Origin of the sequence: Pelomonas sp. V22 (assembly GCF_030014915.1) — a bacterium.
In the GTDB taxonomy this organism is placed as follows: domain Bacteria; phylum Pseudomonadota; class Gammaproteobacteria; order Burkholderiales; family Burkholderiaceae_C; genus JAUASW01.
Genome location: NZ_JAGIXS010000001.1, coordinates 1,910,092 through 1,967,314, shown reverse-complemented (window position 1 = coordinate 1,967,314; position 57,223 = coordinate 1,910,092). Strand labels below are relative to the sequence as shown.

Genomic DNA, 57,223 nt, shown 5'->3' with positions numbered 1-57,223 from the left:
CAGAGACCTATCTCAAGCTGGAGACCCCACTGGGTGCCATGACCGCTCGCGTGGCAGGCCGGGCGACGCAGCAGGTGGGTGAGTTGGTGGGCATCCGCTGGGCGGAGGATCGCCCCCACCACTTTGACGCCGTGAGCGGCCAGCGGCTCGGCTGAGCGCCCGCCTCAGGCCGCCAGCGCCTGCGGTGCCGCCTCCGTCCAGGCCGGCAACGTGCCCCGGCCTATGCCCAGGTGCTCGATGCTCAGCTCACGCATCAGCGCGGGGTCGTAGAGGTTGCGGCCATCCAGCAGCAGCGCCCGGGCCATGCGGCTCTTCAGCTGGCTGAAGTCGGGGCTGCGGAACTCGCGCCATTCGGTCACCACCAGCAGGGCCGAGGCACCGGCGGCTGCTTCATACGGATCACTGCACAGCTGCAGGCCGGTGCGGTCCGGCCAGCGCGCGGCCACGGCTGGCATGGCCACCGGGTCGTAGGCCTGGACACGGGCGCCGCGCTGCAGCAGCTCTTCGACGATGGCGAGGCTGGGTGCCTCGCGCAGGTCGTCGGTGCCAGGCTTGAACGCGAGGCCCCAGAGCGCGATGGACAGGCCATCGAGCCGCTCGCCGAAGCGCTCGACCAGGCGCTGCACCAGCAGGCGGCGCTGGCGCTCATTGATGCCTTGCACCGCATCCAGCAGGTCCAGCTGCAGGCCCTGGCTCTCGGCCATGTGACGCAGGGCCTTCACGTCCTTGGGCAGGCAGGAGCCGCCCCAGCCGCAGCCCGCATAGAGGAACTGCGTGCCTATGCGCGGATCGCTGCCTATGCCAAGGCGCACCTGCTCGATGTCGGCGCCGAGGCGCTCGGCCAGCAGAGCCATCTCGTTCATGAAGCTGATGCGCGTGGCCAGCATGGCATTGGCCACGTACTTGCAGAGCTCGGCGCTGCGGCGGTCCATCACCAGCATGCGGTCGCGGTTGCGCAGAAAGGGCGCGTAGATGGCGCGCATCAAGAGCGTGGCCTGCTCGTCGTCGGAGCCGATGACGACGCGGTCCGGCCGCATGAAGTCCTCGATGGCCGCGCCTTCCTTCAGGAACTCGGGGTTGGAGATCACCGCATAGGGCAGCACGGCGCAGCGCTGCTTGAGCTCGGCCGCCACGGCGGCCTGCACCTGCTCGGCCGTGCCCACCGGCACCGTGCTTTTGTCGACGATGACCTTGTAGTCCAGCATGTGGCGGCCGATGCTGCGGGCGGCTTCCAGCACATGCAGGATGTCGGCCGAGCCGTCTTCGCTGGCCGGCGTGCCCACGGCGATGAAGACGATGGTGCCGTGGTTGATGCCGCGCTCGGCATCGGTGGTGAAGAGCAGGCGGCCGGCCGCCTGGTTGCGCTGCACCAGCTCGGCGAGGCCGGGCTCGTAGATCGGCACCTCGCCGCGCTGCAGCAGGGCCACGCGCTCCGCATCCACATCGACGCAGGCCACGCTATTGCCCATGTCCGCCAGGCAGGCGGCGGTGACAAGGCCGACATAGCCGGCACCCAGAACGGAGACTTTCATCGGTTCACCTGCTGAGGGTTGAGCATGGCCGCCAGCATCCGGCCCACGCATGACCCCGCCATGACCGCTTGCCCACAGTTTCGTGACGAGGTCTTTTCTTCAACCCGTCTCGGGCAGCCGCATCAGCGCCTGGCCAGCGCGCACGCGCGTGCCTGTCGTGATGCCATCCAGCAGCGCAAAGCCCTTGGGCGCGAACAGGAGGATGGTCGAGCCATGCTGGAACCAGCCGAGCTCCTGGCCCTTGTCCATCGCGGCGCGGCAGGGCACCTCGTTGGCGCCCCGGTAGCGCAGGTGCAGGAGCACGTCGAGGAAATGCAGGCGGATGCTGGCCACGAGGATGGCCGCCACCGGCACGATGGCGAGCGGGTGGCGTGCCGCGCCGATGCGGGCGCGCAGCACGGCCCGCTCGTTGCGGCAGAACAGGCGCTCCACCCGGGCCAGGGCGATGGGGTTCACATTCCAGGTGTCGCCGGAGAGGTAGCTCACATGCTCGATCTCGCCGGCATAGGGCGCATGGAAGCGGTGGTACATGGCCGAGGTCAGGCGCAGCGTGAGGTAGATGCCATCGCGAAACGGCGTGATGTCCTGGTTGGGGCCGAACAGCTCCTGCAGCTCATACGGAAAGCCCTTGGCCTGGAACACCGTCGTGCCCTGTACCTCGCCACAGGCGCCGACGATGCCGTCGCTGGGGCTCACCAGCAGGGCCGGGTCAGGGTCGGCCGGCCGGGCGCCCGGCAGCAGCTCGCGGGTGAAGCAGTCGTGCAGGCTTGCGAAGCGCTGCTGGCGGGCGTCGCTCAAATCGAGATCGGTGAACAAGCGCCATACGGCGATGGAGCAGCGCGCCAGCAGCGGGCTCTGCAGCTGGCTGAACCAGCCCATCCAGCGCGTCAAGAGGATGCGGGGCACGCGGTTGGTGAGCAGGAAGTTCAGGTCTTCCTGTTGGCCGAGGCGGCGTATGAGATTGCTGATCATCGATTCACGACCTTGTCAAAGGCGCTTGGTAGACATGCGGCCGCAACAACAGCAGCCGCCCCATGGACGAAACCCTTGCCCTCTCGACCCTCGCCCCCGTCGCCATCGGCAGCGCCGCCTTGCTGAGCCTGCCGCGGTTGTGGCGGCGTCTCTGCCTGTCGCGCGCCAAGCACCGCTCGCTGGCCGGCCATTCGCGCATGGCTCAGCGCCTGGCGCGCCTGCTGCCCGGCTATGCCTACGACGAGGCGCGCTTCTTCGCCGCTGACGGGGCGCCGCCGGATTGGCAGCAACGCCGTCGTGCCGCCTTCGAGCGCCTGTGCGCCGAGTACGCGCAGCGCTATGCGCGCGGCGCGGCGATGAGCGACCAGGCCCGCACGGCCCTGCCGGACCTGCGCTTCACCAGCAGCTACCGCGTGCCTTTCCAGTTCAGCCCCTATCTGCGCGAGCGGCTCAAGAGCAGCAGCTTCATGCAGGCCTCCAGCGGTGTGACGATTGAGGACGTGGACGGCAATGTGCTGTACGACCTGAGCGGCAGCTACGGCGTCAACCTGCTGGGCTACGAGGCCTACAAGGACTGCATAGACGAAGGCGCCGCGCGGGTTCACGCGCTGGGCCCGGTGCTGGGCGTGTACCACCCCTGCGTCTTGGAGAACGTCGAGCGGCTGCGCCGCATCTCGGGGCTGGACGATGTGTCCTTCCACATGTCGGGCACCGAGGCTGTGATGCAGGCCGTGCGGCTGGCGCGTTATCACACGCGGCGCTCGCACCTGGTGCGATTCTGCGGCGCGTACCACGGCTGGTGGGAAGACGTGCAGCCCGGCCCCGGCAACCCGCTGCCACCGCGCGAGACCTACACCTTGAAGGACCTGGACCCGCGCAGCCTGCAGGTGCTGCGCCAGCGCGATGACGTGGCCTGCGTGCTGGTCAACCCTTTGCAGGCCCTGCATCCGAACTCGCCGGCGCCGGGCGACTCCTCGCTGGTGGACAGCGGCCGCCGTGCCGGCTTCGACCGCGAGGCCTACACGCGATGGCTGAAGGAGCTGCGCGCGGTCTGCAGCGAGCGAGGCATCGTCCTGATCTTCGACGAGGTCTTCGTCGGCTTCCGCCTGGCACCGGGTGGCGCGCAAGAGTACTTCGGCGTGCGCGCCGACATGGTGACCTATGGCAAGACCCTGGGCGGCGGTCTGCCCGTGGGCGTGGTCTGCGGCCGCGCGGAGCTGATGCAGCGCTTTCGCAGCGAGCGGCCGGCCGACATCTGCTTCGCGCGCGGCACCTTCAACAGCCACCCGTACGTGATGGGCGCGATGCAGGCCTTCCTGGAGCGGCTGGACACGCCGGCCGTGCAGCGGCTCTACGAAGGGCTGGACGAGCGCTGGAACGCGCGCGCCGCCGAGCTCAACCGCCGTCTGGCCGAGGCTCAACTGCCGGTGCGCGTGGCCAATCTCTCGACCATCTGGACCGTGCTCTACACCGAGCCCTCGCGCTACAACTGGATGCTGCAGTTCTACCTGCGCCTGCAGGGCCTGGCGCTCAGCTGGGTGGGCAGCGGCCGCATGATCTTCAGCCTCAACTACGGCGATGCCGAGTTCGAGGCCGTGATGCAGCGCTTCGTGGCCGGCGCCGAGGCCATGCGGGCCGACGGCTGGTGGTGGCAGGACGCCGCGCAGAGCAACCGCAGCATCCGCCGCGGCATCCTGCGCGAGCTGGCGGCGCGGCTGTTCTGAAGCTTCAGTGCTGCCGCGCATGCGGCATCGGATCGAGCAGCTCGCCCTTCAAGAGGTAGAGGGGCGACTTCCAGTACAGGCGCACGTCGTACAGCGGGTCGGTGATGATCTTGAAGGCCCAGGCCAGGCCGACCATCAGGCCGTCGCGCAGCCACAGCTGCAACACGCGGAAGGCGAGGCCGGTCACGCCCAGCGTCAGCCAGGCGATACCCACGTCGTGCAGGTAGTCCTTGAAGTCCGTGGCCGGCTCGATCAGGCCGAACAGCGAGGGCTGCAGCCACAGCAGCACGGGCAGCAGGGCCCAGGCGCTCATCAGCACGATCTTGCGGCGGATGTTGTAGCCGACCTTGACCTCTTCCTTGTAGGCATCGGTGACCTGGTTCACCTCGTCGTAGCCGCGCGGCTCGAAGAAGAAATGGCCGGCCTGGCGCATGCTCATCGAGACGCCCCAGGCCAGCAGCGCAGCGCTGGCCGGGTCGATGAAGAGCAGGGCATAGGACGCGAGGAAGCACAGCGCGCTGACCAGGTGCAGGCTCTGGTTGATGCGGCTCTGGTGGTAGAAGCGGTGGTCGTCCCAGCGCTGGGTGTTCAGGGTTTCGAAGAAAGGATTCACGCTCACCTCGTTGGCAGAACGGTGGATGGGGGAGGAGCACCGGCGGACCCGGTGGCGCGTCGCATGCTGCGCAATTGGCGTGACTCGCCGGTGACCGAGCGATGACGGATTGGCGTCGGCGGGCCTTGGCACAGGCCTGTCACGGTTTTGTTGCGCAAGGCAGTCAGCATGCGGCCCATGCAAGAACCCGATGCCGCCCAACTGATCGTCGATCACCTGCCGGCGCTGCATCGCAGCTTGCGCGTGGCCGTGGTCACCGAAACCTATCCGCCCGAGGTCAACGGCGTGGCGCTGACCATGGCCCGCATCGTCGAGGGCCTGCAGCAGCGCAACCACGACATCCAGCTGGTGCGGCCTCGCCAGATCGGCGACGCGCAAGCGCTGGCCGGCGGCGGCCTTGAGCAGGTGCTGACGCGCGGCATGCCCATACCGCGCTACCCCAACCTGCGCATGGGCATGCCTTCGCGGCGCTTCCTGAAGCAGCTGTGGGCTCACCAGCGGCCCGACCTGGTCCACATCGCCACGGAGGGGCCGCTGGGCTGGTCGGCCCTGCAGGCGGCGCTGCAGCTGCAGCTGCCGGTCAGCTCAGACTTCCGCACCAACTTCCATGCCTACAGCCGCCACTACGGCATAGGCTGGCTGCACAAGCCCATCATGGCCTACCTGCGCAAGTTCCATAACCGCGCGCATTGCACGATGGTGCCGACCGAGGCGCTGCGCGCCGAACTGGACCGGCTGGGCTTTCGCGGCCTGCGTGTGGTGTCGCGCGGCGTGGACCTGGGGCGCTTTGATCCGGCGCAGCGCAGCGAGGCGCTGCGCGCGGGTTGGGGCCTCGGCCCGGATGATCCGTTGCTGGCCTGCGTGGGCCGGCTCGCGCCCGAGAAGAACCTCGACACCTTGCTGGCCGCCTACCAGGCCTTCAAGGCCCGCAGGCCAGCAGCGCGCTTGCTGCTGGTCGGCGATGGCCCCTTGCGCCAGGCCTTGCAGCAGCGCTGCCCGGACGCGATCTTTGCCGGCCAGCAGAGCGGCCAGGCGCTGGCGGCGCATTACGCCTCGGCCGACCTGTTCCTGTTCCCCAGCCTGACCGAGACCTTCGGCAACGTCACCATCGAGGCCATGGCCAGCGGCCTGCCGGTGCTGGCCTTTGGCTATGCCGCAGCGGCCGAGCTGATCAGCGATGGTGAGCAGGGCCGCCTCGCGCCCATGGGCGACAACGCCGCCTTCATCGCCGCCGCTGCCGCGCTGGCCGGCGAGGAGCCGGCGCAATGGCGCCGGGCCGGCCTGATGGCCCGCCAGCGGGCTCTAGGTCAGGACTGGAACCAGGTCGTGCTGCAGTTCGAGTCGGCGCTGAACGAGGTGATACGCCACGCACAGCCGGGCGCCTCGGCCCTGTCGCTCAGCAGCCGCTGAGCGTGGCGGCACGCGCTGCGCGGCGCTGCTCGCGCCAGATCAAGAGGAGGATGCCGCTGGCGATGCCGGCACCGAAGACCGCCATCAGCGGCGCGATGGGGAGGCCGCCCCACAGCAGCAGCGCATAGCCGGCCAGCATGGCCAGCACGCTGGCGTTCTCGTTGAAACCCTGCACGGCGATCGAGCGGCCGGCGCTCAGCAGCACGAAGCCGCGATGCTGCAGGAGCGCATTCAGGGGAACGACCAGCAGGCCGCCCACAGCGCCGGTCAGCACCAGCAGGCCGATGGCGAGCATCAGGTTGGCCGTCAGTGCCAGTACCGGCATCAGAAGGCCCAGCACCACGCCAAACACCAGCATGCGCTTGGCGGCCGTGAGCGGCACCCAGCGGCCGGCAGCGCTGGCACCCAGCACCACGCCCACGGCCACGGCGGCCTGCAGGTAGGCGGCCTGGTTCAGGGGCAGGCGCAGGATGTCTTCGGCCCAGCGCAGCACGGCGAATTGCAGCGTGGCACCGAGGCCCCAGAAGATCGTGGTCACGGCCAGCGAGAGGCCGCCGTCGGCGTCGCGCCAGAGCCTGCGCTGGTCGGCCGAGAAATCGCGCAGCAGCGCTCCGGGGTGGAAGCCGCAAGCCGGGTAGCGGGCGCCGCTGTCGGGCACGCCGAGGTTGAGCCCGCTGGCCATGGCATAGACCAGCAGCAGCAGGGCGAGCGAGGGCAGGTAGCGGTCGGCCTCGGGTGCCATGGCCAGCAATTGCTGGTGCAGGCCGCTTTCCAGCCACCACGAGCTGACCAGCAGGCCGCCGACCATGGCGCCCAGCAGGGCAGCGCAGACCACCGAGACCTCCAGCCAGCCATTGGCCCGCACCAGCTGCTCGGGCCCGACCAGCTCGGTCAGCAAGCCGTACTTGGCCGGTGCATAGCCGGCCGCGCCCAGGCCGACGATGACGAAGGCCGCCACCGGATGCAGGCCCGCCATCAGGGCGATGAGGCCGACGATCTTGGTCGCGTTCATCCAGGCCATCAACCGGCGCTTGGGGACGGCATCTGCCAGCGCGCCCACGAAGGGCGCCAGCAGCACATAGGACAGCGTGAAGCCGAGCTTCAAGAGCGGCGCCCACCACAGCGGCAGGCCGCGCTCGTCTAGCAGGGCGATGGTGACGATCAGCAGCGCGTTGTCGGCCAGGGACGAAAAGAACTGCGTCGCGATCAGCAGATGAAAGCCGCGCGGCAGGGCGGCGCGCCCTTGCTCGGGTAGCAACATGTCCTCAGCATGACGGCCGCGCATGAAACCGCCGTGAAGGCCGCATGACGCGGCCGTGGCAGCGCACTCAGTCGTGCGGCCGGCGGATGCGGCGCCACAGCGTCCAGCCCAGCAGGGCGGTGATGGCGGTGATCAGGAGCACCACCAGCACAAAGCCATGCGCGTGATCTGCCAGCGGGATGCCGCCCACGTTCATGCCCAGCAGGCCGGCGATCAGGTTGATCGGCAGGGCCAGCACGGTGACCATGGTCAGCGTGAACAGGCTGCGGTTGTTTTCTTCGGCCACGCGCGAGGTGGCTTCTTCCTGCAAGAGCTTGATGCGCTCCTGCAGCGCACCTATGTCGCGCAGCACGACGGCGAACTCTTCGCTGGACTGGCGCATGCGCTCGGTGTCGCCCGCGCTGACCCAGGCCGGCGGGTTGCCCAGCATGCGCATCAGCGCGCTGGGCTCGGGTGCCAGCCAGCGCTGCAGCCTCACCATCAGGCGGCGCAGTTGCGCGAGCTCGCTGCCGTGGCGCAGGGCCTGGCCGGCCAGCACGGCGTCCTCGATGTCGTCCACGCGGTCGGTGGCGGTGCGCACGATGCGCAGGAGCTCGTCGGCCTGGTCGCGCAGCAGGTGGTCCAGCAAGGCCACCGGCGAGACCAGGCATTCGCCGCCCTTCACATCGGCGCGCAGCCGGTCAACCGAGCGCAGCGGATGGCGGCGGGCGCTGATCACCAGGCCGTCGCGCACATGGACCCACAGCGTGGCCACGTCGCCGGCGTCGAAGGAGAAATCAAAGGTCACATCGTTGACCACGGCGAACAAGGCATCGCCGTCGCGCTCGATGCGCGAGGAGCGCGAGCCCTCGCTGAGCGCTTCGAAGAAGGCCTCGCTCAGGCCGCCGTGGCGGCGCAGCCAGGCTTCGGCGCGCGCATGGGAGAGATTGAAGTGCAGCCAGAGGAAGCCGCCGCCCGCGCTGCCCGCGCCAAGCTGGCGGAGGGCCTCGTCGGAACCCAGCGGCTGGGCCGGCCCTTCCGCCAGGAAGCGGTAGCCGCAGATCAGGCCATGCTCGTCGGCGCCATAGCTGGACGACAGCAGCGAAGAAGAGGGCTGGGGCTTGTGGGGCTCGTTCATGGCGATGTCTCGGGGCGCGCGGATCGCCATGCTAGCGAGTGCAGATGACGCCGGCTGCTCCGGCCAGCGTCATCGTTTTAAGCTCAGGCGCGCTTGGCTGTGCTCGGTGCGGCCTTCTTGGCCGCAGGCTTGGCAGCGGGCTTCGCAACTGGCTTCACAGCCGGCTTCGCCACGGGCTTTGCGATCTTCTTGCCCAGGGGCTTGGCCGCAGGTTTTGCGGTGGGCTTGACGGCAGCTTTGGCGGCCGGCTTGGCCGATTCAGGTGCGGCTTCCTGCTTGGGGCGGCCGGTCTTCAGGCTGGGCACAGCAGCCAGGGCGGCGAGCAGGGCGGCATCGGAGAGGCCAGCCAGTGCCGCGATGCCGGCGCGCAGGATCTCGCTCTTCTTCACCACGCGAGCCTTGGCGGCGGCGCGCTGCTTGAGTGCGTCAATCTGCGCGTACTCGTCCTTGGGCATGGTGAAGCTGTCGCGCACCAGCTTGATCTTGCTGCCGGCTTCGGTGCTGGAATTCTTGGTCTTTGACATGGTCGTGCTCCCTGTGGGTTGAAACGGTATAAACAGTATAAACAGTTCATGTGACAGGCCGGCAGCGGCGGTGCGGGCAGAATCCGGGTCTTCTACAGACAGCCCGCCCCGCCACCGTGAACCCACTGCCGCCGCCACAAGCCTTTCTGATCGACCTGGACGGCACCCTGGTCGACACGCTCGGCGACTTCCATTTCGTGCTGAACCAGGTGCTGACCGAGCTCGGTCAGCGAACCGTGGACCGCTCCTTCATCGAGCGCACCGTGGGCCAGGGCAGCGAGCATCTGATACGCAGCACGCTGGCCGAGGTGGGTGCCGATGCGGCGCTGTACGTCGAGGCCTGGGCCCGCTACCAGCAGCATTACGAGGCGGCGAACGGCGAGCATTCAGACGTCTTCCCCGGCGTGCTGGCGGGCTTGCAGGCGCTGAGGAGCAAGGGCCTGCCGATGGCCTGCCTGACCAACAAGCCGGCCCGCTTTGCCCGCGAACTCTTGCGGCGCAAAGGGCTGGAGGGCTTCTTCGACCAGGTCTTCGGCGGCGACGATTTCGAGCGCAAGAAGCCCGACCCGCTGCCGCTCATCAAGACCTGTGAGGCGCTGGGTGCACCAACTTCGGGCAGCTGGATGATTGGCGACTCCAGCAATGATGCGAAGGCAGCGCGCGCTGCAGGCTGCCCGGTGGTGCTGGTGCGCTATGGCTACAACCACGGTGAGCCCATCGAGCAGGTCGATGCCGATCGCTTCATCGATTCGCTGGAAGAGCTGGCGGCGCCGGCCTGAATCCCCAAAGTGGGCACCACCGAGCGGTGGTCCGCACCACGGGGATGCACGCGCCGCCTTGCGCACGCGCGAGGTCCGCCGCGCCTGGCGCGGACCCGTGCCGCGGTTATCGTGCGGCGGGGCCGGGCGGCCCCTTCCTATTTCACGACTGACACGATGGCGCAATGATGAGCAAGGTCTGGCACAAGGGACTGCAGTTTTCGGCCGAGGTAGCGCCGTTCGTTTCGAAGATGGGCCTGGTGGACGAGCACCGCGAGAACCTGCTGCGTCTGCAGGGCGTGTGGGACAGCCTGGCCCTGCTGGGCCAGATGAGCGGTGCGGCCGCCGACATGGGCAATACCCGCAGCGCTTTCCAGGCGCTCACCGGCACCCTGCTCGACAGCCTGGCCCGCCGCCTGTTGGACAACAGCGTCAGGCGCCTCGAGGGCAAGGCCCAGGTGGCGATCGACATCCTGGTGCGCAATCTCTTCGAGCGCACGGCCGATGTCGGCTTCCTGGCGGCCGATGGTCCGCTGCGCGAGCATGTGGCGCTGTGTCGCAATACGGTTCCCGGCGAGCAGCAGGCCAGCAGCCGGGCGGCGCTGGAAGCGCGCTTCCGGGCCTATGTGGCCAAGTATTCGGTCTATGACGACATCGTCGTGCTGTCGCCGCAGGGCCAGGTGTTGGCGCGGCTGGACCGTGGCGTGGCAGACCAACCCTGCAGTGATGCCCTGATCGCTGATGCCCTGCGTCCCGACACGCCCTACGTCGAGCGGTATGGCGCCAGCAGCGTGCTCGGCGGCCGCACCGGGCTGATCTATGCCAGCGCCATCGCAGCGGGCGAGGGCGCGGCGGGCGTGCTGTGCCTGTCCTTCCGCCTGGCGGACGAGATGCGCAGCGTGTTCAAGCAACTGCTGCAGCCGGGCGACCGCACCGTGCTGGTGCTGCGCGATGCGCAAGGCCAGGTGCTGATGAGCTCCGACCGCTGGCAACTGCCGCCCGGCGCCGAGCTGCCGGCCGTGGATGCGCGCCATCGCCTGGTGTTTGCCGGCCGCGACTACCTGGCCGTGTCGGTCGAGGCCTCGGGCTATGAGGGCTACCGCGGCCCGGGCTGGTCGGCGCTGGCCTTGCTGCCGGTCGAGCATGCCTTCGATGCGTTGGACGCCGAGGACAAGCAGGACCTGGCCGCCCTGGCGGCGGGCCTCGACACGCGCGAGCTCTTCGATGCCGAGCTGCGCGGCATCCCGCTGGAAGCGGCGCGCATCCAGTTCGACCTGCAGCGCTCGCTGTGGAACGGCAAGCTGCGCAGCCGCAAGCAGGCCGACGGCACCGAGTTCGCCGTGACCCTGCTCAACGAGGTGGAGCGCACCGGCCAGCAGTTGCGCCAGGTCTTCGAGGTGGCGATCGGCAACCTGCAGAACTCGGCCCTGGTGGCGGTGTTCGACGAGGTGCTGTTCCATGCCCGCCTGGCCATCGACATCATGGACCGCAATCTCTACGAGCGCGCCAACGATGTGCGCTGGTGGGCGCTCGATTCCAACCTGCAGCAAGCCTTGCAGAAAGCGGCGCTCGGGGATGCCGCAACCGCGCAGCGCGAGGCCGAGACGGTGCTGCGCCGCATCAACCAGCTCTACACGGTCTATGCCTTGCTGCTGGTGTTCGACACGGCGGGCCGCGTCATCGCCGTTTCGGATCCGGCGCAGGCGCAGGCGCAACTGGGCCGCCAGCTGAACGAAGCCTGGGTGGCCGAGGCCCTGGCTTTGCAGGACCGCGAGCGCCATGTGGTCTCGCGCCATGAAGGCAGCGCGCTTTACGGGGAGAAGTCCACCTACGTCTACGCGACTTCATTGCCGGCGCCAGGCGCGGCGCAGGGCGTGGTCGGCGGCATTGCCATCGTGTTTGACGGTGATGCCCAGCTGGCCGCGATGCTGCGCGACGCCTTGCCGCAGCGCTCGGGTGCTGCCGGCCTGCTGGTCACGCGGTCCGGCCGTATCGTGTCCAGCAGCGATGGTGCGCGCTGGCCCGTGGGCGAGCAGGCGCCGCTCGATGCGGCCTCGCTTGCCAAGCTGAGCCTGCTCACGGCCGGCGAGTCGTTGTCAGTGGAGCTTGAGATCGATGGTGTCGTGCATGCCGTCGGCCTGGCCTTGTCTGCCGGCTATCGGGAGTACCGGCGCGGCGCGCCGGCTTCGGCCGAGGATGTGGTGGCCATGGTGCTACAGCCGCTCGGCCCGCGGCTGGCGTCGAAGGCTGCCGAAGAACTGGGCTTTGTCGTGCCTCAGGGCAGCGCCGTAGGTGCGGACGTCAGCCGGCTCGACATTGCCAGTTTCAGCGTGTCGGGCCGCGCCCTCGGCTTGCCTGCTGCGCAGGTGATGGAAGCCTTGGCGGCACCGCGCCTGACGGCCTTGCCGAATGCGCCGCGCGTGCTGGTCGGCATGATCAATCACCAGGACAAGATGCTGCCGGTGCTGGACATGGGCCTGCTGCTCGGCGGCGCTCCCTGCGGTGCCGATGCACCGGTGCTGGTCTGCAGCACGGCGGCCGGGCAGCGGCTCGGTTTGCGGGTGCAGGCGCTGGGCCAGGTGTTCAGCGTGGCCTCGAACAAGATCCATGCGAGCCCCACCCGGGAAGGCCCGGTGGGCCTGCCGCAGCTGGTGCGTGGCGAAGGCCAGGGCATGCTGACGCTGCTGGATGCGCAGGCCTTGTGGCGGCAGATCAGCGCTGCGCCCACCGCGCTCGATGCCGAGGGCGAGCAGGCGCTGTTGTTGTCGGAGTGAGGGAGGCGGCGCGTCGGATCGGCGCGCCGAGCCTTCAGCGGCGGCGCTTGCGCTCGATGCCCAGCAGTGCGTCCTTCAGCGAATCATCGGCGGGCGACTTGCCCAGCCAGATGCGCATCAGGGCGGTGAAGAACTCGGGCTCCTTGATCGGCTCGCCGGCCAGCTTGCCGTTGATCAGCACCTGGGAGCCGACGCCGGGGATGTAGTCGACCGAGAAGCTTTCGCCCTTGGACAATTCCTTCTTCGCGGCGAAATGCTCGGCGATCTTCAGCACGCCGTTGATCGACTTGACGAACTCCTCGCGCGGCGCATTCGCCTCCATGCCCTTGGTGAAGAGCTTGCCGAGGTCGTTGCCGTCGATGTCGCGCAGGGCCACGATGTGCAGGCGCTTGGCGCCGGTGTTGGCCAGCACGGCCTCCGGCGTGTCGAGCTTCTCGCTCAGGTACAGGCCGGCGGTGTAGACCTTGATGATGACCTTGTAGCGGATGCCGGCGCCGTTCAGCACCAGCTTCTTGCCCGCGACCTCGGCGCTGGTGTCGTACTTGACGCCGGCAACTTCGACGGTCTCGGCCTGGCTGGTCAGCGGCAGGGCCAGGGCGCAGGCGGCCAGCGCCAGCGAGATCAGGGAACGACGATGCATCTTGATGTCCCACTCCGTTGTTGTGGGCCCGCTCGAACGGCAGGCTTGATACAGAGCCGCAAGTATCTGACAAGCCATCCCGCCTTGTCCGCGCCCGAATTCACGTTCGTTCGCTGCATAGATTTAGCCGGTACACTCGGCCGCATGTTCATCACGCGCAAGCACATCAAGGGGTCGAACGACCGGGGAGCCTGGCCCTGGCGTCGCCCGTCCGACTTCGCTTGAAGCCGCTGCTGCTTGCCGTTCTGCCCGTTCCGGGCTCCTGTTCTTGACTGATCCGGCCAGCGCAGCGACCGTTTGACGGACGCGTGCCCGCCTGGTGGCACGCCTGTACCGAAGGTGTGTTGACGTGATCACAGAACTTGAATTCCAAAGCCTGGCTGCGGAAGGCTACAACCGCATCCCCCTGATCAGCGAGGCCTTCGCTGACCTGGAAACCCCGCTCTCCCTCTACCTGAAGCTCTGCGCCGGCGCCGGCCAGGGCAAGCACAGCTTCCTGCTGGAATCGGTGGTGGGCGGCGAGCGCTTCGGCCGCTATTCCTTCATCGGCCTGCCGGCGCGCACCGTGCTCAAGAGCAGCGGATTCCGCACGGAAGTGCTGCAGGACGGCCGCTTGGTTGAGACGAACGAGGGCAATCCGCTTGAGTTCATCGAGGCCTACCAGCAGCGCTTCAAGGTGGCCCTGCGCCCCGGCCTGCCGCGCTTCTGCGGCGGCCTGGCCGGCTACTTCGGCTACGACGCGGTGCGTTACGTCGAGCCCAAGCTCGCGAAGACCGAGAAGAGCGGTGGCCTGAACACGCCCGACGTGATGCTCCTGCAGTGCGAGGAGCTGGCGGTCATCGACAACTTGAGCGGCCGCCTCTACCTGATCGTCTATGCCGACCCTGGCCAGCCCGAAGCCTTCCACAAGGGCAAGAAGCGCCTGACCGAACTGCGCGACAAGCTGGCCTACAGCGTCAGCGCGCCGCGCGTCACGCGCAGCGAGGCGCATGCGGTGGAGCGCGAGTTCTCGCGGGCCGACTACGAGGCCGGCGTGCTCAAGGCCAAGGACTACATCGCCGCCGGCGACTGCATGCAGATCGTCTTCGGCCAGCGCCTTCGCAAGCGCTACACCGGCTCACCCTTGAGCCTGTACCGCGCGCTGCGCTCGCTGAACCCCAGCCCCTACATGTACTTCTACGACATGGGCGACTTCCAGATCGTCGGCGCCTCGCCCGAGATCCTGGTGCGCCAGGAGAAGACACCGGCCGGCACGCAAGTGACGATTCGCCCCTTGGCCGGCACGCGGCCGCGCGGCGGCACGGTGGAGAAGGATGTGGCGCTGGAAGCCGAGCTCAAGGCCGACCCCAAGGAGCGCGCCGAGCACCTGATGTTGATCGACCTGGCCCGCAACGACGTGGGCCGCATCGCCGAGACCGGCTCCGTGAAACTGACCGATGCCTTCGCGGTGGAGCGCTACTCGCATGTGATGCACATCGTGTCCAACGTCGAGGGCACGCTGAAGCAGGGCCTGACGAACATGGACGTGTTCCGTGCCGCCTTCCCGGCCGGCACGCTCAGCGGCGCGCCCAAGATCCGCGCGATGGAAATCATCGACGAGCTGGAACCCGTCAAGCGCGGCATCTACGGTGGCGCCTGCGGTTACCTGAGCTTTGCCGGTGACATGGATCTGGCCATTGCCATCCGCACCGGCGTGATCCAGGACCAGACGCTGTACGTGCAGGCAGCTGCGGGCATCGTGGCGGATTCGGTGCCTGAGCTCGAATGGAAAGAAACAGAGGCGAAGGCGAGAGCTCTCTTGCGTGCTGCCGAACTCGTGGAAGAGGGGTTCTGACATGCTGCTGATGATCGATAAGCAGCATTGACGTTCTCGACTGTTCAGTGGACTTCAGTTCCAGACGTTTTGTGTATGAAAATCAACATGTTAAGTTGATTTGAACGCCGTGGAACAATCTGGCATTCGTGTTTTTTGCGGGTAAAGTTGAGGGTAACAGCCACAGCTAGAGCTACCGGATGCCACTCAGCGACACTCAGATTCGGAATGCGAAGCCGCGTGAGCGTGCGTACCGCATGACTGATGGCGGCGGACTTCAGCTTGAAGTGCGCCCGACCGGCGGCAAGTTCTGGCGCTTTCGCTACCGGCTCGATGGTCGCGAAAACATGTTCGCTGCAGGTCTTTACGTCCAGGCGCCAAACGGCGAATCGGCGTCGGCGGCTGCAGCGCGCATTGCAAGCGGCCAACTGACCCTGGCGGAAGCAAGGCGGCAGCTGTTGGACTGGCGTGCCGCAGTGAAGCTCGGAAAGCATCCAGCAGCGCAACGCGACGAACGTCGAGAGGAAGCGAGCCAGCAGCAAGCAGAGATCCTGCGATCTCGTGCCAATACGTTCAAGGCTGTAGCGGCTGCTTGGATCAACGAAAACAAGAAGCGGTGGACCGCTAGCTACGCCAGCCAGATCGAGCGAGCCTTCGAGCACCATCTCTACCCGCCCCTCGGCAGTAAGCCCATCGGGGAGGTGTCTTCTCGGGACTTGACTCAGGCGCTGATCAGCATGAAGCGGTTGAGACCCAGCAAAGTCGAAGGTGGCGCTGCACAACCTAACTCATTCAAGGCGCTACCGGTGCTGCTCAAGCAATGGGCATCGGCCGTCTTTCGGCATGCCATTGCGGAAGAGCTGATTGAGCAAGATCCGACCTATGCACTGAAGGGGCGGGTCAAGCGTGTGAAGGCAACGAATCATGCCCACCTGGACAGCAAACAGATTCCCGCGCTGCTCGCCGCTTTGGAGGGCTATGGCGGCAACCCGAAGACGATCCATGCAATGCGGTTGCTGCTTCTTACCTTCACGCGCCCAGGCGAGCTCAGGCGTGCGTCGTGGCATGAGTTCGACCTTGTTACGGCGACCTGGGCGATCCCGAAGGAGCGCATGAAGATGCGTCGGCCGCACTTGGTTCCGTTGTCCACTCAAGCCGCAGCAGAGCTTCGACTGCTCGCAAAGTTGACAGGCCCAACCGGACTTCTTTTTCCCAACGAGCGCGACCCGAATCGGCCAATGAGCGCAACGACCCTCAACCGATGCCTCGAACGTCTTGGGTTCAATGGAGCAGACTCGATTGATTTTTCGTCCCATGGTTTCCGGTCCACCGCGTCGACGATGCTGAATGAGTCTGGGAAATTCCGCGAGGACGCCATCGAACGCCAACTGGCGCACGTGCCCAAGAACGAGGTGCGTGGCGTTTACAACAAGGCGAAATACTGGGAAGAGCGCGTTGAGATGATGCAGGCATGGTCGGACATGATCGACGCGTTCAACGCCCATGCGATTGGTAAAAACGGAGGCGCACAAGCATGAAAAAGCTCAAGGTCTTGAAACCAAGCAAGCCCGTTGCCAGGATAGGTGAAGCGGCGCTTCGGCAATGGATCGTTGACTTTCATGCGGCTGACTGCATCCCGCTTCGCGTTGGTGTCTGCTTGGCCGTTGGTCTCAATCCGAGCCATCCTTCAAACGCCCGCGGGATTGCAAAGGATGGGACGCTTGGTCGAACGCTACGAGTGGCAAGCCTCCGCTATTGCAGCGCCAGTGCGCCCGGACGAGTCGCGGATGCTGACGCGACTATGGCTGGTTCGGATGACATCGTCGTTCGGCCACGTGAGCTTTTCTCCTGGCTTAGAACCTATTTGCTAAAGGTCCCTGGCCCGATTGGGGATTGGCTCGACGACGAGGAATCGGCCATCCGAGCATGTCACGAGTTTGCGCGGACCGAGTACGACGACGAGGGCATTCCGTTCTTGGACGAGCCGCTGCCGCTATCGGTGCGCTCATCCAAGAGTGATGAGGGCAAGCAAGCCCATCGAAAGCTGCAAACTGCACTGAAGGTCCTTGGGGTTCTCGTCCTGGCTGAGCATTCCGAAAAATTGAAGAAAGAGAAACCTGACTGGACCTTCTTGCCCAAGAACCGACAAGGGAAAGAGAAGCCTATCCCTGGCAAAGATCCTGAGAAGATTTGCAGCGGTGAGACTATGAAGTCGTACATCGTTCGGTCGCTTGTCGTCGCTCTGTCGGATGAGCCGCGCGTTCGCCGCGACTTCCCTGGACTTGCCGAATTGCTGGATGCAGATGGCAAGGTCATTAAGGGCGTGTAACTGAGTCCACGCACCAAATGGATGAGGGAAAGTGCTTTCCCGAGGGGGACGCATTGTTTCCCCGATTCACCAGCATCACAGTCACCTCTATGCCTCGCCATCCCGGCGACGCGGAAACCATAGAGAGTGCGCCATGGCTGAATTCGTCCGCCTTCTTCGTCGGGCAGTGGTCCGCGACCGAACTGCCCTAAGCAACACCCAACTGCACGTAATGATCAAGTCGGGCCTGTTTCCGGCCCCGAGCTATCTGACCGACACGAACCGAATCCCGGTTTGGGACGAGCGGGTCGTCAACGACTGGATCAAGGCACGCCTGTCTAGCGGCATTGCCGCGAAGAGCAAAGTCGCCTGACCACTGCTGCAGCCAAGCTCGCGACCTGGTCTCGGCACCGTTCGGGCTCCTACGTACCGCGTTCAGGGCTGACCAATTGGCAGTCTCTCTGACGCTCTAACCCCCACCCATCCCATACCCATCACCGCCCCGGTGAGCCCCTGGCGTGCGCCCGCCGAAAGGAACGTCCAAATGCACAAACCCGATCCTCCCGCCTTTGATGCCGGAACCGTACTGGTCACGTCCCAAGCTTTCGGCTTGCTGCATCGTGCCGACATCGCGCCTGCCGATTTGCTCGCCGAGCACCAGCAATTGATTCCAGCCAAGGCGGCACCCACCGACCTCGCAGTTCGCCTCAGTGCCATCCACCTGCGCCAGCGAGTCACGACGCGATTTCCCGTGCTGACCTTGAGGCCACAGGCCCAGGTCACCGAGGTCTGTGTTGTCACTGAACCCGGCCATCACCTGACGCTAATCCTGCTGGCGAGCGAAATCCGCTGACCCCGCCCCTTACTTCCCTCATCAAGATCATGCCCAAACCACAACACCGCAAGGTACACGCGGCACAGACCTTTACCCCACAGCCGGTAGTGGCGACCGAAGCGGCTTCCTCACTGCCCCTGAAACTCATCGGCCTATTGGAGAAGCCGGGCCAGCCGTCCGCTGTGGCACTGGCATTGCCTAACGCCGATCCATGCAACACGATTTCGGTACCGCTGTCTTTGTGCGTGTCTTCCAGGCACGCAGCGTTGGACGAGTTCTTCATGCGGCCCGGCTTCATGTCGGCGCTCAAAGGCATCTCCGCCAAGACCTTGGCCGCCGCGCTTCGGACCTTCGCCGAGAACACACCCGTCCATGCTCTCGACACCGAGGGCATCCAGTCGTTCGATCACAACGGCCTGTCCTGCAAAGTCTGGGTCAAGGCTGGCAACGTCTTTTGGTTGACCAAGAAGCCCGACGGCGCCGAGGTCGTGGTGGTCGGCAAGGTCGCCCGGTCCGTGCGCAAGGCCGTCTCAGCCAAGAAGTTCCGCAAGACTTTCGGTGAAGTCTTGAAGCAGTGCCCGAGGCTGCTGATCGTCTTGCTCTTCGCGCTGGCCGCCATGCTGCTGGACGAGTTCGGCATCGCTTCGGTTGCTCTGGCACTGGTCGGCATGTCCACGAGCGGCAAGACACTGACCCAGCGAGCCACGTCGATGCTGGTCTATGGCGAGGATCGTTTGGAGCACTTCGATGGCACGCCGCAGGGGATCATCGAGGCCATTCGCGCGGCTGGTGCCAACGCCCTGTTTTTCGAGGACGTGCATGGCGCCAACGCTGGCGAGGCCCTGGTCGCCGCCGTGATGGCGACCGGCAACGGGGCGGGTGGACGTAAGCGAAGCGGCTACAGCCGCCACGTGGCTGCCGACGCGCCGATTCGCGGCACTCTCATCTTGTCGGCTGAGGCGGGACTGGCTGACACCATGCGTGCCGCCAGTCAGGTCATGCTCACAGGGCAATTCGCCCGTGCAATCGAGCTGCACCTGGGCAAGTACGGCATGTTCGACGCCCTGTGTGGTCATAGCAGCTCGGCCGACCTGGCGGAATACGTCAAGGTGCAGTCCAAAGAGTGCGCAGGAGTTGTGGGAGATACCTTCGTCGAGGCCATCGCGACGAACTGGGAGAGCGTCAACAAGATGTGGCTTTCACGCCGGGACGAAGTTCGAGACGGAATCCTGCACGCGGCCGACATCGGCGCGCCGACCGGCGTGACGAATCGCCAAGTGGAAACGCTGATTTTCATCGGCTTCGTCGGCGCCATCGCGGCCCAGTACGACGTGCTTCCCGTAAAACGCAGTCACGTATACGAGGCCATGGGGCTGCTGTTGCGAGAACAAGAACGTCGTTTGCAGGGTTCGCGCACGCCAGTCGGTCAGAAGGCTGTCGAGGCCGTGCGCCGCTTCATCCTCACTCACCCAGCGCGCTTCTTGCCCATTGAGCGCGTGAGCGACCCGACGCAGGTAAACGGGTTGGCGGGCTACCTCAAGATCATCAATGGCAGGCCAACATATCTGTTCTTCGCAGAGACGTTCGATGCTGAGTTCGTCAGCAAGTTTGGCCGCGAGGCTGCGACCCACCTGCGTGATGCAGGCCACTTGGTTTGCCAGGGCAAGCGCGGCAATCGCTATCAGGCTCAAGTTCGTTTGTCAGGGCAGGAAAACCACCGCACGCCGATGAACTTCGTGGCGGTTTCGCAGTCGATCCTGGCAGCTGAAGACTGAAGGCGTTTGCCGTTGTCACGGCTGTCACGGTGACAACGGCAACTGCTTCTGTATGCCATCGGCGCTCCTGCCGTCGCAACCGAGAGCGGCACTGGCTGGCGACCTATGAAGTGGTTTCAGTGGTCATTTTGACCATCAACTACCCCACACCACCCTTCCATCGCTGTACTGCCACTAGGCAGTTCCAGCGTCACACCCCATCGAGGGCACCCATGATTGATCTCGTTGATCTCAGCCTCGACTTCGCGCTGGATCAAGCTGCTATGGCGAACATGGGCCTAAAGCAGCCCCTACCGCCGTCTGCGCTTTACAAGCGTGAGGTACGCGCCAGCACTTGGCTCAGCCCCGTCAAGCTCCGAATCGGGCGCAACAGCATTCGCGTGCGCTTCTGCCCTGCCAAGCTCTTTGGGGGCTGGAACGCCGTTGGCTCCGATGACTTGCGGGAATGGGTGAGGACTCTGGCTCCCCTGATCCTCCAAGAGCTTGGGCACCGCGTCACCTCGCGCCAGATGTACCAATTTCGCTTCGGCCGCTATCGCCTGCATGAGGTCCACATTGCCTACTCGTTTGGGCTGCCCGGTGTGGATGCCGAGGAGTTCATCGGCCAGGTCGGCAAGGCGCTCGCTCACCTCCATCTTCTCGAATGGATTCATCCCGGCGTTGGGTTTCGTCTGAATCCCCGCAGCCGCACCGCTGAGTACCTCGTCTACGCGAAGCTTCGCGAATCGCTGGATCAGGGACGCAAGCGCATCGCCGCCCTAGCGGCTGGCTTGCCGGTTGACCAGAGGGTATTGGCACTCGCCGCCTTCGGTCACCAGTTGAACTACGCCGCTGCTGGCCCTCGCCTCGAAATCCGGCTGCGCGACCAGTTCTTCGCCCGCTCGCCCTTCGGTCGTGGAAGTAACTGGGTGGCAGCAACTGCGCGAGAGCTGTACGTTGCAAAACTCCAAGCGCTGGAGTTGCCAGCCGCTGTGCGTGTGGTGCCCGACCTGGGTGTAGCTGAGGGGCGGTTAAAGCCTGCGGTGTTCAGCACGTTCCTTCACTGGGCTGCCGACCGAGACCTAGCGCGGATTGCCAGTACGACGACTCTGGCCCGGCACCGAAAGGACATCCTCGATGCCCTTGGCTTCGACATCCGCTTGCCGGCGGCGGGTGTGCTTGGCTCTGCGCGCGACATTGAGGTAGGGAGCGTGTTGAAGGCCGGGAACCTCTTGGCTGATAAATTCGACCCCGACGACGGGGATGCGTCGACATGGTGTACAACCGGGCTACCGCCCTCAAACCCGACAAGGGAATCTAACGGCTAACCCTATTTATACACGCATAGGGCTGCTGCCAGCAGCGGTGCAGAGTGCTGCTGCTTTGCCCAGACGGGCCGACCGTCCGTCCTGAACAGGTGTCGCATCGTCAGCCACCGGAAACCGACGATTATGCGAACAGACCCCGCAGGCGATGTAGAGACTCGCGTACCAGCTTGCCTTGCGCCTCAATGCTCGCAAGGATTTGGGCTGGCGAGCGGTCATCGCGAACGACTTCGGCATTCGGGTTGACGGCCTTCAGGTCGAAGACGGCCGCGTCAATGGCAACCGCTTGGTTGTCTAGTTCCCGCGCCGCCTTGTCCTTCTCAAGAATCTCTGCCTGGACGGCGTCCAACACCTCTGCGGTGGTCTTGCTCTTCTTGAGTGCGCGAAGGTGCTCCTTCAGCGTCACGATCTCCGCCTTGATGGCAGCAGCGGCTTCGTTGATGGGTTGGATCTCAGCGCGTGCTTTGGCACGCCGGGCCGCGAAATCCACGGTCCATGAATACCGACTCCCGGCATCTTTGGTGCCGCGCAACGCCAACTGCCTAGCGTAACTCGGATAGGGCTTGCCGGCGTTCTCTTCCTTGGTTTGCCACTCGGCAATCAACGAAGCCGGCAGTGCATCGTTCGCCAGCACCTTCCCATCTGGAGCGAAACCGAAATGGGCTAGCGTGAGCGGCGTTTTCTTGCCGACCTTCACCTGGGCGAGGTCGTAGTACCAAATGCGCTCGGTCTTCTTGCCCTTGGTGAAGAACAGCAGATTGGTCTTGACGCCGGCTCCGGCGGTGGAAAACACACCCCCCGGCAAACTAACGATGGCCCATAGATCGCACTCATCCACCAACTTGCGCTTGGTCTCGACGAACGCGCTTTCATTGGTGCGGAACAGTAAGCCCTCGTCCAGGACGACTGCGCAGGTGCCACCAGGCGCCAGCTCTGCCAGCACGTCCTGTATGAACAAGACCTGCGTCGCACTGGTCTCGTAGGCAAAGTTCTTCTGTGCGTCCTTACCCTCCTTGCCGCCGAAGGGCGGATTGGTGAGGATCACATCGAACTGCTTGGGCGCGTTCTCGAAAAGGGCTGCGTAGGTGGCACGGCGCGTCAGCGAATTGCCGTGCCAAAGATTCGGTTGGTCAATGCCATGCAGCACCAGGTTTGCGAGCGCGATAGGGAACACCAGGTTCTCTTTCTCGCGACCGAAGAAAGTGTCGTGCTTGAGGGTGTCGATATCCGTGCTGGGAGGCTGCCCCCCCATCTTCCGAACAATGTGCTCGTAGGCAATCGCCAAGAAGCCGCCGGTACCGCAGCAAGGGTCGTACACCGTCTGCCCAAGCTGCGGGTCTACGGTGTGCACCATGGCGCGGATAACCTCGCGCGGGGTGAAGAACTGCCCGCCATCGGAGTTCTTTTCGCCCATCTTCAGCAGGAGGTCTTCGTACACCTGCGACAAGGTGAAGAAGTGCTGGTCGTCAATATGATCGACGCTGATTTCGTGCACCTTGTCGAGGATGTCCCGCAGGTTGGTTTCGGAGTCCACCCGCACACGCTCGACTGCCGTCATCGTGCGGCCGATGATGCGCTGCTTCGGCGTGGCCCCTGGCATCGGCAGGTTCGTGCGCGGGTCCAAGTCCAGGCTGTGGAGATGCGGCAGAAGTTCCTTGTTGATGAAGTCGAACAACTTGCCGTCGCCAGCGGCGAACAGCTCTTGCCGCTTCCAGCCGAAGGGTTTGCCTTCGGGCGTCACTCGCTGGCCGGGCTTATCGGACCATGGCGCTGCCCAATCTTGCCAACGATATGGCGCACGCAGCGCGGGCATGAAGCTCGCGCCGACGGCTTCGGCCTTCTCTTGGTCGCGCACTTCCTGGGCATCAAGGATGCGCAGGAACAAGATCCAGGTCAGCTCCGGGACGTACTGCAGCGCACTCGCGCAATTCGAGCGGCGCATCACATCACAGATGCTCTTGACGAATGCTGAGAGCGACTGAGTAGAGGCGATGGCCTTGGGGGTTCTATCGGTCTTCTTGGGGCGGGCCATTGTCAGTACTCGAAGGCTTGGGAAAGCAAGTGTTGGGGCAGCTTGGCGAGCTCTTTTTGCTGCGATTCCAGCGATTCACGAAGGCATGTCGCCTCGCCAAGGCGCTGCTTGAGTTCATGGACGATGCGCCGCTGCGCATCGATACCAGGCGCGCAGACATGAAAGGACTCAAGCGTCGGCATGTAGATCGTTTTGTGTGTTGCGCCAGTGGCGAGGTCGCGTAGTTCCTTACGCGCGCAGATCAGCGCGTGCATCAGGTACTCAGGATCGAGTGAGTCGCCACAAACCCAGTTGGCAAAGTCCTGACTCGTCGCCATCGGCTTCGCCATGATGGCAACGAAGCCCACGGATGCAGTGCGCGAGTAGCACACCGTTCCAGCCGGAAGGATTCGCGCGGCCGAGTTGGCGATCCCCGCCAAGTTGGTCCGTAGTTGTGTGCCTTCGATCCACTGACCATCAAAGGCGCGAATTTCGGTCAGAGAGACCCACGACACGTCGCCGCCCCACCAGTCCGGACGCGACCGGCTCGGCGTGTGACCACTTTCCAGTCGCGCCACCTCGTTCAGCTTGAGCCACTCCCAGCCGGGTGGCGGGTCGTCTGGGGTTGGTGGCACGGCAATTGGCACGACGTGCCCAAATGCTTCGCGGTATATGGCGGCAAGCAGTGCGTCGGACTCCCTGCGCTGTAACTGCGCCGCATGTCGCGCTGCCTCGACCTCGGCCATTTGGGCCTTAAGACGAGAAGCTATGTGCAACTGGTCAGGCAGAGACGGGAGGTCGATGGGTACAGAAGCAATTACTCCTTGAGCGATGTTCCGCATGGAGTCGCTGGTGCCCGTCGCGTAGTGCTCAATATGGCGGCGAGCCTTTGGCGCACGCAGGGCGAACAGCAAGTATTCCTTTGAGGCTAGGCCCTCGTCTATCACCAGGCGTAGCGTCTTGTCGGAAAGCAACCGAAATGGGTAGTCGCGGTCAACCAAGACCACTGCGCCGACGAATTCTTTGGTATTCGCCCGAGAGATCAGCAAGTCTCCCTCTCGAACGCGGTGATTCGCGTCCGGGATGTACTCACCGTTCAATGCCTTGGCCTCATCCGGCTGGAAGTCAGACCAGGTGACTGCGCTCACCTTCAGCACGCCGAGTTCATCCGGCCGCGCGAGGATTTCCGCGGTTTGAAAGCTCTTCCCCGCTTGGATGTCGAGCAACACATCACCAAGGGTCGGTTGATCTCTCATATCCCGAACAACCTTCCCTTAGCGTCGCGCACAACGTTGGTGGGCTTTCCGAGTGCTCGCAACGCATCCAGCCCACCAGCCAGTTTGATCTCTGGAACATCCCAAAGCGCAGGGGTTTCGAGCGCATCGGTGCCGCCCAATGAGAACTGATGGCCCAGACCCTTGAGTACGACGGCGGCCTTTGGGTCCATGCTGTCAAACCAGGGGCGATGGCTGCTGATGAATAGATCGCCGCGCTCGCTTCGCCTTAGGGCTCGGGCGTGGTAACCGTGGTGACCGAAGAAGTCATACAGGTCGAAGTCGGTCATCTTGTCCATATCCCGAATCACGTCGGGGCTGAAGTTGTCGCCGAGCAGGTGGTCGATGAGGCTGCGGCGTCTCTGCGCTTCGATCCACAGCGTGCGGAACTCGTCGAGGTTGTGGGCCTCGGCGATCACGCGCTGCATCACTTCGCGCCGGTACTCGTCTACTGGGATCGGTGTGTCGCGCCCATCGCGGCGACTAAGAATGAAATTGCCCTGCGCGTTGACGCCCACGTGCTGGCCGGCCATCTCGCCAACGGCGGGGCCATCGTCATCACCGCCCTGGCCCCCGGTTCCATCGCTTCCGCTTCCGCCTCCACCGCTACCAGGCCTCGGAGACTTGGTGATGAAGTCGGTACCGAACAGGCTCGTCACGTCGGTGTAGTCGTAGAGCCAGAACTTGTACTTCTGCGTCTCTTCATGGATGCGCGTGCCCCTGCCGACCATCTGGTAGAACTTGATCGCAGACTGCAGGTATCGGAAGAACACCACCGCGTTCAGTCGCTCGATGTCCACGCCGGCCTCCAACAGGTCCACCGTGCAGGCGATGAAGGCCCGCTCGCCGGAGCCTCGCATCGGCTCGATCATGTCGGCCCCGTTGTTGGCGCCCCCCATACACTTGAAGGCGTAGTGGTCCTTGGGTGTGTGCCCATGTTCACGGCACCACCGGACGTACAAGTTGTTCATCTGCTGCGCCACGCGATCGGCGTGAATCTCGCGGGTGCAGAAGATGATGACCTTTTGTTCTGGCCCGCCGTTCTCGCAGAGCAGCTTGAAAAGGTCGGCGCACATCTTGGGCGTGCGCATCTCAATGAAGACCTCGTTGTCGAAGTCTTTGCCGGTGTACTCGCTCTTGGTCAGATCCTCTTCAGTCAGCAGCTTGCCGGTCTTGATGTCCTTAGCGCCAGCGGCCAGAATTTCCTTCTTGGTGAAGGTGGCGGAGTCAATGCTGGCTTTGCGCTTGACGATCTCGCAGGCGGCCAGGTAGCCGTCCTCCTGCGCCTGGATGAGGGTGTATTCGTACACGGGTTCGCCAAAGTACTGGCGATTGTTGGCCGTGATCTCCTGATCCTCTTGCGTGGCTTTCTCGGACTCTTCAAGCTTGCGCGGCGTGGCTGTCAGGCCGATGTGAATGGCCTTCGGGTTACGCCGGAGTACTTCTGACCACCGGCCCCAGGCCGAACGATGGCACTCGTCGATGATGATCACGCTGAAGGCGTCCTCGCAGTAGTGCTCGGTCAGGAAGCTGGCGAACCCGTCATCGTCGTCAAGCCCAAGTGTCTGGTATGTGGCGACATGAACCCGGGCATTCGCCGCAGCGTTGCCTCCACGTTCGGCCTTGACGATGCGTGCGTTGTCACCGAATGCGGCCTTCAGCTTTGTGTAGGCCTGCCCGCGCAGCTCGTCGCGGTCGCATAGAAACAGCGCGGGCTTGGGAAGCTGTCCGGCCTGAGACAGCCGCCAGAGCAGGTTGGTGGCAATGATCGTCTTGCCGGCGCCCGTTGCCAGCGTGAGCAGCACGCGAGGCGGCAGTCCAGCTTGCCGATCCAGAAGGATCTTCTCGAACGCCGCACGGATTGCCGCGTCCTGGTAGTACCGGCTCAGCGACCAGGCCGGGCTGTCGGCCTGGAACAGCATTGCCGCATCCGGTTGGGTCAGATCGATGCCCTTGTCTTTCTTGTATCGGGTCACGAGGTCCGGGAAAGCGGGAAAGTCGGCAAAGGGAAACGGCCCGTTGATCAGCTCGCTGAAGCGGTCGTACTCGCCGTACCTGTGCCCGTTGGTCGAGAACACGTACTTGACATCGAACCGCAGGGTGTCGGCATAGCCCCTGGCTTGCTGCATACCCTTCAGAGGGTCTTCGGCTTCCTTCTTTGCCTCCAGCACGGCCACAGGCATTGGCTTGGGGGCGTCATCCACAGGGACGCAGAGCAGGTAGTCGGTGCGGCCAGGCCCCTTGCGCCGGCGTCCCTTCGCGCCGCTGGGCTCCACCGGCGGTGGGGTGAGGATGGTTTCCAGTGTGATGCGCTCGCGGCTGACGTAACCCTTCGTGCGCAGCACGGGGTCAATCAGGTGGTAGCGCGTGTCCGCTTCGTTCATCGACATGGGAACTCCCTCAAGGCTCTTCTGGCCGGTTCCAGCACTCCGCGACCGGACATCAACCGATGAGCCGCCGTGCTGCCATTCGATTTTCGCCGCTCAAAGCCACAGCCGCTGGATGATACCGACGCCCCAGGCGCTCGACCGTGTGTCGCCGTGTCGTCCGCCAGTTAGCGCATCGGCCGCGCTGCCGGACCGTGCGACATCGTTTCCGATAGCTTCTGGTTTCTGACTGATGCCAGCGTGTCTGGTGGCCGGCGCAAGCCGCTCTGGATCAAGTCTGGCAGCGGAATCGACCCGTTTTCCGTGAGCCAAAACAGTCTGCTGCAACCCGATACGTAGTTTTTCGATGGTGCCGGGTGAATTTCCGTGACGGAAACCGAGCATTTCGTAAATATCCGTTAAAATTCAATCACTTACGAAAATACCGGCTGTCGCAAAAGTCGTTGATTTCCGGAAGTTTCGGCCGGACTTGGAAAACCAATTTCCAAGGCTGAGCTAGTTCTAGTGCCGGTTGTTCTGCTGGCGCTGTCCCCCGTCTCTCCTGATTCGTTGTGCGTGCCTCTGAGGCGCGCCGCTGCATGGCCGGCAGCCTTTTCGCCAACCCGTAGTAGGCCGATTCGGGCAGATCAACACCACCAACAAAGAGGTTCCGATGAAAGACTCCGCAAAGGCGGTCACGCCGCCGCATGGGCGATTCAGTCTTGGCTCGCTCGCGGCCACACCCAAAGTTCTGGCACTCCTCGAACGGCTTGGCGTTTCGCCGTTAACCCTCGTCCTCCGTCACGTCACCGGCGACTTTGGCGAGTTGGATGCCGCCGATGTTGCTGCGAACGAAGAAGCCATCGAGCACGGTTTGAGGGTGTTCTCGGCATACGCGGTAAACGACCCGCACGACACGGCCCAAGTGAACCGCGTCTGGATCATCACTGAAGCAGATCGCTCAGTGACTACGGTGCTCACACCTGCGGAGTACTGAACATGGACCGAGCCACATCTCCGCTCGCGGTCGTGCCGCGAACGCCCGACTCTATTCGCAAGCACAAGCCCCATCGCAGCACGACCAAAGCTGCCTACAGCCGAGACCTTCGCCGCTTCGTGGAGACCTATGGATTTGGGATTCCTTGTTCTCCAGAGGACATACTGACCTTTATCAGGCTCGTGATCAAAAAGGTGGCGCCGGCAACCGCGTACCGCCGATGCATGGCGATTCAGTCCGCCCACGTGGAGTGCGGCGCGCCAAGCCCGACGAGCGACCCACGCGTACGCGAGGCGCTGCGTCAGCTCGCCGCGAGACAGATCCCGGCATACCTACTGGATCCAAGACCCGCGTCCAAACGGACGAAGGGGCCCAAGGTCCAGCCGAAGCAAGCGAAGCCGATCTCGCGGGCCATGTTGGAGCGCATATTCGACGCTATGGGCACCGGCCGGCGGTCTATCGACCTGCGCGACAAAGCTCTCATGCTGCTGGGCTTCGCCGGCATGAAGCGGGGGGCCATGCTGGCGCTGAACATCACGGACTGCCGCTTCACTGCAGACGCGATGTTGGTATGTGTCACAGATGTCACTAGTGACAAGTCTTCCGACGGTGAGCCGGCAAGAGTTGGGACCATCGCCATCCCTCGCACTCGCGGACCGCTCTGCGCAGCAACTGCGGTTGAGGTCTGGCTCGACCATCTTGACCGTCGCAACGCCCAAGGCCCCCTGTTTTGTCGATTTGATAGGGGGTGTGATCCCATGCCTGACGTTCGGCTCGATGCAGCTTGGGCCTCGCGCATCGTGAAGCGCCGAATGAAGGAGGCTGGCTATGAGGACGTCGACATGTACTCGACGGAATCACTGCGGCGAGGTGGGGCACAGGAGAAAGTCCGATGACGATCAACCAGGTCTACTTTCCAAATCTTCGATTGGAGGGGGAGCTCCAATACCGGGCAGCAGCAGGCAATCGCGTGCGGTGGAGCCCATTGCACCTACCTCAGAGCCCGCTCGACCGCGCCTGTGGCATTCATTCGCTGCTCATCGCAATCGCATTGATCACCAGGGCGCCAAGGATCTCGTTGGAAAACGTTGCTGAGGCGACAAGAGGTCAGTGGCGCGCGTTTTGGGGATCAGCACGCGGCCAGTACTTCGATGGCTCTTCGCCCCGCGACTTGGAAAGGTGTGCTGAACACGTCGTTGGAGTGACCACCAAACGCCTTAGGATCGACTCGACGGTCATGTTGCATGCGGCCTGCTTGTCGGCCATTGAGCATGGCGCGGTGCCCCTGCTGGATCTCCACGGCCCAAACATCGCGCACTGGGCCGTCGCGCTGGGGGTCGAAAGCAGCTTCGGCGTGCCGAGCGCGATCCTTTGTTTGGACCCATCGGCAACGGCGCCTCGGAATAGCTTTGCCAATGCCCGGTTGGACCTGGGGGCTATGCATCAACCAGCACGCGGCAAGCCTCTAAACAGCTATCGCGACATCGAGGGGCGCACTAAACATGCCCGGGTGCGAAGTGTGCTGATAGTAGAGCCGGCCGAATAGACGTTGCAACTACACGCCCAGGATCTGCACCGAGGTGCGATCCGACCACGGAGAAGTCAGTATGTCCGCGCAATACCCACTCGCCATAAAACAATGTGTTTGGTACCCTTTTGTACAACATCAAAAGGGAGGCATATGCCCAAGCACGCTGTCACCGTCACCACCCCAACGCTCACGCTCGGCAAGGCCGATACAGTCTTCGAGGTCGTTCAAGACGATCAGAAGTTGGGTGAGCTGCGAATCTCAACCGGGGCTGCAGTTTGGTACCGCAACGGTGTCTCCTATGGCAAGAAGTTGTCGTGGAGCAAGCTGGCTGACCTGTTCGCAGAGCACGGTACCGCCAGGGCCGAGACCAAGAAGCGCACAAGCCGCCAGAGCTGATCGGAGGTCCCACCGTGGCCCTCACTCCCGTAGTGTTCTTTGAGCTGGCGACGCCGGCGGTTGCGATTCCGTGCCCAGACCCGTACTTCTTGGCTGTCAGGTTGACGAAGCGATTCGTCGAGAAACTCGTGACCCTGGCGGCAATGTGCCGTGAGCACAAGTTGGCGACCATCGTGTTCAAGGGGCAAGGGCAGCCGGTCGAGTTCATCGACACCGGTCTGCTCAATCCGTCGGCTGAACTGCACGTCGTTGGCAGCTTGCTTCTCATCAGCGTATGGGGCCAGCAGTGGAATGAACGAGGCGAGCCTGGAAAGGCCGATCACATTGCCGACAGTTGGTTCATCGACATCGATAGCCTGGCTCAAATCTACGAGGCAGGGACACCTGTCACGCTGCACCCATGGGACGACTGGGATGACCCGGACATAGACCTGGAACCGTTCGGTGTCAGAGTGTTCGGATCCTTGTGTAGCACCGGCTCGCTCCCTCGGTATCAGCGCCGAGAGTGGTTTGACCCGGAGTGGGTAGCGATGCTGGAAGAGTTGGGCCGCCCGGGCGTCAAGCGCGTCCGGCACCCTCCGCACCAGCGCGGAGGGTGAACCGCAACGCAGCACAACGCTGTTTTCGTGACTGAAAAGTCGCAAGCGCGGTCACCGCTAGTCGGACATGGGTTGCGAATCTAGGCCTCAATCCGTGCCATCGGCGAGGGGCTTTGAGCCGCCTTCGAGGGGAGTTGGCGGCTCTTTAGCTCCGTCGTTTAGCGGCGGCTCTTGCTGGTCGAAGCGGGCTTCAGCTTTCGCGCCGTTGGATAGGGGCGTGCAGCTCGCGGAGCCCGGGTCAGCGTGGGGTCGTATCCGCGCTCTGCTGCCAGCCGAGGGTTGAGCAGCTCATGGGCTGGGATACCAACCACAACTGCAAGACGTTCGACGTTGTCGATGCTGATGTTCCGGGTACCCCGCTCCAGCGTTCCTACGAAAGCACGGTCGAGTCCGGCGTGGTCGGCTAAGGCCTCTTGCGACAGGCCGCAATCGATCCTCGCCATCCGAATGTTCTTGGCGAAGATCAGTCGCAGAGGTTGACCCGTGAGGTCATGTGCGGCCTTTGGCATCGCCAGCATCGTCATAAGACAACGCTTTTAAATCCACGGTGTTTGAAACCCTTTAAAGGAGAGGTAGATGAAACTTGAAACTCGATGGACAGCCGTTCAGCTGTTCACCACTGCGGTGACGCTTCTCGTGCTTGCTGGCTGCAGCAGCAAACCACCTGGATGTGCCGACGAAGAAGTCGTCACCACGATGCGCGGCCTGATCCTCGGGGATGGTGCGGCCGACCCGTCTGCCCAGGCCACCTTAGCCTCCACCAAGCTCGGTCTATCGGAAGTCGTGTCGGAGGGCTACCAGGCAGACGCCAAGAAGCAGATGTGCCGGGCAAAGCTCTCGATCTCACTGCCCAATGGCGACAGCCTCAGCCAGGTCATCGCGTACTCCACGCAACGCACCGTGGACGACAAGAGCAATTTCCTGCTCACCGTCGAAGACGCTCAGTCGATCCAGAGGGCCGTCAAGGCCTCCTTCGCACAGGCAGCAGTGGATCAGCAGTGGGGTGGTAGTTGGAGAGGGGAGTACCGATGCACCGCCAGCGCCCATCCGGCTGATCCCGGCGCCGAGGCCTACGCCGAGCAAGTGGTTGCCGAAGTCAAGAGTGGGCAGATATTGCTCTCGCTCTCTGGGCGCGATGGCATCAAGCTCCTGGCGGGCAAGCTTGACGGTGCGGACGGCAAATTTGCCTTGCACGTGCCCCAGACGCACGCTGGACCAAACGTTGGCAGGTTGCTCGGCAACGCAAGGCCAGGCCTGCTTGTTGGCACGGGCGAAGTGAAGGACGCGATGGCGGGCCTCGATACATTGCCTCTTCGCACCTGCGAGCTTCGACTCCAACGTGGTGACTCAGTTGGTACTTCGCCCGCGACGCCTGCTGGTCCATTTAGCTGGGTCGGAACCTTCGTCGGACAGGGCGACGGTGACGTGATGCTCAAGGTCGGTCAAGCTCGGAGCGATGGCAAGTACCCGGTGACGCTGTCCACCTCGACGGCGAAGACGGGCGGCGCCTGTGGCGGGTCGATTGAGGGAACCGGTGCCCTGTCAGGCGAGGATCTTCGCTTCACCGCCTCTGCCAATGGCATGAGCTGTGCAGCCGTGGTGAAGCGCGCCGGCGATCAGGTTGAGGTGCAAGAAGGTGAGGGCTGCAACATGTTCCACGGCGCTGCCTGTGGCTTCAGCGCAAGCCTGCGCCGTGCCAACTGAGGAAAGCCCTGCATGTCACGCAATGCAACGCCGCTACTCGCTGCTCCAGCCTTTCCAGACCTTGATGGGGGTGCAGAAGCATTCATGGTTCAGACATGTCTGGCGCACCCGGTTCCTGGTGAACCTAGCGCTCCCGAGGAAGAACGCAGTATCTGCGTAGCCGTCCTGATCACTCCAGACGAGCATGCGCGTCGTAGCCTTCGGACGGAAGCTGCGCGCTATGTCGGAGGGCGGACGCAGGTGGCGTCGCTGTGCGGGGCTGATTGGGGGCGGAAACTGCTCATGTTGCTGCACGAGGCCGAGTCTGCGTTCATTGACGTGGTCGTCGGGATTCCGTCGACATGTTCCGGCGCGCAGTCGGAAGTCATGGCGACGCTTCAGCAGCTAAGGGGCTTTGGGCATCACCAAGTCTGTACCGTCTTCGTCGTCTCTACAGACCCAGCGCATTGGCGAGGGACGGGGGAGTGCGTCGTCATGCCACATGATGGGGACGCAATTGCTGGCGCGATTGCCCTCCACGCGGGGCTCGCTCAGTTGTCTGCTCCCCAAATGATCGAGTGCGTGACCACCGAAGATGTTGATACGGTATTTAGGTCGGGGGAACGGCTCGCGTCAATGTATCTGACGGATGCTCTGGGTCTGCCCCACGCAGTCGAAGTCCTTGAGTGTTCCCTGAACGGAAAAACCAATAGACGTGTCGCTGCCCTGTTTTTCGACGATCTCAGCCTGCGCGGCTACAGCGCAGCGGCGCGAACCCTGCGGGCAGCCGGCTTCAGTGAACCTGTCGTAGTCGCACCGCATGGATTGACGGTGGCGCCCATTCTCTCGCCAAGTCCGCGTTGTGTTCTCGTTGTCGGCGGCGGCGATGATTCACCGACAAGCAATGAAAGAGGGGAGAGGGTATGAGGAAACTGCACTGTGCGGTGGCGGCTGCGTGCCGCTTGGCGAGTGCGGCGCTGCTGCGGATGATCGGTGCGACTTCGCTGACCCTCGCCACGCTGCTCTTCGGCCAGTCGGCCGCTGGCGCGCAGACGCTATCAGCCTCGACGCAAGGGCGTATCGAGTTCGACAGCTTCACGCCAGCGACGATGTTTGATCTTGCGCGAGAGCGCAGAGAACGCTGGGAGCGAGTGCGGGTGTGGGGTGAGCTGACGCTGCCGAGACGGCCAGCAGGGCGGGTGCCGGCGATGATCCTCATGCATGGCAGCGCGGGGGTTACGCCGGCTCAGCGCCAATGGGTGGATGCTTTCAAGGACCTCGGCATCGCGACATTCGAGGTCAACACCTTCGCGCCCCGTGGCATCACTGACACCGTGGCAGACCAAGGGAGCCTCAATGAGTCGGCCCATGTCATGGATGCCTTCAAAGCTCTTGAGGTACTAGCAGGTCATCCAGGGATCGACGGCCAGCGAATCGGGATCATCGGATTCTCGCGAGGTGGCTCCGCAGCCTTCAGAACTGCCATCGAACCCCTGCGCAAGGCGGTCATCAAATCGGACCTTGCCTTCTCGTTGCATGTCCCGGTGTACGCGGGCTGCAACCAGGTCTACTGGTCTCCCAAGCTCACGGGCGCCCCATTGCTGAATCTAGTTGGTGAGGCCGACGACTACACGACCGCAGCCCCTTGCCTCAAGTTGGCCAGCCGATACGAAGCTGCTGGTAGTCGGGTCCGCAGTGTGGCGTACCCCGATGCCCACCATGCTTGGGACGCGATCATTCCGGTGACCTGGCTTCCAAACGCGTCGAGCGCCAGTTCGTGCGGAGTTGTCCGATGGGACATCGAAGAATGGCGCATCACTGCAGAAGCGACAGGCAAGGAGCTCAATGGCTCCGAGCTAGGTAAATTCTTTTCGGATTGCTCAAAGCGTGGTGTCCATGTCGGGCGGAATAGCATGGCGTTCCGGGCGTCTATGGATGACGTCAGTCGGTTCCTCAAAGTTGAATTCGGTCTCTAGAGGGACGGGCACCGTCGCCAGCGATGGAAAGTAGACAAGGGGATGAAATGTCATTGGGCAAGATTGCCGACGTATCCAAGCTTCAGGCGGCTCGCGCCGCCAACATCGACCTGTGGTCTCCAGTGGTGTTCGCTGCGTTGCAGCGTCTGAAGTCGGGGCCGGCAACGGAAGACCTTGAAGCTCTGCTCTTGGATCGTCAGTTCAATGTCATAGCCCACCAAGCCATTTGGGCGGTCACTGAGATCAGCGCTGACGTGCGATGGAAGTACTGTGCCCAACGATACTTTTCTGCAGACACGTTGGCGCGCTGGAAAAAGCTGGAGTCGTCCGGCATTCCCAAGATGAGTCAGTTCGTTCCGGGATTGCGACACGAGCACGTCGTTGAGCGCGCAGAGCTGAAGTCGATGCTGGAGTCGGCAACGAGTCCTGAAGGCGTGGCCGCCATTCTGGAGAAGGCGGAATCCTGCGTCGTAACGGCCGAGGAGGATCGGCGGCTCAACAAGTCTCATCAGGGCTGGGATCGATATCGTCTTGCCAAGACTGCTCCCGTGCGAGTTTGGGATCGGCTAAAGCTTTGCTGGCGCTGAATCGCTTCCCCCACACAGTTCAATCCCCTTGTTTTGGTGGTTAGACTATTCAGCATGAACGTGTGCAACTCGCGCTGCCGTTAGCTTGAACGCATGAAGGGACGCCTGCGCTTTCTGCTTGACACCAACGTCGTAATTCCTCTGCAAGACCCGCAGCAGGTTTTGGCCGACAGCCTCGCAAACTTTGTGCGACTGGCTGGTGCCGGTGGACATCAGTTGCTATGCCACCCAGCGAACGTCAGGGACTTTCAGCGCGATCCCGATGTGGACCGCCGAAAGCGAAATTTGCATCGGCTTCGCCAGTTCGAGCAGTTGGAAGACTCTGGATCTTGTCCTTGGAATGGTGTCGCAACGAGTGCCAATGACGCCTGCGACAACGAATTGCTGTACGCGCTTCAATGTGATGCAGTACATGCCCTCGTAACGGAAGATCGGCGCCTCTATCGCAAAGCGCAGTCTCGCGGTCTTACAGCGCGGGTCTACACCATCCAAACGGCGGAAGACTGGCTACGAAGGCTACATGAACCGCGTCTGGTCGCGCTACCGAACATTCAGGACGTGCCGCTGTACACGTTGACGCCTGAACTCTCTTCACCATTCTTTGACAGTCTTCGGGCAGGGTATCCCGCGTCATCGGGAAAGCCAGGCTTTGATGACTGGTTTCGAGCGAAGGCTCGCGAGAAGCGGCGCGCCTGGGTGTATCGGGGTGATGATGGGGCACTTGCCGCCCTGTGCATCTACCAGGCCCAGTCGAATGAGGTTATCAACGATGCGGGGGACGTGTTGAGCGGAGCTGCTCTCAAGCTCTGCACGTTCAAGGTCGGGGAATTGGTACGAGGTCGAAAGATTGGTGAGCTGTTCTTGAAGGCAGCCTTTCGATACGCCACAGACAATCAGTGTTTGAACATTTTTATTACTGCGAAGGCCGACTCGCAAGATTTTCTGGTCCAACTGCTGCAGGATTTTGGATTTGAGGGGCGTGGGGCCTATGGAAGTGACATGGTCTTGGTCAAATGCCATCCCGCTGCCGCCCCTTCAATTGGTTCGGAGGCTCCCGTCGAGTTCTTGATTCGATACTTCCCGCACTTTCGTGCCGACGTAGCGGTGAAGAAGTGGGTAGTCCCTATATTGCCCGGCTACCATGAGATCCTTTTCCCTGACTACCCAAAGTCTCAGACTCAGCTTTTTGGACCCGACGGGCATGTTGGGAATGCCATCAAGCTTGCGTATTTGTGCCACGCCAGGACCAAGTCCATTCGGCCCGGTGATGTTGTCTTGTTCTATCGGTCTGCCGACGAGAAGGCGGTGACGTCGGTTGGTGTGGTTGAGCGTTTCGAGATCCTGCAAGACGCGGCGAGCATCGCTGGACTGGTGCGCAGACGAACGGTGTACAGCATCAAAGAAATTGAACGCTTAACGAGTCAGCCAACAAAAGTGATTCTCTTTAGGCTCATTGGGCACGTTCCCCGACCGGTGACCTATGACCAATTGCTTTCAGCTGGCGTCGTGACTGGGCCGATTCAATCAATAACTCAACTCTCCGATGACTCGTTCTCCAGCATCTGTAGCCGATCAGGCCTCCCGCCCAGCACTCCTGTCAATCAAGCCTAAGTACGCCGACCTGATCCTGTCAGGCAAGAAGCGTGTGGAGTTCCGGCGAACATGGGCTAGAAGCCATGTCAATCTGTTGATCCTTTACGCCAGCACACCCGCTCGAAAAATCGTGGGCGCTGTTGAAGTCTTGCACGTGGAAGCTGGCTCCAGCAAACGACTTTGGGATTTGTGCCAACAGCACGGAGGGGGGCTGACTCGCGTTGAGTTGGAGGACTATTTCCGTGGCAAGCCTCAAGGTGTGGCAATTCTGCTCGGGCGCACCTTCGTGCCCGACCGGCCAGTCGAGCCCGGGTCGGTCATCAAGAACTTTGTCGCTCCTCAGTCATACCGGTACTTAGCTGGCCCAGAGTACTTGGCTGCACTCAAGGCCCTTCATCCTTTAGGAGCGTAACGATGACCGTGTTCCTGGCCGGCGTGCACGGAGTCGGCAAGACGTATCTTGCCAAGCAGGCATGCGAATCTTTGGGAGTACGGCACGCAACGGCAAGCCAGTTGATCCGTGAGGAGCGAGGGAGCGCCTCATGGACGGCAGAAAAGTTGGTCCAAGAGATCGACGCAAACCAAGTGGCGCTTGTCACCGCCGTGAATCGCATCCGGGAATTGGGACACCAGCTGCTTCTCGATGGCCACTTCGTCTTGAGGACTCAACCATCAGTTCATGAATCAATTGGCGCCGAAGTCTTTGGTCAGTTGGGCATCAAGGCAGTGATCGTCCTCACTGCGCCGGACGAGTTGGTGCTGTCTCGCCTACGAGAACGATCGGACCAGACTTGGACCGCCGAAGAAGTTGGCGAGTTGGCAAAAATTGAGTCAGCGCAAGCCGCAGCGATTGCGAAGAAGTTGATGCTGCCTTGTGTGAGCTTGCATTGCCCGTCTGTCGAGAAACTGTCACAGGCTATATGCATAGCATTTGCTCGCGCTGCTGCGTAGATTTGAGTGCACCAACTGTGCCAAAGTCTGGCGTCTTGAGGGGTCTCTACTTGTGCCCCACACGTCGGAGACCGAGCAATCTGGCGGAAAGGTAACAGTGTCTGCTGAATTCGGGTTGACAGACTTTTGCCCCGGGGGGGGCACTGAAAGGGTATGAGTTGTTGACCTGTGGTGAGGAGGCTTTCGACCCTGGGTGTGTGGGCAAGAATGTCATGGAGTATCGCCAGAAGATGACGAAGGCCCGGGGCCGTCCGACGGCATGAGCCTAGGCAAGAACAGATTGCTTGCTGATGCCGCTCTCGGGCGACGTGGGGTTGTCCACCTGTTTGTTGCCTGGACTCCCGAGCAAACTTCGCGATAGCAAAAAGGGAGGGATGTAGTGACCAGCGAAGTGCTAATGCTGAACAAGGAAGCTGTCGTAATCGCGGCAGACAGTGCCGTGACCACCGGCAGGGCGCCCCATCCGCGGTACTCGAAGGCAGCTAACAAGATTTTTGATGTCAGCGCGTATGGCAACGTCGCCTTGACCATCTACGGCTCAGCTGACATTGACAGGGTGCCCTGGGAGTTGGTTGCGAAGTTGTTTCGTGTCCAAGATGCAGCATCGCCCCAGCGACCGAAATTGGCTGACTATCAGGGTGCATTGCTTAGCTACTTGCAGTGCAACGCCTCAGTCTTTCCACAGCCACTCCGGGATGATTTGCTGACGAAGCGCCTGTTCGCTGCGGCCGTCTATGTGCTAGGCGAGATTGAGAGATTTCATCCCATCTTTATCGATCAGGGCGCTACTGAGGTTGACCGCCGGGCGGCCTGGACAGCAGGCGCTACCAAAGTTGACGCCGAGTTATCTCAAGAGTCCCTGGCGTCGCCTTTAACTGCTGGAGACTACTTGGCCGCGCAGACTGCATCCAATGCGATGCAGGCAGACCTTGCAGATGAACTGGCCGCTGATGAGCGGTGGAAGTACTCCGACGCAGCACTGCTTAGGCAGTTAGCCTGTGAAGCTTTGGTCAAAAGACCTGCAGACTTCTTGCCTTCAACGGGAGTGGTGTTGGCGGGATACGGGGCTGAAGAGATATTCCCCAGCTTCTCGCATATTCGGTTGTATGGGCATATTGCAGGGACGCTCTTCTGGAAGTCAGAGAATAGTTACGCGATCACCCATGACAACGCTGCTTGGATTCAGCCGTTTGCGCAGTCCTCGATGATCGAGCGATTCACAGATGGATTCGACACAACGCTAACTGCCATCAATCATGGGTGCAGTTCCCGGCTGATCGACAACATTTTCGATGACATCAAGGCTGCAGGTACGGCACTCCCGGGTGCACTTGAACAGTCCGTGAGGGCGAAGCGCCACGCTGAGTTCTTAAAGGACTTCAAGCAGCGGAACTGGGATGAGAACTTCTACCCGCTGCGGCGGGTATTGAACAGTCTCAGCGTGTCTGAGATGGGACATCTGGCAGAATCTTTGCTGGTCTTGGAAGCGTTGCGGGAGCGGGTGACATCCCCGTCGGAGTCTGTCGGTGGCCCGATTGACGTTGCAGTGGTAACGAAAGCCGAAGGTCTTGTCTGGCTCAAGAGGAAGCACTTCTTCGAGCCTGATCTAAATCTGCGGTATGTGAACCGAATGAAGGCTTAGTGGGGCATACACATGGAAGCTAGACACCTCTTGGGCGAATACCGTCAGTCGCTGAATCCGCGGCCGACGCCTGAGCCGGAATCGTTGCTGCAGCGATTTCAAGGCCAGCGTGAATGCGTGAGGGAGCAGAGTGCATTCCTGATGCGCCAGGAGGCCAAGGCGACGGCTGCGGCTCTGCGGGATTCGCTGGAGGATCGGCTGCTGCCTTGCAACTCGAACAGGGTTGCTGGCTTCTGACGTAATCTTCTGCCAAGGCTCGCCTGCTGGCGAGTTCTGTAGGCTGCAGGCAAGGCCCATTGGGGCAAGGATTTCCTGTGGCGCCCCCTGGTTGGCGCCGCAGTCTGGCGCCGGAAGGCGTGAGGCGATCAGTTCGCATCCAGCGATCCCATTCTGACGCCTCCAAGGTGGGTCGGTTGTCTGAGATCGCCACCTCCCATCGATTTGGCCAGATGCTGTCGATCCTGGTCGCCAGTTGAGGCTGCAAATGCTCCAGCACGCAGGAAAGGTGAGCGTAGGGGCCGACGCGATGACGTGTGCCGAGTGCAGAAAGCCCATCATCGCCGCGGCCCGCTTGCCGATACATGCGGTGTCGGCGAAGAGTCAGTCCTGCAGCCCCACCGTTGGCAGTTGGGGCAGGTCAGAGGTGCTCTATCGCCGCGGACGACGACGCTGGCTTGGTGCGCCATACCTGCGCCAAGATCCGGGCGCCCAGACAGGCAAAGGCTACGCTTTTGAATGGCGAAGCATGTCGAGAATTGGGTCGACTACGAACTGTAGATAATGTCGGAACGTATCAACCTCTTGCAGCTTCGTTTTGTCATCTATTGACCGACCAATTGGCATTGAGTTCGGCGACCGGCGGTTGCTGGCGGAGCTGTGGCTCGGACGAGGCGCGGTGACCCGTGTTGGTGAGCAAGTCGTCAGCAGCATTGATCGATTCGGATGTTCTTGGCGATGGCGGAAGCCATCGACGCGCTGAGAACCTAAACCCGTTGCGCGCCACCTAAGACCTTCACGCTCTCGGAAACATCCGGGGAGGGCGGGTGCAGCGTCAAGTATTGCGGGTAACGATGCGGGTATCAATCGAAGTTTTCGCGATTTGATGCCTAAAAATCTGAATCAAATCAATGAGTTAGTGATTTTATGCTGCTGATGATCGACAACTACGACAGCTTCACATTCAACTTGGTGCAGTACTTCGGCGAGCTCGGTGCCGACGTGAAGGTGGTGCGCAACGACCAGATCACGGTCGCGGAAATAGGCGCCCTGAAGCCCGACCACCTGGTGTTCTCGCCCGGCCCCTGCTCGCCGGCCGAAGCCGGTGTCTGCGTGGCGGCCATCCAGGCCTTCATGGGCAAGCTGCCCATCCTCGGTGTGTGCCTGGGCCATCAAAGCATTGGTGCGGCGCTGGGCGGCAAGATCGTGCGTGCCCAGACGCAGATGCACGGCAAGGCCAGCACGATCACGACCGATCAGAAGGGTGTGTTCAAAGGCCTGCCCCGCGACTTCAGCGTGATCCGCTACCACTCGCTGGTGATCGAGGAGGCCACGCTGCCAGCGGTGTTGGACGTCAGCGCACGCAGCGAGGACGGCGAGATCATGGGCGTGCGCCACCGCGAACTGGCCGGCACGGCCACGCCGCTGGAGGGTGTGCAGTTCCATCCGGAGTCCATCCTGTCCGAGCACGGCCATGCGATGCTGAAGAACTTCCTCCACCTGGCGCTGTAAATCATGACGACCGCAGTTGATCTCCGCAGCGACACCGTCACCCAGCCGACCGCCGCCATGCGCGCCGCCATGCAGGCCGCGCCGCTCGGCGACGACGTGTTCGGCGACGACCCCAGCGTCAATGCCCTGCAGGCGGCAACGGCTGAGCGCCTTGGCTTCGATGCCGCGCTCTTCATGCCCACCGGCACCCAGAGCAATCTCTGCGCGCTGCTGAGCCATTGCCAGCGCGGTGATGAATACCTGGTCGGCCAGTACGCCCACACCTACCGCTGGGAAGGTGGCGGTGCGGCCGTCCTGGGTTCGATCCAGCCGCAGCCGATTGCCCATGCGCCCGATGGCTCGCTGCCCTTGAGCGAGATCGAGGCGCAGATCAAGCCCGACGACGCCCACTTTGCGCGCACCAAGCTGCTGACGCTGGAGAACACCATAGGCGGCAAGGTGCTGCCCATGAGCTATCTCGCGGAAGCCTCGGCGCTGGCGCAGCGCAAGGGCCTGGCCCGCCATCTGGACGGGGCGCGGCTGTTCAACGCGGCGGTGGCGGCGGGCGGCGATCCGTATCAAGCGGCGCGCGAGATCTGCAGCCATTTCGACAGCGTCTCGGTCTGCTTCTCCAAGGGCCTCGGCGCGCCCGTTGGCTCGGTGCTGTGCGGCAGCCGTGAGCTGATCAAGCAGGCCCACCGCTGGCGCAAGATGTGTGGCGGCGGCATGCGCCAGGCCGGCCTGCTGGCGGCGGCAGCGCATCACGCGCTGGACCACCATGTGGCACGCCTGGCTGAAGATCATGCGCTGGCTCGCCGCCTGGCCGAAGGCCTGCAGGGCCTGCCGGGCGTGAGCGTCGAAACGCCGCAGACGAACATCGTGTTTGTTGACGTGGCCGGTGACAAGGCCGCCGGCGTCGTCCCCTTCCTGAAATCGCGCGGCGTGCTGGCCACCGGCCTGTACCGCTTGCGCTTCGTGACCCACCTCGATGTCGACGCCGCTGGCGTTGACCACGCCATCGCCGCGATGCGCGAGTACTTTGCTTCCTGAGGATTTGCGATGCCCATTTCAGACAACGAAGCCCTGACCCGCGTCATCGAGCACCGCGAGATCTTCCACGACGAGATGCTGTCGCTGATGCGCCGCATCATGGCCGGCGAGATGTCGCCGGTGATCGCCTCGGCCCTCTTGATCGGCCTGCGCGTCAAGAAGGAAACCATCGGCGAGATCACGGCCGCCGCGCAGGTGATGCGCGAGCTCTCCAACAAGGTGCCGGTGCCGCCGGGCAAGCACCTGGTGGACGTGGTCGGCACCGGTGGCGATGGCGCCCACACCTTCAACATCTCGACCTGCTCGATGTTCGTGGCCGCTGCGGCCGGCGCCCAGGTGGCCAAGCATGGCAACCGCAGCGTCTCCAGCAAGACCGGCAGCGCCGATGTGCTGGAGGCGCTCGGCGCCAACATCATGCTCAAGCCCGAGCAGGTGGCGCAGAGCATCGAACAGACCGGCATCGGCTTCATGTTCGCGCCCAACCACCACCCGGCGATGAAGAACATCGCCCCGGTGCGCAAGGAACTGGGCGTGCGCACCATCTTCAACATCCTCGGACCGCTGACCAACCCGGCCGGCGCACCCAACATCCTGATGGGCGTGTTCCACCCCGACCTCGTGGGCATCCAGGTGCGCGTGATGCAGCGCCTCGGCGCCGAGCATGCGGTGGTGGTCTATGGCAAGGACGGCATGGACGAGATCTCGCTGGGCGCGGCGACGCTGGTGGGTGAGCTGAAGGACGGCGAGGTGCGCGAGTACGAGATCCATCCGGAAGACTTCGGACTCCACATGGTCAGCAACCGCAGCCTCAAGGTGGCCGGCCCGGAAGAGTCGCGCGTGATGCTGCTCGGTGCACTGGCCAATGAGGCTGGCGCGGCCCGCGACATCGTCCTGCTGAACGCTGGCGCGACGCTGTACGCGGCCAATGTGGTCGATTCGATTGCCTCCGGCATTGCCAAGGCCAGAGAGGCGATTGCCAGCGGCGCGGCGCGCGCCAAGCTGGACCAGTTCGTCGCAGCCACGCAGGCACTGGGGAAGGCCTGAGCACCATGTCCGACATCCTGAACAAGATCAACGCGGTCAAGCATGAGGAAGTGGCGGCCGCCAAGCGGCGCCGCTCGCTCGCCAGCGTCCGTGAAGAAGCCGAGGGCCGGCGCGACCTGCGCGGCTTCGAGAAGGCGCTGCGCGCCAAGGTCGCCGCCGGCAAGAGTGCTGTGATCGCCGAGATCAAGAAGGCCAGCCCCAGCAAGGGCGTGATCCGCGAAGACTTCCGTCCGGCCGAGATTGCCGAGAGCTATGCGGCCCATGGCGCGGCCTGCCTCAGCGTGCTGACCGACGAGCCTTTCTTCCAGGGCTCGGTCGCCTACCTGCAGGCGGCCCGCGCGGCCTGCGAGCTGCCGGTGCTGCGCAAGGACTTCATGGTCGACGAGTACCAGGTCTTCGAAGCGCGGGCGATGGGCGCGGACTGCATCCTCTTGATCGCCGCGAGTCTTGAAGATGCGCTGATGGCCGACCTCGAGGCCTGCGCCTCGAGCCTCGGGCTCGACGTCCTGGTCGAGGTACACGATGGCCGTGAACTGGACCGCGCACTGAAATTGAAGACACCGCTGGTCGGCATCAACAACCGCAATCTGCGCACTTTCGAGGTCACGCTGGACACGACGCTGGGCCTCTTGAAGAACGTGCCTTCGGATCGCCTGCTGGTGACCGAATCCGGCATCCTCGGCCCGGCCGATGTGCAGACCATGCGCGCGGCCCAGGTCAATGCCTTCCTGGTCGGCGAGGCTTTCATGCGCGCACCAGTGCCGGGCAAGGCGCTGGCCGAGTTGTTCTTCTCGTGAAGCTGCTGCCGCTCGATTGGCGGGTCGATGCCGGCTGGCAACCGCTGCTGGACGCCTGGCGCGCCAGCCCGGCCGGCCAGGGCCTGCTGGCCCATCTGTCCCAACGTGAGACAGCGGGCGCGACGATCTATCCGCCCGATCCGTTCCGCGCGCTGCGCCTGACGCCGCTGGCGCGCACCCGCGTCGTCATCCTCGGCCAGGACCCGTATCACGGCCCCGGCCAGGCCGAGGGCCTCGCCTTCTCGGTGCCGGCCGGCCACAAGGTTCCGCCCAGCCTGCGCAACATCTTCAAGGAGCTGCAGCGCGACCTGGGCCAGCAGCCCCCGATGAGTCCGCACCTCGGCGCCTGGGCCGAGCGCGGCGTGCTGCTGCTCAACACCTGTCTTACGGTGGAAGACGGCGCGCCGGCCAGCCATGCCAAGCAAGGCTGGGAGTCGCTGACCGACGCCTTGATCCAGGCGGCGGCGCGCGAGGCCTCACCCAAGGTCTTCATGCTCTGGGGGGCTCACGCCCAGGCCAAGGCGCCGCTGATCCAGGCGGCTGGGCCGCAGCACCTGCTGCTGCAGGCCAACCATCCGTCGCCTTTGTCGGCCACGCGCCCACCCCAGCCTTTCATCGGCTGCGGGCATTTCTCGCGGGCGGCCGACTGGCTCGCCAGCCAGGGTCTACCCCTCGACTGGGCGCTGGGCGACTAAAGCGTGCGCCTAGGGCTGCCACCAATCGGCGGCTTGGTTCTAAACTGGTATGGTGATCTGATTCCCGGACGGCCTTGAGCCCGCTTTTGTCACTCTGACCAGCGGCTTTTCTCAGGATCAAAACCAGTGGAATACCAATTGACGCTCGAAAGCGTTTGGTATTAGACTGGTATCACCATGACGTCCGCCACCCACTCTGAATCCAGCGCAGCGTCCCAAGCTGTGACCGCCGTGCGCTACCTTGTTGGAGTCGATGGCGGTGGCACGGGCACGCGGCTGCGGCTGGCCAGCCTCGATGGCGAGCTGCTCGGGCAGGGCGAGGCCGGTCCCTCGGCCCTGGGCCAGGGCGTGGCCCAGGCCTGGACCCACATCCAGCAGGCGCTGCAAGCGGCTTGCCAGCAAGCGGGCATTGCCCAGCTCGATCTCTCCGAATGCGCCATCGGCCTCGGTCTTTCCGGCGCCGGCGTGGCGGCCGACGCGGCCGAGCTTCGGGCCACGCAGCCCGGCTACGCACTGCTGACGCTCTGCAACGACGGTTACACCACCGTGCTCGGCGCCCATGGCGGCCAGCCGGGTGCGGTGATCGCTTCTGGCACGGGCTCGGTGGGCGAGGTCATCCGCCGCGACTTGAGCGAAGACTGCATAGGCGGCTGGGGCTGGGTGATTGGTGACGAAGGCAGTGGTGCCTGGCTCGGCCAAAAGGCGATGCGCCACGCCCATCAGGCGCTCGATGGTCGCGCCGAGGCCGGCTCGCTGGCCCGCGCCGTGTGGGCCCAGTGCGGCCATGACCGCGAAACCCTGCTGGCCTGGTGTGCCGCCGCTGGCCAGCATGGCTATGCCAGCCTGGCGCCGCTGGTCTTTGACCATGCCGAGAGTGATCAGGCCGCGCAGGCTTTTGTCCAGGAAGCCGTGGCCGAGCTCGAGAAGATGGCCACCGCGCTCGACCCCGCCGGTGATCTTCCGATGGCCTTGTGCGGCAGCGTCGCGCTGCGCCTCGCGCCGCTGTTCTCCCCCGCCTTGCGCCAGCGCTGCGTGCCGCCCCAGGGCGACTCCGCCGCCGGCGCCTTGCTGATGATTCGTCGCAGTCTTTCCGAAATGGGTCATCCATGAGCAACAACAAGCTGCCCTTCCAGTTCAAGCCGGATCCGCAGGCGGCTTCGCCGCTGTACATGCAGCTGGCCCACAAGCTCGCGCAGGCGATCCGCGAAGGCCAGTACCACGCCGACGAGGCCCTGCCTTCGGAGCGCGTGCTGTCCGAATCGCTGGACCTCTCGCGCGTGACCGCCCGCAAGGCCATCGACCGCCTGGTGGAGCAGGGCCTGATCGTGCGCAAGCGCGGCTCGGGCAACTACATCGCACCGAAGCTGGAGCAGCCGCTGTCGCGCCTGACCAGCTTCTCGGAAGAGCTGCACCAGCGCGGCTTCAAGCCCAGCTCGCGCTGGCTGACGCGGGGCTTCTCGCTGGCCGCGCCGGACGAGCAGCTCTCGCTCGGCCTTACCACTGGCGAGCGCGTGGCGCGCCTGGAGCGCCTGCGCCTCGCCGACGAGGTCGTCATGGCCTACGAGGTCAGCGTGCTGCCGGCCTCGGTGCTGCCGGATCCGCAGCGCGTCGACGCCTCGCTCTACACCTACCTGTCCAAGAACGGCGGCGCGCCGGTGCGGGCCTTGCAGCACATCCGCGCCATCAATGCCGACCCCAAGCTGGCGGGCCTCTTGCAGGTGCCGGTGGGCCAAGCCGTGCTCTTCATCACCCGCGTGGGCTACCTCGATGGCGGCCAGGCCGTGGAGCTGACGCACAGCTACTGCCGCAGCGACTACTACGACTTCGTGGCGGAAATGAGGCGCGAGGGATGAGCGTGCTGAAAGCGATAGACGGCCACATCCTGACGCCGCAAGGCTTTGTGCGCGGCAGCCTGGAGCAGCAGGAGGGCCGCATCAGCCGCATCACGGGCCAAGGCGTGAGCGAGGCCGAGGTGCGCGCGAGCAGCCTGCCCCTCGTGCTGCCCGGCTTCATCGACATCCACGTCCATGGCGGCGGCGGCCGCGACACCATGGAGGCCGGCGACGCCGCCCGCCAGATCGCGCGCCAGCATGTGCGCCACGGCACGACCTCGATGCTGGCCACGACGATGACCGCGCCGCTGGAAGACATCCGCGCCGCGCTCACCGCCCTCGGCCCGCTGTGCCGCGAGCGCGACCCGCAGGGCGCGCGCGTGCTGGGCGTGCACCTGGAAGGCCCCTACATCAACCCCGGCAAGCTGGGCGCCCAGCCCGACTTCGCCAAGGACGCGAGCCTCGCCGAAGTGCGGGCGCTGGATGCGCTCGCGCCTATCAAGCTGATCACGCTGGCGCCCGAAGTGCCCGGCATGCTCGAGCTGATCCCGAAGCTGATCGCCGGCGGCTTCCGCGTGCAGATCGGCCACACGGCCGGCACTTATGAAGACGGCGTGGCGGCGCTGCAGCAGGGCGCGCGCGGCTTCACGCATTTGTTCAACGCGATGAGCGGCCTGCACCACCGGGAGCCCGGCATGGTGGGTGCGGCCCTGGCCCATGCGCGCTATGCCGAGATCATTCCGGACCTGCTGCATGTGCATCCCGGTGCGATCCGCGTGGCCATGCGCGCCATCCCCTGCATGTTCTGCGTCACCGACTCGACGGCCGCCGCCGGCATGCCCGATGGTGAATACAAGCTCGGCCGCCACACGGTCACCAAGTGCATGGGCGGCGTGCGTCTGCCCGACGGCACCTTGGCCGGCAGCACGCTGACGATGGACCAGGCGCTGCGCAACCTGGTGTTCCAGCTGGGGCTGGAGATTGAAGACGCCTCGCGCCGCGTGTCGGCCAACGCGGCGGAATACATGGGCTTGAGCGACCGGGGCCAGCTGGCCGTGGGCGCCTGGGCGGATCTGGTGGTGATGGACCGTGAATTGCAGCTGCAGCGCGTGGTCGTTGAAGGAGAAGAGATTGACTACGCGAATGCTTGAAGAGTGCCTCAGCGCACCCGCCGCCGTGGCGCGCCAATTGGCCGCCGACCAGAACGCCTACGCCGCCCTCGGCGAGTCGCTGCGCAACGTGCCTCCAGGCTCGCTGCTGACCGTGGCACGCGGCAGCTCCGATCATGCAGCCCACTACATGGCTTACCTGATGATGGCGCGTCTCGGCCGCCTCGTCACTTCGCTGCCGATGTCGCTCGTGACGCTGTACCAGAGCAAGATCGAATGCCAGGGACTGGTGTCCTTCGCCTTCTCGCAGTCGGGCCAGAGCCCCGACCTGGTGGCGCCGCAGAAGTTCTTCCGTGCCGGCGGTGCCCGCACGGTCGCGTTCGTCAATGCCGCTGGCTCGCCGCTGGCCGAGGCTTCCGAGCATGTGTTCGGCCTGCACGCCGGCCCGGAGCAGAGCGTGGCCGCCACCAAGAGCTACATCGCCCAGCTGGTGGCCGGTGCCCGCGTGGTCGCCGCCTGGCAGGGTGATGAAGACCTTGCTGCTGCCATCCAGCAACTGCCCTCGGCGCTGGAAGAAGCCGCGCGCCAGGACTGGAGCGTGGCCGTCGAGGCGCTGAAGGATGCCGACCGCCTGTTCGTGATCGGCCGTGGCACCAGCCTCGCGATTGCGCAGGAAGCGGCGCTGAAGTTCAAGGAAACCTGCAGCATCCAGGCAGAGGCCTTCTCGGGCGCCGAAGTCAAGCATGGCCCGATGGCCCTGGTCGAAGAGGGCTACCCGCTGCTGGTGTTCGCACCGCGCGGCCCGGCCCAGGCCGGCCTCCTGGCTCTCGCTGAAGAGATGCGCGGCCGTGGTGCCCGCGTGCTGCTGGCCGCGCCGGCCGGCACACCGGGTGCCGAGCTGCCGCTGGCCTGCACCGGCAATGAGGATCTGGACCCGATCGCCGCTGTGCAGAGCTTCTATCCGATGGTCGAGGCCCTGGCGCGTGCGCGCGGCCTCAACCCCGACCAGCCGCGCCATCTGGCCAAGGTCACCAAGACGCATTGAGAGAGAAGAGGCGCGGCGATGACGACTGCAGTGCAACCTGGACAGCTGGTGATGGTCGACATTCCGGGCAAAAGCCTGGACGCAGACACCGCTGCCTTTCTTCGTGATCGCAAGGTTCGCGCGATCTGCCTGTTCCGCAAGAACCTGGGCACGGAAGACGAGATCCGCCAGCTGACCGCCGACCTGCGCGCGGTGATGGGCGACAAGGCCCTGATCGGCATCGACCAGGAAGGCGGCTCGGTGATTCGCGCCACCAGCCTGCCGCAGGCGCCGGCCGCCATGGCGCTGGGCGCCATCGGCGACGAAGCCCTGGCCGAAGCCACCGGCGCCGCCGTGGCGCGTGGCCTGCGCCACCTCGGCATCAACTGGAACTTCGCGCCGGTGCTGGACATCAACAACAACCCGGCCAATCCGGTGATCGGCGAGCGCAGCTTCGGTGAAGACGCCGAAACCGTGACGCGCCTCGCCCGGGCCTGGATGCGCGGCTCGCTGAAGGAAGGCGTGGCCTGCTGCGTCAAGCATTTCCCCGGCCATGGCGACACCCATGTGGACTCGCACCATGCGCTGCCCACCGTCGACAAGTCGCTCGCCGCGCTGGAGGCGCTGGAGCTCAAGCCTTTCCGCGCGCTGGCTTCCGGTGCCGAGGCTGCACCGGCCGTGATGACGGCCCACATCGTCTATCCGCAGCTCGATGGCGAGCATCCGGCCACGCTGTCCAAGACCATCCTGACCGGCATCCTGCGCGAGAGCATGGGCTTCGACGGCGTGGTGATCACCGACGCGCTGATGATGAAGGCGGTGTTCGAGCGCTACGGCTATGCCCGCGCCTCGGTGCTCGCGCTGCAGGCCGGTGCCGACATGCCGCTGGCCCAAGGTTCGCTGGCCGAGCAGGCCGAGGCGATTGACGCGATTGGCGTGGCCCTGGCTGCGGGTGATCTGACAGCCGAGCGCCTGGCGCAATCGGCCGCACGCCTGGACCGCCTGGCCACGCAGTACCCCTTGAGCCCGCGCGACTACCCGGCCGCCGAGCGCGCCGCCGACGATCAGCTGATGCGCGACATCTGGGCCCGTGGCCTGACCGCCTTGCGTGGCGCTTCGGCACCGGACAGGGCCGCTCCGCTGCGCGTGATCTGCCAGGCCAGCGTGGCCAGCGATGGCGTGTCCGAGGCCGGTGCCTCGGTGGCCCAGGTGGCGGCGCTGTTCGACGGCTGGTTCAGCGACGTGGAGTTCCTTCACCTGCCCAATCTGCGCGCGATCTCTGCAGCCGATATTCCGCTGGATGGCCGCATCAATGTGCTGGTCTCCAACCAGCGCGGCCGCTACCAGGCCAGTGCCGGTTCGGCCCGGCCGGACCTGCACATCGCCCTGTGGAACCCGTTCCAGGTGCTGGACATTGCCGCGCCGGCGGTGGTCAGTTGGGGCTATGCCGATGGCGCGCTGGACGCGCTGCGGCAATGGCTGCGGGGCGAGCTCAGCGCCACGGCCGCGCCGCCGGTGACGCTGAACTAGGCGCTCCGAACCGCGCTCCGAACAGAACACCAGCAAAGAGAGAGACGAGGAACCATGACCCAGCAGCAACGCTCGCCCATCACCTGGGTCCCCAGCCTGTACTTCGTGCAAGGCCTGCAGTTCTTCGTGGTGAACCGGATCGCCGCCTTCATGCTCAAGAACATGGGCGTGGAGAACGAGCTGATCACCTGGTGGGTCAGCCTGATCGGCTGGGCCTGGGTGATCAAGCCGGTCTGGAGCCCCTTCCTCGAGATGATGCCCAGCAAGAAGCGCATCGTCGTGGCCATGCAGTTCACCAGTGCCGCCGGCCTCGGGCTGCTGGCGGTGGCGATGCAGTTGCCGGTTTGGTTCTCGGCGGTCATTGCCGTGCTCTTCCTGCTGGCCTATGCCTCGGCCACGCACGACGTGGCCTGCGACGGCCTCTACATGGCGGCGCTGGACAACACCCAGCAGGCGGCCTACGCCGGCTGGCAGGGCGCGTTCTTCAACTCCTCGAAGTTCCTGGTGCTGGGCGGCCTGCTGGTGCTGGCGGGCTACCTGGAAAAGACGATCGGCATCACCAAGGCCTGGTCGGTGGTGTTCGTGATGCTGGCCGTCTTGCTGGTGATCCTGGCCAGCTACAACGCCTATGCCCTGCCGGGCACCACGACGCAGCGCGGAGCCGCTGTCTCGGCCGCCGAGACCTGGCGCACCTTGTGCGAGGTGGTGCTGGACTTCGTGAAGAAGCCGGGCGTCTGGATCGCGCTGCTGTTCATCCTGCTGTTCCGGCTCGGGGAAGGCCAGACGCAGGCCATAGGCCCGCTTTTCCTCATCGAGAGTCGCGCCAAGGGTGGACTCGGACTGACGACGGAGCAGGTGGGCGGCGTCTATGGCACCGTCGGTACGCTGGCTTTCCTGGTCGGCAGCATTCTTGGCGGCTACTTCACCGCCTGGCTGGGCCTGCGCCGCGCGATGCCGGCGCTGATACTGGCGATGGCCGTGCCCAGCATTGCCTTCTACTACCTGAGCGCCGTCTTGCCCGACGACCTGCTGCGCATCAGCGTGGCCGTGGCCATCGAGAACTTCGCCTGGGGCTTTGGCTTCGTCGGCGTGATCCTGTTCATCATGCAGGTGGTGGCGCCCGGCCGCTTCCAGACCGCCCATTACGCGCTCGGCTCCGGCGTCATGGCACTCGGCCAGATGGTGCCCACCGGCATGAGCGGCGCCATCCAGACGCACCTGGGCTACCAGCAGTTCTTCCTCTGGACCATCGCCTGCGGCGTGCCCGCCTTCCTGCTGATGTTCTTCGTGCGCGTGCCCGGCCGCGAGGCTGCGCAAGCCCCGGCACAGAACGAAGAAGCGGCGGCCGGCGCATGAAGGCCGCGCTGCTGGCGCTGCTGGTTTCGACGGGCGCGCTGGCAGCGCCGCCCGAGCTGTTCTTTGACGACTTCAGCCAGCCCGACCTGGTAGCCCTGCAGGCCAGCGGCTGGACGCCGCGCAGCAAGGCCGGCCATCCAGGCGTGGAGGGCGCGGCCTGGCGGGCCACGGCGTTGAGCCTGGTCGACGACCCGGCCCTGCCCGGTAACCGCCTGCTGCGCCTCACGGCCCGCAGCGACGGCACGGGCGCGGGCACGGAGCAAGCGCAGCTCTGCCAGCAGCGCAAATTCCTCGAGGGCACCTACGCGGCCCGCGTGCGCTTCTCCGACACGCCCATCAGCGGTGTCGACGGCGACCCCATCATCCAGAGCTTCTACGCGGTGGCGCCGCTGAAGCACGACTTCGATCCCGAGTTCAGCGAGCTCGATTGGGAATACCTGCCCAACGGCGGCTGGGGCAGCGAGAAGACGCGGCTCTACGGCGTGAGCTGGCAGACGGTGCGCCTGGACCCCTGGGTGGCGCACAACCAGTCGCACGAGGAATTCGGCGCGCTGGGGGGCTGGCATGTGCTGCTGATGCAGGTGAGTGACGGCAAGGTGCGCATGTACCTGGATGGCCGCCAGCTGGCCCAGCATGGCGGCCGCAACTACCCGGTCGTGCCCATGGCCATCAGCTTCAACCTCTGGTTCGCGCCGGCCGGCCTGCTGCCGCAGACCGAGCAGCCGCGTGTCTACCAGGAGGACGTGGACTGGGTCTTCCATGCCCGCAACCAGGTCTTGAGCCCGGCGGAGGTGGGGGCGGCGGTGCAGGGCTACCGCCGCCGTGGCGTGGCCCGCGAGGACACGGTGCCGGCCAGCGGACTGGACAGCCGCTGCGACTTCTGAGGCGCGGCCCGCGATGAGCCGCCGCCTGGATTCCGTCGATGCACTGCGCGGCCTGACGGTGGCCGCGATGCTGCTGGTCAACAACCCCGGCGACTGGGGCCATGTCTATGCGCCGCTGGAGCATTCGGCCTGGCATGGCTGCACGCCGACCGACCTGATCTTCCCGTTCTTCCTCTTCATCGTCGGCGTGTCCTGTGCGCTCAGCCTCGTGCCGCGCGTCGAGGCCGGCGCTGCACCGGGGCCGTTGCGGGCCGGTGTGATCAAGCGCAGCCTGCGCATCATCGGTCTCGGCCTCGTGCTGCACCTGCTGGCCTGGTGGCTGATGCAGCGCCCCGAGTTTCGCGTGTTGGGTGTGTTGCAGCGCATAGGCCTGTGCTTTGCGTTCACCGGCCTCGTGGCATTGCAGCTGCAGCAACGTGGGCAATGGGTGCTGCTGTTTGCGTTGCTGCTTGGCTATGGCGCCTTGCTGCAGGGCGATGCGACGGTGGAGAAGCTGAGCAGCCTGGCCCAGCGCATCGACACGGCCGTGCTGGGACGCTTTGCCTACGAGTGGGACGCGAAGAGCGGCATTGCTTTCGATCCGGAGGGCCTGCTGTCGACGCTGGGCGCGATGAGTACCTGTTTATTGGGGCTGCTGTGCGGAGACTTCCTGCGGCGAGGGCAGGGTGCCTTGCTGGCGGCTGCCGGCATGGGGGCTGCGGTGCTGGGACTGCTGTGGTCCGAATGGCTGCCTGTCAACAAGCAGTTGTGGACGCCGACATTCGTCTTGTGGACCGGCGGCCTGGCGGCTCTGGCACTGGCGGCCGCGCATTGGCTGGTGGATGTGCGCGGCGCACCAGCCTTCGGCCGCGCCTTCGGCATCAATGCCATCGCCGTTTATTCCGGCGCGTGGACGGCCACCGTCTTCCTGGAGGGCTTTGACTGGATGGCGCCGCTCTATGCGCGAGGCTTCGGTTGGCTGCAGGGTCTGATCGGCCCGCATGGACAATCGCTGGCATTCGCCGTGTGCTTTGTCCTCGCCTTTGGCCTGCTGGCCCGCTGGATGCAGCAACGCGGCCTGGTGATCAAGCTCTGAGATGGGTGCTGCGATGCAGACAAGCGAAGCGTCGGTGCATGCGATGAAGCAGGTGCCGGTCTGGACGGTGACGGACGAGGCCTCGCTGAAGGCTTTGCTGGAGCAGTGCAGCGAACCGGTGCTGCTGAAGGGCCTGGTTGCGCACTGGCCGGCCGTGCAGGCGGGCCGCGCCGCGCCGCTTGGCATCTGCGAGTACCTGCATCGCTTTGATCAGGGCGTGGAGTTGATGGCGACCAAGACGCGCGCGGCGGCACGCGGCGTGATGGGCTACAACGCCGAGCTCACGGACTTCGCCTTCGTCAAGGCACGCATGGGCCTCGGCGAGTTCATGGCCCATCTGCAGGCCTATCTGCCCATGGAGGGCGCGCCGTCCATTGCGGCCCAATGCGCCAAGGTGAGCGAGGTCATTCCCGGCTTCCTGGACGAGCATCGGCTGGCCGCGCTGCCCGGCGTGATCCCGAACTTCTGGCTGGGCAATGCGCTGACGGTGCCGGTGCACCACGACCATCCCTACAACCTGGCCTGCGTGGTGGCGGGGCGCCGGCGCTTCACACTGTTCGCGCCGGAGCAGGTCGGCAATCTCTACATCGGCCCGCTGGAGCACACGCCCTCTGGCGCGCCGATCTCGGTCGTCCATCCCAAGGCGCCGGACTTCGAACGCTACCCACGTTACCGCGAGGCCCTGGCCTCGGCCCAGGTGGCCGAGATGGAGCCCGGCGATGCGCTCTACATCCCGCCGCTGTGGTTTCACCAGGTCGAGGCGCTCGAGAAGGTCAACCTGCTGGTTAACTATTGGTGGCCTGTCCTCACCGCTGCTGGCGAGCCTCAGTCACCAACGCCGGTGGCCAGTCTGATGCAGGCCATCCAGGTGCTGAATGCGCTGCCGCCCGCGCAACGCGAGGCCTGGGCAGCGATGTTCGAACACTACGTGGTGCAGCAGGCGCAGGATCCGGCGACGCATATTCCGGCCGCCTGGCAGGGCGCACTGGCGAGGCGCCACTGAGGAGCCGCGTCATGCCTGCCATCAAGGAGATCGAAGGCCTCACGCGCGAGCGCTTCGAGCAAGAGGTGCTGACGGCCTATGAGCCGGTGCTGATGCGAGGCCTGGTCAGGGACTGGCCCTTGGTGCAGCAGGCACGGGCTGGTCTCGAACCCTGCCTGCAATACCTGATGGGCTTTGACCAGGGCGTGCCGGTCGATGCGGTGCTGGCCAAGCCCGAGCCCACACGCGCCTTCAGCTACCGACCGGACCTGGACGGCTTCAACTTCATGCACGAGAAGCGGCCCTATGCCGCCTTGTTCGAGCAGCTCTGGCGCTACAGCCATTTCCCCGATCCGCCGAGCCTGGCGGCGCAGAGCGCGCCGGTGGCCGAGGTCTTGGCCGGCCTGGAGCTGGCCAATGCCTGCCCGCTGCTGCAGGCCGAGGTGCGGCCGCGCATCTGGATAGGCAACCGGGCGACGGTGCCCGCGCATTTCGACGACTCGCACAACATCGCCTGCGTGGCCGCCGGCCGCCGCCGCTTCACACTGCTGCCGCCGCAATGCGCGCCGCTGCTCTACATGGGCCCGCCCGACTATGCGCCGACGCCGACGCCGGCGCCGATGTCGGTACTGCCGCGTCTGCAATCGGCCGACCCGACGCGTTACCCGATGGTGGCCGAGGCGCTCGAGCAGGCCCTGGTCGTGGAGTTGGAAGCGGGCGATGCGCTCTATCTGCCGCCGCTGTGGTTCCACCAGGTCGAGGCGCTGGCGCCGGACTTGAACATCCTGATGAACTACTGGTGGCGGCCCGCACCGGCGCCGGGCCGCCAGGACGACCTGCATCTGGCGGCGCTGCGCCTGGCGATGCTGGCCTTGCGCCATTTGCCCGAGGGTGAGCGCGAGGGCTGGCGCGCCCTGTTCGATTTCTATGTGTTCGGTGCGCGGGATGAGGCGCTGGCCCACATCCCCGAGGACCGCCGCCACATGCTTGGCGCGCTGGACGCGGCGGCCGATGCAGCCATCCGCCATGACTTGATCGAGCAGTTGAACAAGCGCTGAAGGGCTGGTCTGATCGCGCAAAAAAAAGCGGCCCCGAGGGGCCGTTTGTCCTTGGCAGGCGGTCGGCGCTGGGAGGCGCCGACCGGTGCTAAGGCATCAGAACTTGACGCGAGCAGTCAGGTAGAACTGACGGCCGTTGGCATAGATCGCGCGGGGCTGGGTCTCCGAAGCGTAGTACTTCAGCTTCGGGTTGTTCAGGTTCTGCGCATCCAGGCTGATACCGAAGTTCTCGCTGATCTTGTAGCCCAGCGAAGCCGACAGCACGGCCGATCCCTTCTGGTAGTAGTCCGTGCCACGGTCGGTGCCGATGTAGATGTCACCGGTGTAGCCGTAGTTGACGCGGGCCGAGAACTTGTCGTCTTCGTAGAAGCCGCCCAGGTTCAGCGAATGCTTCACGTTGCCGCGCAGCACATGGCCGTCGCTGTCGTGGCCATCGGCGAAGGTGTAGTTCGCGCTGACGCCGAAGTTGGCGGCCACCGGCGATTCAAACGCGAACTCCAGGCCCGTGACCGAGGCGCTCTTGTTGACCGGACCGGTCAGCAGGTACTTGCGGTCGACGATCTGCGGCGTGCCGCCACCGGCCGGGGCCAGCAGGGTCGGCAGCGTGGCGCTGAAGGTGCCGTCCTTGATGTAGCTGCCCATCTGCATGTGGAAGGCACCCATGGACACGAAGGCGCGCGGCGCGAAGTACCACTCGAGGTTGGCGTCGAAGTTGGTCGAGCGGATCGGCTTCAGGTCCGGATTGCCGGCCGTGCCGCCACCGACGGACTGGTCCTGCAGGTTGGCCGGCGGCGACAGGTTGGCGGCAGCCGACAGCGCCGTGTAGTCCGCACGGGTCATCGTGCGGCTCAGGCCGAGGCGGCCGACCAGGTTGCGGGCAACGTCCACCCGCACGCTGGCGCTGGGCAGCAGGTCGGTGTAGCTGCGGCTGCTGCTGGTCAGGTACTCGGCGCCCCAGGCGGAGGTCACGTCAGGCTTGGCAGCGTTCGGCGTGTAGGTCCAGGCATGCGAGGACTGCTTGGTGCGCACGGCGCGCAGGCCGACATTGCCGCTCCAGGCTTCGCCTTCCAGGTTGCCCTGCAGGTACATGGCCGTGCTGGTTTCCTTCACACCGTACTCACCGCCTTGGATCGGCGAGTGCACCAGGGCCGCGCTGCTCGGATCGCGGTTGGTGTACTTCGCGTTGAACGCGGCCAGGTCAGCGGCCGAGATGTAGGCGATGTTGGTCGGGAAACCGCCGCCCAGGCCGCTGCCGAAGTTGCTCGGATAGAGCTGGCTGAACGCAGGTGCGTTGACGATGGCGTAAGGCGAGGGCGAGCTGGTGGCGTTGTTGTCGTTGGCGCCGCAGTAGAAGGTGCCCGACCAGGGGAACATCTGCGCACCGTAGGCGGTGCCGGTGTTGCAACCGGGGCGCTGGTTCACAGTGGCGCCGGTGCCGCGGTCGTGCGTGGCGCTGCGGGCGCCGAACTTCAGGCTCTTCAGGAGGCCAGCGTCGAGGGTGTACTCACCATCAACCTGGGCCCAGGTGTCCTTGTCGTTCACGACTAGGTTCTCGACGCCGAAGATCCAGCCAAAGCCCATGCCGGGCGTCGACGTGCCCGGCTGGTTGTTGATGCCCTTGGTGGAATCGATGCCGACGTTGAACGAGGTGGCCGTGCCATTGCCGTTCAGCTGGTAGCCGGCATTGCGGGTGTAGATATTGGCTTCGTAGACGTCTTGCGAGTCGGTGCGGCCCTTGCCCTTGGAGGTGCCGGCGTTGGCCGACAGGGTCAGCGCGTCGTTGACCTTGAATGTGCCTTCCAGGCCCAGGAAGTTGCTTTCGGCCGAGGCCTTGCGCGAGATCATGTCGTAGACGCCGCCGGTGCCGGGCGTGGTCCAGCTCAGGTTCAGCTTGGAGACGGTCTTGACGCCGTTCTTGTCTGTGGCCACCGCGTAGTCGCCGAGCTTGGCGGTATCCCAGGAGGTGAAGCCGGGGCGGTTGATGACCATGAAGTTGCGGTTGTAGTTGTCTGCATCCATCTTGGACGAGAAGCCCGTCACGATCAGGTCGACGTCCTTGGTCGGCTTGAATTCGGCACGCACCAGGCCGCCCTTGCGCTCGCGCTCTTGGGTGA

General features: G+C 64.4%; 52 protein-coding genes (2 of these 52 running past the window's edge). 39 read left to right on the top strand and 13 right to left on the bottom strand.

Annotated elements, in window-relative coordinates; translation table 11 throughout:
- On the top strand, window positions 1-155 hold the 3' portion of the coding sequence (locus J7U46_RS08975; RefSeq protein WP_282825035.1) for an ABC transporter ATP-binding protein. 838 nt of this gene lie to the left of the window's left edge; 155 of the gene's 993 nt are visible here — the last part of the coding sequence; its start codon lies off the left edge, out of view; the stop codon is at window positions 153-155.
- Window positions 156-164: 9 nt separating this feature from the next.
- Here J7U46_RS08975 and J7U46_RS08970 read toward each other — a convergent pair whose 3' ends face one another.
- Both J7U46_RS08970 and asd read right to left on the bottom strand, forming a co-directional pair.
- On the bottom strand, window positions 165-1,532 hold the full coding sequence (locus J7U46_RS08970; RefSeq protein ID WP_282824845.1) for a UDP-glucose/GDP-mannose dehydrogenase family protein: 1,368 nt from the start codon (window positions 1,530-1,532) through the stop codon (window positions 165-167).
- 99 nt (window positions 1,533-1,631) lie between these two features.
- Window positions 1,632-2,504: an archaetidylserine decarboxylase gene (gene asd, locus J7U46_RS08965; RefSeq protein WP_282824843.1), complete on the bottom strand. Its 873-nt coding sequence runs from the start codon at window positions 2,502-2,504 to the stop codon at window positions 1,632-1,634.
- 62 nt (window positions 2,505-2,566) lie between these two features.
- On the opposite strand from asd, the gene J7U46_RS08960 reads away from it, so the two are divergent.
- Window positions 2,567-4,228, top strand: a complete 1,662-nt coding sequence (locus J7U46_RS08960; RefSeq protein WP_282824841.1) for an aminotransferase class III-fold pyridoxal phosphate-dependent enzyme — start codon at window positions 2,567-2,569, stop codon at window positions 4,226-4,228.
- A gap of 4 nt (window positions 4,229-4,232) precedes the next feature.
- On the opposite strand, the gene J7U46_RS08955 is transcribed toward J7U46_RS08960, so the two are convergent.
- Window positions 4,233-4,841, bottom strand: coding sequence for a hypothetical protein (locus J7U46_RS08955; RefSeq protein ID WP_282824839.1), 609 nt, complete (start codon window positions 4,839-4,841; stop codon window positions 4,233-4,235).
- Window positions 4,842-5,018: 177 nt separating this feature from the next.
- On the opposite strand from J7U46_RS08955, the gene J7U46_RS08950 reads away from it, so the two are divergent.
- A complete protein-coding gene (locus J7U46_RS08950) occupies window positions 5,019-6,251 on the top strand; it encodes a glycosyltransferase family 1 protein (RefSeq protein WP_282824838.1) in 1,233 nt (410 codons plus the stop codon).
- Here the strand turns inward: J7U46_RS08950 and lplT are convergent.
- From lplT to J7U46_RS23200, 3 genes are all read right to left on the bottom strand, one after another.
- Window positions 6,238-7,536 carry a lysophospholipid transporter LplT gene (gene lplT, locus J7U46_RS08945; protein ID WP_282824837.1) on the bottom strand — a complete coding sequence of 433 codons (1,299 nt, stop codon included), beginning with the start codon at window positions 7,534-7,536 and terminating at the stop codon, window positions 6,238-6,240. The genes J7U46_RS08950 and lplT overlap by 14 nt on opposite strands.
- 43 nt (window positions 7,537-7,579) lie before the next feature.
- Window positions 7,580-8,629: a transporter gene (locus J7U46_RS08940; RefSeq protein ID WP_282824836.1), complete on the bottom strand. Its 1,050-nt coding sequence runs from the start codon at window positions 8,627-8,629 to the stop codon at window positions 7,580-7,582.
- A gap of 83 nt (window positions 8,630-8,712) precedes the next feature.
- Window positions 8,713-9,153 (bottom strand): hypothetical protein, encoded by a 441-nt coding sequence (locus J7U46_RS23200; protein ID WP_349239485.1) that lies wholly within the window; start codon window positions 9,151-9,153, stop codon window positions 8,713-8,715.
- Between the two features lie 116 nt (window positions 9,154-9,269).
- Between J7U46_RS23200 and gph the strand changes: the two genes are divergently transcribed.
- Both gph and J7U46_RS08925 read left to right on the top strand, forming a co-directional pair.
- Window positions 9,270-9,932: a phosphoglycolate phosphatase gene (gene gph / locus J7U46_RS08930; RefSeq protein ID WP_282824834.1), complete on the top strand. Its 663-nt coding sequence runs from the start codon at window positions 9,270-9,272 to the stop codon at window positions 9,930-9,932.
- A 164-nt stretch (window positions 9,933-10,096) separates the two neighbouring features.
- Complete coding sequence (locus tag J7U46_RS08925; protein WP_282824832.1) at window positions 10,097-12,685, top strand: chemotaxis protein CheW; 2,589 nt, start codon at window positions 10,097-10,099, stop codon at window positions 12,683-12,685.
- A 34-nt stretch (window positions 12,686-12,719) separates the two neighbouring features.
- Here the strand turns inward: J7U46_RS08925 and J7U46_RS08920 are convergent, their stop codons facing one another.
- Complete coding sequence (locus tag J7U46_RS08920; protein ID WP_282824831.1) at window positions 12,720-13,325, bottom strand: chalcone isomerase family protein; 606 nt, start codon at window positions 13,323-13,325, stop codon at window positions 12,720-12,722.
- A gap of 349 nt (window positions 13,326-13,674) precedes the next feature.
- Between J7U46_RS08920 and trpE the strand changes: the two genes are divergently transcribed.
- The 7 genes from trpE (at window position 13,675) to J7U46_RS08885 (ending at window position 21,363) form a co-directional block, all read left to right on the top strand.
- The gene (gene trpE / locus J7U46_RS08915) at window positions 13,675-15,159 is read left to right on the top strand and encodes an anthranilate synthase component I (protein ID WP_282824829.1); all 1,485 of its coding nucleotides are present in this window, start codon (window positions 13,675-13,677) and stop codon (window positions 15,157-15,159) included.
- A gap of 179 nt (window positions 15,160-15,338) precedes the next feature.
- The gene (locus tag J7U46_RS08910) at window positions 15,339-16,676 is read left to right on the top strand and encodes a tyrosine-type recombinase/integrase (protein ID WP_282824827.1); all 1,338 of its coding nucleotides are present in this window, start codon (window positions 15,339-15,341) and stop codon (window positions 16,674-16,676) included.
- Window positions 16,673-17,467 carry a hypothetical protein gene (locus J7U46_RS08905; protein WP_282824826.1) on the top strand — a complete coding sequence of 265 codons (795 nt, stop codon included), beginning with the start codon at window positions 16,673-16,675 and terminating at the stop codon, window positions 17,465-17,467. The genes J7U46_RS08910 and J7U46_RS08905 overlap by 4 nt, the downstream gene beginning before the upstream one ends.
- A 133-nt stretch (window positions 17,468-17,600) precedes the next feature.
- On the top strand, window positions 17,601-17,819 hold the full coding sequence (locus J7U46_RS08900; protein WP_282824825.1) for an AlpA family phage regulatory protein: 219 nt from the start codon (window positions 17,601-17,603) through the stop codon (window positions 17,817-17,819).
- 171 nt (window positions 17,820-17,990) lie between these two features.
- Window positions 17,991-18,299, top strand: coding sequence for a hypothetical protein (locus tag J7U46_RS08895; RefSeq protein WP_282824823.1), 309 nt, complete (start codon window positions 17,991-17,993; stop codon window positions 18,297-18,299).
- Window positions 18,300-18,328: 29 nt separating this feature from the next.
- Window positions 18,329-20,056 carry a DUF927 domain-containing protein gene (locus J7U46_RS08890; RefSeq protein WP_282824822.1) on the top strand — a complete coding sequence of 576 codons (1,728 nt, stop codon included), beginning with the start codon at window positions 18,329-18,331 and terminating at the stop codon, window positions 20,054-20,056.
- 212 nt (window positions 20,057-20,268) lie between these two features.
- Window positions 20,269-21,363 (top strand): phage/plasmid replication protein, encoded by a 1,095-nt coding sequence (locus tag J7U46_RS08885; RefSeq protein WP_282824820.1) that lies wholly within the window; start codon window positions 20,269-20,271, stop codon window positions 21,361-21,363.
- 121 nt (window positions 21,364-21,484) lie between these two features.
- Here the strand turns inward: J7U46_RS08885 and J7U46_RS08880 are convergent, their stop codons facing one another.
- The 4 genes from J7U46_RS08880 to J7U46_RS08865 all read right to left on the bottom strand — a co-directional run bounded on the left by J7U46_RS08880 (window position 21,485) and on the right by J7U46_RS08865 (window position 27,416).
- Window positions 21,485-23,392 (bottom strand): N-6 DNA methylase, encoded by a 1,908-nt coding sequence (locus tag J7U46_RS08880; protein WP_282824818.1) that lies wholly within the window; start codon window positions 23,390-23,392, stop codon window positions 21,485-21,487.
- 2 nt (window positions 23,393-23,394) lie between these two features.
- Entirely contained in the window at window positions 23,395-24,597 is a 1,203-nt protein-coding gene (locus tag J7U46_RS08875; RefSeq protein WP_282824816.1) for a restriction endonuclease subunit S, read from the bottom strand.
- 26 nt (window positions 24,598-24,623) lie between these two features.
- Window positions 24,624-27,035: a DEAD/DEAH box helicase family protein gene (locus tag J7U46_RS08870; RefSeq protein WP_282824814.1), complete on the bottom strand. Its 2,412-nt coding sequence runs from the start codon at window positions 27,033-27,035 to the stop codon at window positions 24,624-24,626.
- A 93-nt stretch (window positions 27,036-27,128) separates the two neighbouring features.
- Complete coding sequence (locus tag J7U46_RS08865) at window positions 27,129-27,416, bottom strand: hypothetical protein (RefSeq protein WP_282824812.1); 288 nt, start codon at window positions 27,414-27,416, stop codon at window positions 27,129-27,131.
- A 268-nt stretch (window positions 27,417-27,684) separates the two neighbouring features.
- Between J7U46_RS08865 and J7U46_RS08860 the strand changes: the two genes are divergently transcribed.
- From J7U46_RS08860 to J7U46_RS08840, 5 genes are all read left to right on the top strand, one after another.
- On the top strand, window positions 27,685-28,008 hold the full coding sequence (locus tag J7U46_RS08860) for a hypothetical protein (RefSeq protein ID WP_282824811.1): 324 nt from the start codon (window positions 27,685-27,687) through the stop codon (window positions 28,006-28,008).
- A gap of 2 nt (window positions 28,009-28,010) precedes the next feature.
- Entirely contained in the window at window positions 28,011-28,904 is an 894-nt protein-coding gene (locus J7U46_RS08855) for a hypothetical protein (protein WP_282824810.1), read from the top strand.
- A complete protein-coding gene (locus J7U46_RS08850; RefSeq protein WP_282824808.1) occupies window positions 28,901-29,554 on the top strand; it encodes a hypothetical protein in 654 nt (217 codons plus the stop codon). Before J7U46_RS08855 ends, J7U46_RS08850 begins: the two co-directional genes overlap by 4 nt.
- A gap of 135 nt (window positions 29,555-29,689) precedes the next feature.
- Entirely contained in the window at window positions 29,690-29,935 is a 246-nt protein-coding gene (locus J7U46_RS08845; protein ID WP_282824806.1) for a hypothetical protein, read from the top strand.
- Between the two features lie 14 nt (window positions 29,936-29,949).
- Window positions 29,950-30,534, top strand: a complete 585-nt coding sequence (locus J7U46_RS08840; protein ID WP_282824804.1) for a hypothetical protein — start codon at window positions 29,950-29,952, stop codon at window positions 30,532-30,534.
- 158 nt (window positions 30,535-30,692) lie between these two features.
- Here the strand turns inward: J7U46_RS08840 and J7U46_RS08835 are convergent, their stop codons facing one another.
- Window positions 30,693-31,058, bottom strand: coding sequence for a helix-turn-helix transcriptional regulator (locus J7U46_RS08835; RefSeq protein ID WP_282824802.1), 366 nt, complete (start codon window positions 31,056-31,058; stop codon window positions 30,693-30,695).
- Between the two features lie 52 nt (window positions 31,059-31,110).
- On the opposite strand from J7U46_RS08835, the gene J7U46_RS08830 reads away from it, so the two are divergent.
- The 22 genes from J7U46_RS08830 to J7U46_RS08725 all read left to right on the top strand — a co-directional run bounded on the left by J7U46_RS08830 (window position 31,111) and on the right by J7U46_RS08725 (window position 55,109).
- Entirely contained in the window at window positions 31,111-32,238 is a 1,128-nt protein-coding gene (locus tag J7U46_RS08830) for a hypothetical protein (RefSeq protein ID WP_282824800.1), read from the top strand.
- Window positions 32,239-32,250: 12 nt separating this feature from the next.
- A complete protein-coding gene (locus tag J7U46_RS08825) occupies window positions 32,251-33,144 on the top strand; it encodes a hypothetical protein (RefSeq protein WP_282824798.1) in 894 nt (297 codons plus the stop codon).
- Entirely contained in the window at window positions 33,141-34,193 is a 1,053-nt protein-coding gene (locus J7U46_RS08820; RefSeq protein ID WP_282824797.1) for a dienelactone hydrolase family protein, read from the top strand. The genes J7U46_RS08825 and J7U46_RS08820 overlap by 4 nt, the downstream gene beginning before the upstream one ends.
- A 47-nt stretch (window positions 34,194-34,240) precedes the next feature.
- Entirely contained in the window at window positions 34,241-34,780 is a 540-nt protein-coding gene (locus tag J7U46_RS08815) for a hypothetical protein (protein ID WP_282824795.1), read from the top strand.
- Between the two features lie 93 nt (window positions 34,781-34,873).
- A complete protein-coding gene (locus tag J7U46_RS08810; protein ID WP_282824793.1) occupies window positions 34,874-36,391 on the top strand; it encodes an N-acetyltransferase in 1,518 nt (505 codons plus the stop codon).
- A 396-nt stretch (window positions 36,392-36,787) separates the two neighbouring features.
- The gene (locus J7U46_RS08805; protein ID WP_282824790.1) at window positions 36,788-37,324 is read left to right on the top strand and encodes an ATP-binding protein; all 537 of its coding nucleotides are present in this window, start codon (window positions 36,788-36,790) and stop codon (window positions 37,322-37,324) included.
- A gap of 379 nt (window positions 37,325-37,703) precedes the next feature.
- On the top strand, window positions 37,704-38,966 hold the full coding sequence (locus J7U46_RS08800; RefSeq protein WP_282824788.1) for a hypothetical protein: 1,263 nt from the start codon (window positions 37,704-37,706) through the stop codon (window positions 38,964-38,966).
- Window positions 38,967-40,109: 1,143 nt separating this feature from the next.
- Window positions 40,110-40,694, top strand: a complete 585-nt coding sequence (locus J7U46_RS08795; protein WP_282824786.1) for an aminodeoxychorismate/anthranilate synthase component II — start codon at window positions 40,110-40,112, stop codon at window positions 40,692-40,694.
- Between the two features lie 3 nt (window positions 40,695-40,697).
- Window positions 40,698-41,723, top strand: coding sequence for a low-specificity L-threonine aldolase (gene ltaE, locus J7U46_RS08790; protein WP_282824784.1), 1,026 nt, complete (start codon window positions 40,698-40,700; stop codon window positions 41,721-41,723).
- Window positions 41,724-41,732: 9 nt separating this feature from the next.
- A complete protein-coding gene (gene trpD, locus J7U46_RS08785; protein ID WP_282824782.1) occupies window positions 41,733-42,767 on the top strand; it encodes an anthranilate phosphoribosyltransferase in 1,035 nt (344 codons plus the stop codon).
- Between the two features lie 5 nt (window positions 42,768-42,772).
- Window positions 42,773-43,564 (top strand): indole-3-glycerol phosphate synthase TrpC, encoded by a 792-nt coding sequence (gene trpC / locus J7U46_RS08780; RefSeq protein WP_282824780.1) that lies wholly within the window; start codon window positions 42,773-42,775, stop codon window positions 43,562-43,564.
- Window positions 43,561-44,259, top strand: a complete 699-nt coding sequence (locus J7U46_RS08775) for a uracil-DNA glycosylase (protein ID WP_282824779.1) — start codon at window positions 43,561-43,563, stop codon at window positions 44,257-44,259. Before trpC ends, J7U46_RS08775 begins: the two co-directional genes overlap by 4 nt.
- A 177-nt stretch (window positions 44,260-44,436) precedes the next feature.
- Window positions 44,437-45,369: a BadF/BadG/BcrA/BcrD ATPase family protein gene (locus J7U46_RS08770; protein WP_282824778.1), complete on the top strand. Its 933-nt coding sequence runs from the start codon at window positions 44,437-44,439 to the stop codon at window positions 45,367-45,369.
- Window positions 45,366-46,112 (top strand): GntR family transcriptional regulator, encoded by a 747-nt coding sequence (locus J7U46_RS08765; RefSeq protein WP_282824776.1) that lies wholly within the window; start codon window positions 45,366-45,368, stop codon window positions 46,110-46,112. The genes J7U46_RS08770 and J7U46_RS08765 overlap by 4 nt, the downstream gene beginning before the upstream one ends.
- Window positions 46,113-46,114: 2 nt before the next feature.
- Entirely contained in the window at window positions 46,115-47,242 is a 1,128-nt protein-coding gene (gene nagA, locus J7U46_RS08760; protein ID WP_282825033.1) for an N-acetylglucosamine-6-phosphate deacetylase, read from the top strand.
- Window positions 47,235-48,245 carry an SIS domain-containing protein gene (locus J7U46_RS08755; RefSeq protein WP_282824774.1) on the top strand — a complete coding sequence of 337 codons (1,011 nt, stop codon included), beginning with the start codon at window positions 47,235-47,237 and terminating at the stop codon, window positions 48,243-48,245. Before nagA ends, J7U46_RS08755 begins: the two co-directional genes overlap by 8 nt.
- A gap of 18 nt (window positions 48,246-48,263) precedes the next feature.
- Window positions 48,264-49,754, top strand: coding sequence for a beta-N-acetylhexosaminidase (gene nagZ, locus J7U46_RS08750; RefSeq protein WP_282824772.1), 1,491 nt, complete (start codon window positions 48,264-48,266; stop codon window positions 49,752-49,754).
- A gap of 54 nt (window positions 49,755-49,808) precedes the next feature.
- Window positions 49,809-51,110: an MFS transporter gene (locus J7U46_RS08745; protein ID WP_282824770.1), complete on the top strand. Its 1,302-nt coding sequence runs from the start codon at window positions 49,809-49,811 to the stop codon at window positions 51,108-51,110.
- Entirely contained in the window at window positions 51,107-51,994 is an 888-nt protein-coding gene (locus J7U46_RS08740; protein ID WP_282824768.1) for a glycoside hydrolase family 16 protein, read from the top strand. The genes J7U46_RS08745 and J7U46_RS08740 overlap by 4 nt, the downstream gene beginning before the upstream one ends.
- 13 nt (window positions 51,995-52,007) lie before the next feature.
- Window positions 52,008-53,069: a heparan-alpha-glucosaminide N-acetyltransferase domain-containing protein gene (locus J7U46_RS08735; protein WP_282824766.1), complete on the top strand. Its 1,062-nt coding sequence runs from the start codon at window positions 52,008-52,010 to the stop codon at window positions 53,067-53,069.
- A gap of 13 nt (window positions 53,070-53,082) precedes the next feature.
- Window positions 53,083-54,072: a cupin-like domain-containing protein gene (locus tag J7U46_RS08730; RefSeq protein ID WP_282824764.1), complete on the top strand. Its 990-nt coding sequence runs from the start codon at window positions 53,083-53,085 to the stop codon at window positions 54,070-54,072.
- 11 nt (window positions 54,073-54,083) lie between these two features.
- Window positions 54,084-55,109 (top strand): cupin-like domain-containing protein, encoded by a 1,026-nt coding sequence (locus J7U46_RS08725; protein WP_282824763.1) that lies wholly within the window; start codon window positions 54,084-54,086, stop codon window positions 55,107-55,109.
- Between the two features lie 96 nt (window positions 55,110-55,205).
- Here the strand turns inward: J7U46_RS08725 and J7U46_RS08720 are convergent, their stop codons facing one another.
- Window positions 55,206-57,223: the 3' portion of a TonB-dependent receptor gene (locus J7U46_RS08720; RefSeq protein ID WP_282824761.1), read on the bottom strand. Its footprint extends 859 nt past the window's final position; the window shows 2,018 of its 2,877 coding nt (coding positions 860-2,877); its start codon lies beyond the right edge, outside the window; its stop codon occupies window positions 55,206-55,208.

Coding starts and splice junctions, on each gene's coding strand:
- J7U46_RS08970 (WP_282824845.1), bottom strand. CDS start 1,532: ATGAAAGTCTCCGTTCTGGGTGCCGGCTATGTCGGCCTTGTCACCGCC.
- asd (WP_282824843.1), bottom strand. CDS start 2,504: ATGATCAGCAATCTCATACGCCGCCTCGGCCAACAGGAAGACCTGAAC.
- J7U46_RS08960 (WP_282824841.1), top strand. CDS start 2,567: ATGGACGAAACCCTTGCCCTCTCGACCCTCGCCCCCGTCGCCATCGGC.
- J7U46_RS08950 (WP_282824838.1), top strand. CDS start 5,019: ATGCAAGAACCCGATGCCGCCCAACTGATCGTCGATCACCTGCCGGCG.
- lplT (WP_282824837.1), bottom strand. CDS start 7,536: ATGCGCGGCCGTCATGCTGAGGACATGTTGCTACCCGAGCAAGGGCGC.
- J7U46_RS08940 (WP_282824836.1), bottom strand. CDS start 8,629: ATGAACGAGCCCCACAAGCCCCAGCCCTCTTCTTCGCTGCTGTCGTCC.
- J7U46_RS23200 (WP_349239485.1), bottom strand. CDS start 9,153: ATGTCAAAGACCAAGAATTCCAGCACCGAAGCCGGCAGCAAGATCAAG.
- J7U46_RS08925 (WP_282824832.1), top strand. CDS start 10,097: ATGATGAGCAAGGTCTGGCACAAGGGACTGCAGTTTTCGGCCGAGGTA.
- J7U46_RS08920 (WP_282824831.1), bottom strand. CDS start 13,325: ATGCATCGTCGTTCCCTGATCTCGCTGGCGCTGGCCGCCTGCGCCCTG.
- J7U46_RS08910 (WP_282824827.1), top strand. CDS start 15,339: ATGCCACTCAGCGACACTCAGATTCGGAATGCGAAGCCGCGTGAGCGT.
- J7U46_RS08905 (WP_282824826.1), top strand. CDS start 16,673: ATGAAAAAGCTCAAGGTCTTGAAACCAAGCAAGCCCGTTGCCAGGATA.
- J7U46_RS08900 (WP_282824825.1), top strand. CDS start 17,601: ATGGCTGAATTCGTCCGCCTTCTTCGTCGGGCAGTGGTCCGCGACCGA.
- J7U46_RS08895 (WP_282824823.1), top strand. CDS start 17,991: ATGCACAAACCCGATCCTCCCGCCTTTGATGCCGGAACCGTACTGGTC.
- J7U46_RS08890 (WP_282824822.1), top strand. CDS start 18,329: ATGCCCAAACCACAACACCGCAAGGTACACGCGGCACAGACCTTTACC.
- J7U46_RS08885 (WP_282824820.1), top strand. CDS start 20,269: ATGATTGATCTCGTTGATCTCAGCCTCGACTTCGCGCTGGATCAAGCT.
- J7U46_RS08880 (WP_282824818.1), bottom strand. CDS start 23,392: ATGGCCCGCCCCAAGAAGACCGATAGAACCCCCAAGGCCATCGCCTCT.
- J7U46_RS08870 (WP_282824814.1), bottom strand. CDS start 27,035: ATGTCGATGAACGAAGCGGACACGCGCTACCACCTGATTGACCCCGTG.
- J7U46_RS08865 (WP_282824812.1), bottom strand. CDS start 27,416: ATGCTCGGTTTCCGTCACGGAAATTCACCCGGCACCATCGAAAAACTA.
- J7U46_RS08860 (WP_282824811.1), top strand. CDS start 27,685: ATGAAAGACTCCGCAAAGGCGGTCACGCCGCCGCATGGGCGATTCAGT.
- J7U46_RS08855 (WP_282824810.1), top strand. CDS start 28,011: ATGGACCGAGCCACATCTCCGCTCGCGGTCGTGCCGCGAACGCCCGAC.
- J7U46_RS08850 (WP_282824808.1), top strand. CDS start 28,901: ATGACGATCAACCAGGTCTACTTTCCAAATCTTCGATTGGAGGGGGAG.
- J7U46_RS08845 (WP_282824806.1), top strand. CDS start 29,690: ATGCCCAAGCACGCTGTCACCGTCACCACCCCAACGCTCACGCTCGGC.
- J7U46_RS08835 (WP_282824802.1), bottom strand. CDS start 31,058: ATGACGATGCTGGCGATGCCAAAGGCCGCACATGACCTCACGGGTCAA.
- J7U46_RS08830 (WP_282824800.1), top strand. CDS start 31,111: ATGAAACTTGAAACTCGATGGACAGCCGTTCAGCTGTTCACCACTGCG.
- J7U46_RS08825 (WP_282824798.1), top strand. CDS start 32,251: ATGTCACGCAATGCAACGCCGCTACTCGCTGCTCCAGCCTTTCCAGAC.
- J7U46_RS08820 (WP_282824797.1), top strand. CDS start 33,141: ATGAGGAAACTGCACTGTGCGGTGGCGGCTGCGTGCCGCTTGGCGAGT.
- J7U46_RS08815 (WP_282824795.1), top strand. CDS start 34,241: ATGTCATTGGGCAAGATTGCCGACGTATCCAAGCTTCAGGCGGCTCGC.
- J7U46_RS08810 (WP_282824793.1), top strand. CDS start 34,874: ATGAAGGGACGCCTGCGCTTTCTGCTTGACACCAACGTCGTAATTCCT.
- J7U46_RS08805 (WP_282824790.1), top strand. CDS start 36,788: ATGACCGTGTTCCTGGCCGGCGTGCACGGAGTCGGCAAGACGTATCTT.
- J7U46_RS08795 (WP_282824786.1), top strand. CDS start 40,110: ATGCTGCTGATGATCGACAACTACGACAGCTTCACATTCAACTTGGTG.
- ltaE (WP_282824784.1), top strand. CDS start 40,698: ATGACGACCGCAGTTGATCTCCGCAGCGACACCGTCACCCAGCCGACC.
- trpD (WP_282824782.1), top strand. CDS start 41,733: ATGCCCATTTCAGACAACGAAGCCCTGACCCGCGTCATCGAGCACCGC.
- trpC (WP_282824780.1), top strand. CDS start 42,773: ATGTCCGACATCCTGAACAAGATCAACGCGGTCAAGCATGAGGAAGTG.
- J7U46_RS08770 (WP_282824778.1), top strand. CDS start 44,437: ATGACGTCCGCCACCCACTCTGAATCCAGCGCAGCGTCCCAAGCTGTG.
- J7U46_RS08765 (WP_282824776.1), top strand. CDS start 45,366: ATGAGCAACAACAAGCTGCCCTTCCAGTTCAAGCCGGATCCGCAGGCG.
- J7U46_RS08755 (WP_282824774.1), top strand. CDS start 47,235: ATGCTTGAAGAGTGCCTCAGCGCACCCGCCGCCGTGGCGCGCCAATTG.
- nagZ (WP_282824772.1), top strand. CDS start 48,264: ATGACGACTGCAGTGCAACCTGGACAGCTGGTGATGGTCGACATTCCG.
- J7U46_RS08745 (WP_282824770.1), top strand. CDS start 49,809: ATGACCCAGCAGCAACGCTCGCCCATCACCTGGGTCCCCAGCCTGTAC.
- J7U46_RS08740 (WP_282824768.1), top strand. CDS start 51,107: ATGAAGGCCGCGCTGCTGGCGCTGCTGGTTTCGACGGGCGCGCTGGCA.
- J7U46_RS08735 (WP_282824766.1), top strand. CDS start 52,008: ATGAGCCGCCGCCTGGATTCCGTCGATGCACTGCGCGGCCTGACGGTG.
- J7U46_RS08730 (WP_282824764.1), top strand. CDS start 53,083: ATGCAGACAAGCGAAGCGTCGGTGCATGCGATGAAGCAGGTGCCGGTC.
- J7U46_RS08725 (WP_282824763.1), top strand. CDS start 54,084: ATGCCTGCCATCAAGGAGATCGAAGGCCTCACGCGCGAGCGCTTCGAG.